Below are 56872 nucleotides of genomic sequence, written 5' to 3' on the forward strand. Positions count from 1 at the left end.
TCCCGCTCCGGCAATGGGCCAAAACGGGCAATAGCCTCGTCGACCGCTTCGGGCGTTACGCTCGCGTCTCGGCCGTGAATCGAGAAGGTCCAGTGTCCGTTGCGTGCCGCCTGCGGATTCATCATGAAGGTCGCGGCCGGCGAGGCCGTATGGACCACGGCCAGTTTTCGGCCATGCCGCGCCAGCACGTCGGCAAAAGTCTCCGCATCGACCAGGGGCCGGCCAGAACGCTCTTCCACCCGTGCGATCTCGGTGAGGCTGCGGAACTCGAGAACCTTGTTCCCGACTTCCGGAATGCCGAAATAATTGCCGATGACGCCATGGATGCTCGGTGGCGCCCCGGTTGCGATCGAGGCCGAGGCCGGACGGGTCTCCGAGGGGAAGATGCTGCGCGCCTCGCGGAACCAGGTGCCGCTTTCGGCGAAACGGACGAGATTGGGCGTCCGCTCCCGAGTGACGAACTCGGGCCGGAGGCCGTCGAAGACGCAGATGACGACGTGATCGGTGGATCTGGTCATGGAGTGCCTGCCGTTATGGCGTGGATTTGTCCCGCACGGCGCGGGTAGACCGCGCCGTGCCGGATTGCCGTTACTCAGCCCTTGGCGAAGGCCGCGTTGAAGGGACCGAAGTTGAGATCGAGCGTCAGGCCCGGCATCCAGGGCACGTCCTTGCGCTTGCCGTAGAACTGGCCGGAAGCGTGCAGGAGCACCACGGCCGGATCCTCGATATGAATGATGTCGAGCATCCGCCTGATGATCTTGCGGCGCTCGGCGGGCTCGATCGTATCGCGCAGCTTGGCGCCGAGGGCGAAATGCTCCGCGTTGCTCCATGTACCGAGCTGAGGGAACGTGCCTTTCGGCCCGAGCTCGCGCCAGGCATGACCGAGATAATCGGGGAAGACCGCGGTCGAGGAGATGTCGTAGATGGCGTGGACCGGCTTGCTCCAGACCTGCGTGAAGTTCTCCAGCATCTCGATCTTCACGTTGAGGCCGACCGCCTTCCACATCTCCAGCATGATCTGCGCGCCTGAGACCTGGTTCGTGTAGTAGTTGTTGAGCAGGCGGTAGACGATCTCCTCGCCCTTGTAGCCGCTGGCCTTGATCAGCTTGCGGGCCAGTTCCGGATCGTAGCCGGGAGCCTCGAAATCGGCGACATAGCCTTCGCCGAAGCTCGGCAACTGGAAACCGTTCACCAATGGGACGCGGTTCTGCCAGAGCGCCTCGACAAGCAGCTTGCGGTCGATGGCAAGGCTGAGCGCCCGACGCAGGCCCGGGTCCTTGAGAATGGGCGTGGTCTGGTCGATCGCCAGACAGCGGATGTTCTGAACCGCGCCGCCGACGACCTCGAGGTTGCTGCGGCCCTGGATGTCGGGGAACTGGTCCGGCGCCACGTCGGTGACGATGTCGTATTGATCCGTGATCAGGCCGTTCACGCGCGAGGCGAGCTCTGGGATGATCTTGTATTCGATGCCTGGGAACGGCGGCTTGCCGCCCCAGTAGCCGTCATGGGCGGCGAGGACGACGTTGATGTCGAGCTTCTGGCTGACGAGCTTGTAGGGGCCTGTGCCGACCGGGGCGGCGATCCACTTGTCCCAGGAACCGGCGGCATCGAAGGCGCGCTTGCTGACGATCTCGGCGCCCCAGGCAGTGAGGCGCTGCTCCAACTGCGTGTCGATGCCGTTGACATGAACGATCACGGTGTGGCTGTCGACGACCTCGATGCGATCAAGCGTTTCGAGGGTCTGGATCGCAATGGAGCGTCCCGACCTGCCTGGGCCAAGCACATGGTCCAGGCCAAGCGAGAAGGCGACGTCATCGGCCGTGAACGGGCTGCCGTCGTGGAAGGTCACGCCCTTGCGCAGATAGAAGCGGACGGCGCGATCGCTCACGCGTTCCCAACGCTCGGCGAGCGCTGGGCGCAGCGCCATGTTCTTCGCATGATCGAGTGCGACCAGCGTATCGAAGATCTGCGGCATGATGCGCCGTGCGCCGGTGTGATTGGAAATGACCGGCTCCAACGCGGGCGGGAAGCCCGACATGGCGACGATGAGCTTCTTGCGCTCCTGTGCCACTGCTTGGAAAGGCCCGGCTGCGGCTAGCAAGGCTCCGGAAGGGCGAAGCGCCGTAGATTGTTGTATCTTTCTAACGCCTAGAATCACCGGTGGGCAGGCCGTCGCAATATGCGGCGGCCCTTCTGTATTGGCGCCCGGGCTGGCTCATTTCATATTTATTGCGCGCCGGCCCAAAGAATTTCAGGGTTGATGCGCTGAGCTCTCAAGGCATATTGCGCGGGCGAGCCGTTTTGCCCGTAGAATGGCCATTTCGCAATTTCAGTGGTTCCTGCACAATCCATTTCTTGAATCGTGAAGAAACCTCGGAAACTGCGCGCAAAATCGGCTCCGGGATTTTAGTTTCGAATCAAGCGCTTGAGCGTATTTCTCTGAAATCGGCGTGCTGAAGCAGCTTCGCGCGCGTCGGCTGGAAGGGCTCGACTCAAACACATCGACCAGTTTAGGGCAATACGCCACGATAGAGGCCCCCTCTAAAGAGGCTGATCTGTTGTCCGATGTGCTCATTTGGCCTGTTGTGGCCCTTGGGAGCGTCTGCTTTCAAGTATTTCTGCTGCATCCACCGGGATCAGGCCAGATGAATACTGTCTTCAGGCTCCGTCGTCAGCGTTTACCCTCGCTCGATGCATTTTATCCGAATCCGCTCTCATACGGCACCGGCCATCGAGATGCCGGCCTGGATTGGATTGATGAGCCGCTTTGCGCTTGATATTGCACTGAACTGCAAGCTTGTATCGAGTAACAGCGATCCGGCATGTCGCGATCGGACTGTGTTCGAACGAGCTGGTCTTTCGCATGCAGCTACGTCACCTGCGCTACTTCGTGAGCATCGTCGAGGCGGGCAGCTTCTCGCGCGCGGCCACGACGATCCATGTCGCGCAGCCTGCCCTCAGCCAGCAGATCGCGGAGTTGGAGGAAAAGCTCGGGCTGAGCCTGCTGCAGCGCAGCGCTCGTGGCGTTCGCCCCACCGCTGCGGGCGAGGTCCTCTATCGCGAGGCTTCGTCGATCCTGCGGCAGATGGCGCAGCTTCCCGGCATCGTGCGCTCGAGCAGCGGCGAAGCGGTGGGAACGGTCGGGCTCGGCATGTCGTCGACGCTGGCCGCGAGCCTCGCGGGCCGCATCGTCGATACCTGCCGAGCCAATCTGCCGAGGGTGACCCTCAAGCTCGCGGTCGCCGACAGCGAGACGATCCGCGCCCGCGTGGAGTCTCATTCCCTCGACATGGCGCTCGTCTTCGAGGACGAGATGGTGCCGGCCTTTGCGCGCAAGCTCCTCTTCCGGCAGAGGCTCTACCTCGTCCCCAGCCAGACGACGAACGTCCCGGGCGCCGTCATCTCGCTCGCCGAACTGGCAAGGCTTCCACTGGTGCTGCCGGACCAGGCCAATGTCACGCGGCGCATGCTGGACCGCGTCTTCGACGCGGCGGGGCTGCGGCCGGCCATCATGGTCGAGGCGGATCAGTTCTCGGGCCTGCTATCCGCAGTCCGCACGGGCATCGGCGCCACCATCATTCCGATGGGGGCTCTCGACCAGTCCGCAGGCAGCGGCCTCGCCCAGCCGATCCTGATCGAACCACCGCTGCACCTGACCGCCTCGATCATCTCGTCGAGTGACTATCCGCTGACGCATGCCGGCGAGGCGGTGCGCGGCGCGCTGATCCAGATCATCCATGATCATCTTCAGCAGACTCGCCCAGCGGGCACGACCTGGATCGGCGGCAGCCAGCCATAAGCGGCGCCGATACGCGCATATCGAAGTAATATTTTTCCTGAAGCCCGGTTTCGACAATTGTCCCGCCAGATTTCGCGGGGCACGGCCGGACGGCCTGCTCCTTGACCCATAAAGGAGTTCTCTATGGCCAAGCTCATCTACCGCGTCGTCTCCGCCTGCGGCGCCCTCGGATATGGCTATCCCAAGGAATCGCTCGAGGCCGCTCTTGTCGGCCGGGTCGATGCGATCATCTCGGATGGCGGCTCGATGGATGCGGGCCCGTATTATCTCGGCACCGGGACGGAGTATTTCGAGACCGAGGCGGTGAAGGCGGACTATCGCCACATGGTCGAGGCCGGCTCGAGGCTCGGCTGTCCCGTCATCCTCGGCAGCAGCGGCATGGCCGGCGGCAACCGCAATCTCGACCTCATGGTCGGCATCGCCAAGGAGGTCTTCGCGGAGCTTGGCGTCACGGATGTGAAGGTCGCGACGATCGGCGCCGAGCTCGATCCGGAGACCGTGATCAAGGAGTTTCGGGCCGGCAGGCTGCTACCGACGGGACTCGGTCCCGAACTCAGCGAGGACGCCCTGCGCGAAAGCACGATCGTCGGCCAGATGGGCATCCATCCGCTGACCACGGCGCTGGAGGACGGGGCGCAGTACATTCTCGCCGGCCGCTCCTGCGACATCGCGCTCTTCGCCTCGGACATGATCCGGCGCGGCATCGATCCGGGCCTCGCCTACCATGTCGGGCACGTGCTCGAATGCGGTGCGCTCGCCTGCGATCCGGGCTCGCCGTCGGACTGCCTCGTCGCCGAGATCTACGATGACGGCACAGCGCTCTTCACCGCGCCCAACCTGGCCCGGCGCTGCACCGCCTATTCGATCGCGGCGCATTCGCTCTACGAGGAGAGCCATCCGCAGCTGCAATTCTATCCGGAAGGCATCCTGGCGATGGAGAAGACCGAGTTCTTCTCCCGCGATGCCCGCACGGCGGGCATCCGCAACAGCCGCTTCATCCGCTCCGGAAAGCCCTGGCCCTGGAGCATCAAGCTCGAAGGCGCCCGCAGGCTCGGCCGGCGCAAGGTCTCGCTGATCCATATCGATCCGGCCGACCTGCCGGAGATCCCGGACGACGTGCTGGTCTACGGCCGAAACGGCGTCCAAGTGCGACCGGTAGGCTCTTCGGAGCGCGAACTCGGCCTCATCGTCGAAACCCGCGCCGCGACGCAGGAGGCCGCGGTGTTGCTCGCCAGCCTGCTGACCCATTACCTGATCCATTACGGCTATCCCGGGCGCAAGGCGACTGCGGGCAACATCGCCTATCCGCTCTCGCCGAACCTGGTCAGCTTCCAGCGCGAGGACGGCTCCTTCGGCGCCATCGTGCCGAGCGGCACGCGCGACCCGGTCTTCTTCGCCAACTATCCGGCGATCAAGGCCGCCGTCATCAAGCTGATCGAAGACGAGTTCCCGGACGCGCTCGCGCAGGCGAGCTACGAGATCGTCGAAGCCGACGCATCCGCCCCGGCCATCCTGCTGCGGACCGTCGAGCGCGATGTGCAGAAGCTGGAGCTTCTGCACCGCGAGGAGATCGACCGGCTTCGCAAGCTCGTCGCCTTCAAGCCGTCATCGCTGCTCGCGCTCGATGCGCCCGACGCCTACGCCTGGTCGCTCTACCACCTCCTGCAGAACGAGGAGGTGATCAAGGACGAGATGTTCCCGATCAGCTATTTCCGCGCCAATGGTGCCGATTGGCAAGCGGACGGCACGACCCGCGCGCGCTATTTCGACATCGGCGAGACCGGGTATGCCGGCAGCCTCGACGACCGCACGCTCTCGCTGATCGCCGACGCGCCGCCGCCGGGGCCTGCCATCGGAACCCACCGCCTGCTCGACATGGCGGTAGTGATCCGCAGCAAGGACGCTGGCATCAACCGGCTGACCTTCGACATCATCTTCACCTCCGGCGAGAACTACGAGGCCGCGCTGCGCTCGAACGTCTTCCGCAAGGAGAGCGTGGCGGAGATCCTCGGCCTGCCTGCCGAGCGCGTCGTCGGGACCTTCTTCGTCGACAGCTGCAACGCGATCAAGATCTCGGTCGATCGCCCGAACATCTCGGCCTCGGTCGATGAGCGCGACGTCTTCGGCGCCCAGCAGCAGGCTGCGATCGAGGGCCTGATCATTCCGATCCACGCTGCGGCGCTGGCCAAGGCCTCGGCCTTCTGACGCCGCGCCTCTCGAACCCAAAGGATCTGACGATGACCAGGACCGTGATCCAGCATGTGCTGTCCCGCCTCCACGACATTGGCGTCAGCGACGTCTTCGGCGTGCCGGGCGACTATTCCTTCGCCGTCTCCGATGCCGTTTGCGACGATCCGCGCCTGCGCTGGATCGGCTGCTGCAACGAGCTCAACGCCGCCTATGCCGCCGACGGCTATGCCCGTATCAAGGGCGTGGCCGCCCTCTCGACGACCTATGGCGTCGGCGAGCTGAGCGCGATCAACGGCGTTGCCGGTGCCTATGCCGAGCATCTGCCGGTGTTCCACCTCGTCGGCACGCCGAACATGGCGACCCAGCTCGCCCGCGCGCCGATGCATCACACGTTCGGCAATGGCGAGTACGACCTGTTCCGCCGCATGAGCGAGCCGGTCGTCTGCGCCCATGCGGTGATGACGCCGCAGAACGTCGCCTACGAGACCGAGCGGCTGATCGCCGAGGCGCTCTATCATCGCCGGCCGGTCTACATGGCCTTTCCGGCCGATCTGGCGAACCAGCCGATGCTGGGCGAGGCCGCACCGATCCCGGCGCCGCAGAGCGATCCCGTCAGGCTCGCGGCCGCTGCCGAGGCCATCGTCGCAGCGCTCGCGGACGCCTCGACGGCCTGCATCGTGGGCGGCATCCTGGTCGCGCGCACCGGGCAGCGCGCTGCGCTGCAGGCCGTCGTCGATGCGGCCGGCCTGCCGTTCTCCAGCATGCTGATGGGCAAATCCGTGCTGGATGAGCAGCACCCGGCCTACATCGGCATCTATAACGGCGCGCTGATGAACGAACCGGTCCGCCAGTTCGTCGAGGGTTGCGACCGGGTGCTGATGGTCGGCGCGCCAATGACCGATTTCAACAGCGGCGCCTTCACAGCCCGGCTCGATCCGGTCCGAACGATCACGATTGGTCATCACCACGCGCAGATCGACGGCAAGACGTATCCCGGCGTCGAGATGGGCGAGCTTCTCGCCGAGCTGGCGAAGCGCCTCGCGCGGCGCGACTGGCCGCGGCTGCCGGCCAAGTCCCTTGGCCCGGCTGATGCCGGCGGCAGCGAGCCCATCGACGCCGCGGCGCTGTACTCGGGCTGGGAAAGCTTCATCAAGCCGGGCGACATCGTCGTGGTCGAGACCGGCACGGTCTCGATGGGCATGGGCTTCGCGCTGCTGCCGAAGGGGGCGACCTTCCATAACCAGACGCTGTGGGGCTCGATCGGCTGGGCAACGCCCGCCGCCTTCGGTGCCGCCATCGCTGCGCCCGACCGGCATGTGGTGCTGATCACCGGCGAGGGCGCGCATCAGCTCACGGTGCAGGAGATCGGCCAGTTCGGTCGCCACGGATTGAAGCCGACCATCTTCGTGCTCAACAATGACGGCTACCTGATCGAGCGGCTGCTCTGCAAGGACCCCGCCGCCTCGTATAACGATCTGGCGCAATGGCGCTACGCGGAGCTGCCCAGGGCCTTCGGCAACGATGGCTGGCTGACCGCCCGCGTATCGACCTGCGCCGAATTCGACGACGCCATGGCGGCAGCAAGGAACGTCGAGGTCGGCGCCTATATCGAGGTCGTCACGGATGCCTACGCCGCCTCGCCCCTCGCCGAGAAACTGCACGAAGCGGTCAAGACGCTCTACAAGTCCTGAGTTGGATCATGCGGTCAGCGCATCAAAGCTCCGGCACCGGCCATCGCGACCGCGAGCGTGATGGCGCCGCCCAGGCGGGTGACGATCTGCGCTTGCGGCATCAGCCGAAGCCGGTGGCTGGCGTTGAGGATGGCGACAGTGCCCGTGCCGCCCATGGCGGCGCGGGTCAAGGCGAGCACCACGCCATCCGCCGCAGTGAGGCCCAGCGGCCGCGCTATCGCGGCGCCCGCGAGCGCCATGCCGCCGACCGCCGCAGCAACTGGCAGCAAGCCGGCCGAACTAAAGCCTTCGATGAGCCGGTCCCAGGGCGTGAACAGCATCCCGGCGATGAAGAGCACGGGATAAATCAAGCCGCGCAAACAGTGCCGATAGAGCGCGATCACATCTTGCCTCGGTCGCCCGATCGCCGGATCGCCGAGACGCAGGAGGGCGACCAGCAGCAGAGCAATCAACGGGCCGGGCCAGCCCGAGACGCGCGAGATGTGCGACGCGACGACGTGCAGCATGATCAGCCCGGCAAACGCGGCTGCAAGACGGCCGGGGCCGCAGGCATATGCAGGGGCCTGGGGCGGGGGAGGCTGCGGCGGGTTGCCGGCCCGGCGATCCCCGCGCCGCTCCAGGAAGGCGATGCCTCCCGCTAGCACGAGCGCGAGGAGGTTGGCCGCTATGAGCGCGGGCAGGATGCGCGCCAGCAACTCGCTCTGCGGCGCGCCGAGCGCCTGCGCATAGGCGACCGACAGCGGAATGGCACCGGCGCTGAGGCCCCCGGCCATCATCGGCGCAAGCGTCAGCGCGAGCGTCTCAACGGTGGGGCGGCCGAGGAACAGTGCGGCGGCCATGCCGCAGATCAGCGCTGCTGCGGTCGCGAATGCCGCCAGGGCCATCAGGCGTGCCATCTCCGCCGGCAACGACGCGCGGTCGATGCTCATCACGCTTCCGGCGATCAGCACCGTCACGAAGAACCCGACGGCGTCGGTTGCATCGAGCAGTCGGCGCAGGGCGACAGTGCCGTCTTCGGGCAGCGCGCTCGTCGATGCGAGCCAGGAGGGCACGAGCAGCACCAGGACGGTGTCCAGGCCCGCGCTGCGCAGCAGCGGAATGCGGCTGCCGAGTTCCGCCAGCGCGAACCCGCCGACCACGGGCAGGAGCAGGCCGCACGCCATATCGCCACCCGCAGGCAGCGCGACAGCGACGGCCAGCGCGGCGACCAGCGCAAGGTAGAGCGGCAGCGGCACGATCCCGATGCGCGCCCGCGCGAAGCTGCGCCGCAAGCTCACATCCATCATCGCCTCTTCAGTCGCCGTGCGGCCAGCGCGCTCGTCGACCTCGAAGCCCCGCTGCGCCTCCGCGCAGCGGCCCATCCCTCGACGCCAGGAGAAAGTCCATGATGCTCCCCCGAATTGCCTGCCTCGCCCTCGTCGTCGGCGCCGCGCTGCCGGCCGCGGCCGTCGCGATGCCGGCGCAAACCAGTTTGCCCGATACGACCGATATCGTCAGGGTCGCCGGCGGATGCGGGCCCAATGGGTGGCGCGGTCCGTGGGGCCATTGCCGCAATACGCCATACTACGGCCGCCTGCCCAACGGCTACTACCAGACCCGCGTCGGCAACGGCTGCCCTCCGGGCTACTGGCGCGGGCCCTGGGGGCACTGTCGCAACACGCCCTATCATGGCAGGCTGCCGGGCGGCGGCTGGAAGTAATCGCGGAAGAAAGCGGAGGCAGGCCATGCGGCATCTCGCCCTTGCCTTGATGTTGTTATGCCTGGTTCCGCTCGCCGGCCGCGCACAGGCTCCGGCGGATTTCTACGATCCGCAGGGACTGGGCGCGTCCTGGGGCCGGCCCGGCAAGCTGCTGCGGACGGCTCACTTGCCGGGGGCACCGCTGGGCGCGACGGCCCATCGCATCCTCTATCAGTCCGTCGGCCTCGACGGGCGGGCAATCCCGGTCTCCGGCGTGGTCATCGTACCGCCGGGGCCGGCGCCGGCAAGTGGGCGGCCCGTCGTCGCCTGGGCCCATCCGACAACGGGCGTCGAAGACCAATGCGCTCCTTCGCGAGCCCAGGCGTTTTTCGCGTCGGTGCAAGGTTTGGACGCGATGCTGCAGCGCGGCTACGTCGTCGCGGCGACGGACTATCCCGGGCTCGGCATGCCCGGCCCCCACCCCTATCTCGTCGGCGTCAGCGAAGGGCGCGCGGTGCTCGATTCCGTCCGTGCCGCCCGCACGCTGCCGCAAGCGCGGGCTGGCAACAGCTTCGCCGTCTGGGGGCATTCGCAGGGCGGCCAGGCAGCGCTCTTCACCGGCCTGCTGGCACGGACCTACGCACCCGATCTGAAGCTTGTCGGCGTCGCGGCAGCCGCTCCGGCGACCGAACTTTCCGCCTTGCTCGCAGATGACATCGCGACGTCGGGAGGGCGCAACCTGACGGCGATGACGCTGTGGTCGTGGTCCCAGATCTATGACGCGCCGCTCGGCGACGTCGTGGTTCCCGAAGCGATCCCAACCATCCAGAGGCTGGCGGACGATTGCATCGAAAGCGTCTTCGACGTCTTCGCGAGGCTAGGTCCGACCCGCGCGCTGCAGCGCGCCTTCCTCAAGTCGGAGCAATTCTACGACAAGCAGCCATGGCGCGGGCTGCTCCAACGCAACACGCCCGGCCTCCTGCCGCGCGGCGTTCCCCTTTTCCTGGCGCAGGGCACGGCCGACGACCTTGTCAGGCCTCAGGTGACACGCGACTATGCCGACCGCCAATGCCGGGCCGGTCGGTCGGTCGATATGCTCTGGCTCCCCGATGTCGGGCATCTCTTCGCGGCACGGGACGGCGCCGAGCAGGCCATTTCCTGGATGGCGGACCGCTTCGCTGGCCTGCCTGCGGCCGGCAACTGCGTAGCGCCGGCGCCATACTAGAATCGAGGCTGGATCCTGCGGGATCCAACCTCTCTCGATCTGACCTGCGTCAATCATCAGCTTGACCGCCTGGCGGCTTGAGGCTTGGCTGCGTCAGGCTGCCCTTCGATCGTCGTTCCCCGACACCGCGAGGCTTACGATGGCCACCCACGGCAAGACCGCATCCGGACGCGTCCCGTTCGAGCGCATCGCATTGGTGCTTCAAGGCGGAGGCGCCTTGGGGGCGTATCAAGGGGGCGTCTACGAGGCGCTCGCGGAAGTCGGCCTGCATCCGAACTGGGTCGGCGGCATCTCGATCGGCGCCATCAATGCGGCGATCATCGCCGGAAACGCTCCTTCGGATCGCGTGGGGCGGCTGCGGACGTTCTGGGAGCGCGTGACCGAGCCGCCGCCGTGGATACCGTCGCTAATGACGTCGGCCCTGGGAGCGATGGAGTTCGGCAGCGACATCCTGCACGGGCTGGTCAACCAGGCGCATGCCGGGGTCACCTTGGTCAACGGAGCGCCGGGCTTCTTCGTGCCCCGGCAGATACCGCCCTTTGTCGCGGCCGCTTCCGTCGAGGCCAATAGTTTCTATGACGTCGCGCCGCTCCGGGGCACCCTGGAGGAACTTGTCGATTTCGACCGCATCAACGCGCAGGAGATTCGCTTCGGCGTCGGCGCGGTCAATATCCGCAGCGGCAACCTCGAGTTTTTCGACAATGCCGGCCAGACCATCCGCGCCGAGCACGTCATGGCCAGCGGCGCGCTGCCGCCCGGCTTTCCGGCCGTGAAGGTCGATGGCGAGTATTATTGGGATGGGGGGCTGGTCTCGAACACGCCGCTGCAATGGCTGCGGGACATCCGCCCGCGACAGGACACGCTCGTGTTCCAGGTCGACCTCTGGAGTGCCAAGGGAGAGGTCCCGCTCGACCTCATCGGCATCGACCTGCGCCAGAAGGACATCCGGTTTTCGAGCCGCACCCGCAAGAACACCGACCAGTTCAAGCAGGAGCAGCGGCTGCGGCGCGCGGCGCACCGCCTGCTCGCGATGATGCCGGACCAGAAATTTCCGGACGATCCGGACGTCGCGCTGCTGCGCGCGGAAGCGGACGAGACGGTCTACAACATCGTCCACCTGATCTATCGCGCCAAGGGCTACGAGGGCACCTCCAAGGACTATGAATTCTCCCGCGCGACGATGGAGGAGCACTGGGCCGCAGGCTACGCGGATACCGTGCGGACGCTGCGCCATCCCGAAATCCTGAAGCGCCCGGACACGCCGGACGGCGTCGCGACCTTCGATCTCGGCGAGTGATCATCCTCGTAACCTGGAGCAAGCCATGAAGATCTCCGACGTGCGCGCGAAAGCCTTCGCCATGCCGCTCAACGATCCCGCCTATCCGAGGCCGCCCTACCGATTCTACAACCGGGAATTCGTCGTCATCACCTATCGGACCGATCCCGAGGCGCTGCGCGCCGTGGTGCCCGAACCGCTCGAGGTCGTGGGAGACACGGTCGCCTACGAGTTCATCCGGATGCCGGACTCGACCGGCTTCGGCGACTACACCGAGACGGGGCAGGTGATCCCGGTCCGCTTCACCACGCCCTCGGGCGAGGTCCAGGAGGGCGGCTACGTCCATGCGATGTACCTGGACGACAATTCACCGATCGCTGGCGGGCGCGAGATCTGGGGCTTCCCGAAGAAGCTGGCGACGCCGAAGCTGGTGCACGAGCAGGAGACGCTCGTCGGCACCCTGCACTACGGCTCGGTGCTCTGCGCCACCGTCACCATGGGCTACAAGCACCGCGAGGTGGAGCTCGCGCCGATCGCGAAGGCGATGGCCAAGCCCGCCTTCATGATCAAGATCATCCCTCACGTGGATTGCACGCCGCGGATCTGCGAGCTCGTGCGCTACTACATGGAGGACGTGACGTTGAAGGGCGCGTGGACCGGACCAGGTGCCCTCCAGCTCTTCCAGCACGCGATGTGCGACGTCGCGCGGCTTCCGGTTCGCGAGGTGGTCTCGGCCAGCCACTACATCGCCGACCTGACGCTCGGCCTTGGCGAGGTCGTCTACGATTATCTGGACGAGCGCTGATCACGTCGCGAGGGCGATATCCGGGGCCGATCCTCACGCGTCGAATTGAAGGTGCCGGCGGATGGAGAATTGGCTGGAGCGGTTCGATCCCGGCGTTCACCGCCGCATCAAGGGGCTGAGGCTCGTCACCGCCTTCGGGCTGGCGGCGATGGCCGGGCGCATGCCGGAGGTGATGAGCGGCCTCGATGCCGGCCGGTCGCTGAGCCTTCTGGCCGGTGGGTTTGCGCTTTGGGCGAGCGTCTCCGAAGCGCGCAGCGCGCGCGGGGAATCGAGCCGCGACCTGCTGCTGCTCTGCCTGGCCGCTGCGATGGGCGCCGCGAGCTATGCCATCTGCGCGCCGCCGCTCGCCGCGATCTGGGCCTTCGGCCCGGAGCTGGTGCTGGTCAGCGGGGCGTTCTGCACCGGCTATCTGCGCCGCTATGGCCTGCTCGGCACCGGCATCGGCTCGCAGATCTTCATCGGCCAGCTCCTCGCCTATGGCTCGGGGCTTGGGCCGGCGGATATCTGGACCATCATGGTCGCAGGGCTAATCGCGGCCGGCAGCGCGATGATACCGCGGCTGTTGAGCGGGCCTGCCGAAAGGCCGGCGCCGGCCATGCCCGCCCCTCAGGTTCGCGTGGCCGGCCTTCCGACGGTGCGTCCGGAACTCGCGATGGGTCTCCAGGCGGCGGTCGCCGCGCTCGTCATCATCGGACTCACCTCGCGCTTCAGCCTGGCCGAGCCGGCCTGGGGCATCACGGCCGCAACCTACGTCATCGCCGGCTCCTCCGCCGGGACCATGGACCGGGTGCGGCGCCGGATTCTGGGCACCGCGATCGGCGTGCCGCTGGGGCTCGCTTGCCTGCCGATCGCCCACGAGGCGCCGCTGCTGCTTTGGCTCGCCGCGGCAGGCGCCATGGTCGTCTACGCCATGGCTCTGCCAGAGCGCTACGACATCGCCTCCGGCGCCTTCGCGTTCACGCTCGTCGTAACCTTGGCCGCCACTGGCGAGCATTCGGTGGCGATGCTGTTCTCCCGCGCTTGGGAGACCGTCCTGGGCGGCGCAATCGGCCTCCTGGCCGCGCTCTTCGTGCTTCCGCTGAAGCAGATGACCCCAGAGGCTCAATCGTGACCAGCCAGAGCAGCCACCGTACGGCTGACGGCATGTCAGAGGTTGTCCGTTGGTCGATTCCGGCCCTCGCGCGTCTACGCGATGGACATCCGGTTTGCGGGCCTCCCATGTCCGCTTCCGGCGCAGTGCTGGCCGGGCCCATTTTTCCTCAACAGTAAGGAGACATAAGAGCAGGAACTTTCTCCCTGAAAGTTTGCAATTGGTCTTGTTGCCCGCATCTCCAGGCTAAGCTCCGCCCACATCACGGAGAAAGACGATAAAAATCCACAAGTTCACCCTCGCGGATGCGTCGTTGGAGCGCGCGCCTGGGCAGCAGGCAGAGGTGTTCGTCGGCAATCTGGTCGACGAGCGGCGGGGAGGGCCGATCACCATCGGCTATGGACGCTACGCGCCCGGCCAGAACCTCGCCGCACGATCATGATCTCGCGGGGGGACGGGCAAATTGAGCTCCAACAGGCGATTAACGCCGAATTTACGACGCTTCCGCTAGGTTGGGGATGGCTCCCTCCAGGCGCGGATGCGGCCTCATCTGGTCCGCGCTTCGGTCTTCGTGGGACGCCGGCCTCGCCCTGTTGCGTAGAGTGTCCGAGCCAGCGTCATGCATATCGCGCCGTCCTTCCCGAACCTCTCGGTGCTGCTGATCGACCCCAGCCCGCACTACCGGCGCATCATCCGGACGATGCTCTATCAGGCGCAGCTGCACCGCATCTTCGAGGCGGCCGACCTCTCCTCGGCGGCGACGACCTTCATCCAGAAGCAGCCCAACATCGTCATCCTCGACTGGGACCTGCCGGATGCCGGCAGCATCAAGTGCCTGGCCTCGATCCGCTCGTTCAAGACCTCGCCCTTCGCCAAGGCGCCGGTGCTGGTGATGATGGAGCGGCCCGACCGCCGCTCGGTCGTGCAGGCCGGCAAGCTCGGCGCGCACGAGATCATCACCAAGCCGATCTCGCCCAACAGCCTGTGGGCGCACCTGTCGGGAATCATCAACGTTCCGCGCAAGTACAAGGAATTGAACGGCAGCATCACCCTGGTGCCGCGCGTGATCAGCAACGCGATGTTTTAGAGCATACTGCGGTTGCGCGGAACGCTCTCCCCGTCATCCCGGACAAGCCGCGCAGCGGCGCCGCTCCGGAAGCCATCGTAGGGGACTGAGCTCTATGATGGATCCCGGAGCTCCGTCCGGGATGACGGCGCCTGGTTCCGGCAAATCGCAGCACATTTCATGGCCGATCGAAGCCGGGCTCTACGCGTCTGCACGTTGAAAAATCGACGCATTTACCGCGCTCAAACATCGTTCACCACCTTCTTGCCCCAAGGTCGCCTAAAAGGTTGACGCAAGGGAGCCAAATTAGCGAAATCTTTACCAGTCTGACGCGATCTTCGACCGGCCAATCATAGGTCGCGCCGCCGTGGTCATCACCGTCTCCCTACCTCCCTTCCTTGGTCGTTCCGAGGCCGCCACCTTTCGCAACCAGCTGCTCGTGGCGCTGGAGCAGAAGGAGAGCATCGCCGTCGAATGCGCCGAGGCCGGCCCTCTTCCCAGCCTGTGGATCCAGCTGCTGCATGCGGCCGCAAGCAGCGCGAAAGCTCGGGGGCTTAGCGTGACGCTCAGAGCGGCTTCCGAGGAATGCCGCAAATCCTTGCAGGCGATCGGGTTCGATCCCGCTCAAAGCGCCCTCGTTCTGGAGTGATATCGATGCGAATTCTGGCCATCGACGATACCAAGACTCTGCTCAGTTTGCTGTGCCTGACCTTGCGGAATGCCGGACACGAAGTCGCCGCCGCCGAGAACGGCGAAGAGGGCCTGACCAAGTTCGACCAGTTCCAGCCCGACCTGGTGATCACCGACCTCAACATGCCGCTGATGGACGGGATCGAGTTCACGCGCGCCTGCCGCGCCCGCCCGGCCGGCCAGAACACCCCGATCATCGTGCTGACCACCGAGAACGGCGCGGAAATCAAGGCCGAAGGGCGCCGCGCCGGCGCCAGCGCCTGGATGGTCAAGCCGTTCGAGCCCAACACCCTGCTCGGCCTCGTCGCTCGCTATCAGAACTGAGGCCTTGCCGTGGATGCGCTAGCGGAACTCAAACAGACCTTCTTCCAGGAATGCGAGGAACTCCTCGGCGCGCTGGAGCAGAAGCTACAGGCGCTCGACGAGGGCTCGGTCGATTCCGAAGACGTTAACGCGGCCTTCCGCGCGATCCACTCGATCAAGGGCGGGGCAGGGGCCTTCGGCTGCACCGAGCTCGTCGCCTTCGCCCATGTCTTCGAGGCCTCGCTGGACCATTTGCGCTCCGGCCGCGTCGCCATCGTGGATGCGCCGTTCAGCCTGTTCCTGCGCTGCTCCGACGCCGTCGCCGACCTCGTCTCCGCCGCGCGCAACGACGAGCCGGCCCGGCCGCGCCCCGACCTGCTGGAGGCCCTGAGCCAGGTCGGCCAGAGCGAAGCGCCGAAGCCCGTTCCGGCACCCGCCGCCGCTGCTCCCACCAAACGCCCCCCGGTCAAGAGCGACGACGCCCCTCCGGGCATCGCCGCGCTCGGCAACCTGCTCGCGATGGTCGAGGCCAAGACCGGCGCGGCCAGCGCTCCGGTCGATGCCGGCTGGGACGACGAACCGGCCCCGGTGGCGGCGCCCAAGGCCAAGCCCGGCCGCGAAATCCGCCTCCACATCCATCCCGATACCGACCTGTTCCGCCGTGTGATCGAGCCGCGCGTCGTCATCGCGCTGCTGCCGCCGGAGGACATCGTCTCGGTCGTCTGCGACATGAGCCACGTGCCGGCGCTGGAGGCGATCGACGTCACCGATTGCTGGATGCGCTTCACGGTGACCCTGCGCACCGAGATGTCGATCGAGGAGATCCACGCCAAGTTCGACTTCACCCTCGCCGCCGAGGAGTTCGAGATCGAAGTCGAGCCGATGCCGGCCAATGACGATGTCGAGCCCGAGATCGAGGTGGCGGCGCCGGTCTCCGAGGTGCCGCAGAACGTCGCCGCCGACCTTTCCGCCATCCTGGCCAAGCTCGGCCCCGCTTCGGCCCCGGCCGCGCAGCCCGACATCGCGCCCGCACCAGCGGTGACGACGCAGCTCGTGACCGCGGCGCAAGCTCCCGCCGCGCCGCGTCCGGCCGCCCGGCCCCCCGCCAATGACGCAGTCGCGGCGCGCCAGCGCCAGGCCGTCAGCGTGCGCGTCGACCTCGACCGCATCGACAAGCTGATGAACCTGGTCGGCGAGATCGTCATCACCCAGTCGATGCTGGTCGAATGCGTGCGCTCGCTGCCCTATGACGTCTATGCCAAGACGGCCGAAGGCATCCTGACCCTGTCGCGCCAGACGCGCGAGCTGCAGGACCACGTCATGGCCGTGCGCGCCCAGCCGGTGAAGGCCGTGTTCCAGCGCATGCCGCGCTTGGTGCGCGAGCTGGCGCAGACGCTCGGCAAGGAAGTCCGGCTGGTGCTGGAGGGCGAGAACACCGAGGTCGACAAGACGATCATCGAGGAACTCGCCGATCCGCTGACCCACATGATCCGCAATTCTATGGATCACGGCCTGGAGACGCCCGAGGACCGCATCGCCGCCGGCAAGTCGCCGGAAGGGACGATCAAGCTCGTCGCCGAGCATCGCGCCGGGCGCATCGTCATCTCCGTCACCGATGACGGGCGCGGCATCGGCCGTGACAAGCTGCTCGCCAAGGCGAAGTCCCGTGGCCTCGTCGGCCAGGACGAGAAGCTCGCGCCGGAGGAGATCGACCAGTTGATCTTCGCCGCCGGCCTGTCGACGGCCGAGGTGATCAGCGACGTGTCCGGCCGCGGCGTCGGCATGGACGTGGTGCGCCGCAACGTGGAATCGCTCGGCGGGCGCATCAGCGTCGATTCCGAGCCGGGCCGCGGCTGCAAGTTCACGCTTGCCCTGCCGCTGACGCTGGCCGTGCTCGAGGGCATGGTCATCCGCTGCGGCGAGGACCGCTACGTCATTCCGATTTCGAGCGTGATCGAGACCCAGCACCTCACCAACACGCCGATCGAGCACCTGACCTTCGGCCAAGAGGTGCTTCGCTGGCGCGGCGAGGTCACGCCGCTCTACCGGCTCGGCGCGGTCATGGGCTCGTCCGGACGGCCGGACGAGAACATCATCATCATCGCCGAGACCGAGCGTGGCGGGAATGTCGGCATCGCGGTCGACGAGATCGTCGGCCAGCAGCAGGTGGTCGTGAAGAGCCTCGAAGGCAATTACGGCACGGTCAACGGCGCGTCGGCCGCAACCATTCTCGGTGACGGGCTCGTCGCCCTCATCCTCGACGTCGATTCGATGCTTCGCCTGGCCGCATCCAGCGGCCGCCCACCCGCTTCCGCTCTAAAAATGGCTGGATGATCATGACGCTCCCCCTCGGCGAAAAGCACTTCTCGTCGGCACAGCCTGAATCGGCGGTGCGCCGCATCGTCACCTTCCGCGTCGGCGACCGGACCTTCGGCATCGATGTCGGCATGGTCCGCGAGATCAAGGGCTGGCAGGCGACGACCCCGCTGCCGCATGCGGCCCCGCATGTGCGCGGCGTGCTCAACCTGCGCGGCGTCATCCTCGCGGTCTACGACCTGCGCACCTCGATCGGCCTCGGCGTCACCGACGCGACCGCGACCCATGTCATCGTCGTGGTCGATGTCGAGGACAAGACCGCCGGCCTGCTGGTCGACTCGGTCTCGGACATCGTCGACGTGCCGGTCAGCGCGGTGCGCCCGGCTCCGGACCTGGAGCGCGACGAGCATGGGCTGATCGAAGGCCTCGTGCTGCTCGACACCGAGATCGTGGCGCTGCTCGACCTCGGGGCCGTGATCCGCGATGGCGGCGCCGAGGCGCCGGCCGCGCGGCAGGCGCGCGTCGCGTAAGGGTCGGGCGTTAGGACCATCCAGACGTCGCGGCGGAAGAAGCCGTCCGCGAGAAAGAAAACGACGCCAGCATGGGCAGCTCCCTCGGTTCCCTCTCGCGACTCTCGGTCAAGCTGCCGCTGATGTTTCTCGGCGCGGCCTTCGTCGCGGGCGGAGCCGTCGGCGCGGCGGCCTATCACGTCGCCTGGGGCCGGCTGAACGACCTCGCCCAGCTCGGCCTGAGCGCCGCCGACATCCAGGGCGCGGTCAGCGCCGCCGGGCCGCAGATGCTGACGATCAGCGCCGCTGCGCTGGCCGGCATCGGCCTCGTCGGCTGGCTCGCCGCCCGCACGATCTACCGGCCGATCGTGGCGATGCGCGATGCGGTCGGCCAACTGGCCCAAGGCGAGACCATCGCCATTCCCGGCCTGAGCCGCCGCGACGAGATCGGCGATCTCGCCCGCGCCATGACCAGCATTCACGAAGCCGGCGTCGAGGCCGCGCGCATCCGCGCCGCGCTCGACGGCTGCCGCACCAACGTCATGGTCTGCGACGCGCAGAACCGCGTCGTCTACGTCAACAACTCGCTGCTGAAGTTCTTCACCGACGCGCAAGAAGACTTTCGCGTCGCCTTCCCGGGCTGCTCGGCCAAGGACATGCTCGGCCGGGTGATGGAAGCCGTCCATCGCGAGCAGTCCTTCGGGCTGAGCGACGCGGCACGCACCACCCGCTTCGCGCTCGGCCGCCGCACGGTGTCGCTGACGCTGAGCCCGGTGCTGCACGGCAATGGCGAGCGGCTCGGCACCTCCGTCGAATGGTTGGAGCTGACCGACGAGCTCGCCGCCGCGAACGAGGTGGCGGAGGTCGTCTCGGCCGCGGTCGAGGGCGATTTCTCGCGCCGCATCCCGCTCGCCGGCAAGCCCGAGGCGCTGGCCCGGATCGCCGAGGGCATGAACCAGATCAACGCGCTGGTCGACGGCGCGGTCGGCGAATTCGCCGCCGTGCTCGGCGGCCTGGCGCAGGGTGACCTGACCAACCGCATGGCGGGCGACTATCGCGGCCGCTTCGGCGAGCTGAAGCAGAGCCTGAACGGCACGCTGGCGCATCTCGGCGAGACCGTCTCGACCATCCAGGCGACGGCCGGCAACGTCTCGCGCGCCGCGACCGAGATCAATGCCGGCGCCGGCGACCTCGCCAGGCGCACCGAGGAGACCGCGACCAATCTCGAAGAGACCGCGGCGACCACCGAGGAGCTGGCGGCCTCGGTCAAGCAGAGCGCGGGCCGCTCGCGCGAGGCGACGTCGCTTGCCGGCGAGGCGATGAGCGTCGCCAATGACGGCAAGGCCGTGGTCTCGCAGGCGGTCGGCGCGATCGAGCGCATCGAGAACTCCTCCGGCCGCATCTCCGAGATCGTCTCGGTCATCGACGACATCGCCTTCCAGACCAACCTGCTGGCGCTGAACGCAGCCGTCGAGGCCGCTCGCGCCGGCGATGCCGGCAAGGGCTTCGCGGTGGTCGCCTCCGAGGTGCGGGCGCTGGCGCAGCGCTCCAGCCAGGCCGCCAAGGACATCAAGGGGCTGATCGTCTCCTCGAACCAGCAGGTCGGCGAGGGCGTCAAGTTCGTGCGCAGCACCGGCGAGGCGCTGGAGCGCATCGTCGCTGCTGCCGGCAAGGTCTCGGCCACGGTCGCCGACATCTCGTCGGCCACCGCCGAGCAGGCGCATGGCATCGAGGAGATGAGCCAGACGGTCGCGCATATGGACGAGATGACCCAGCAGAACTCGGCCCTGGCCGAGCAGAGCGCCTCCTCGGCCACCGAGCTGATGGGCGAGATCGCGACGCTGAGAGACCTCGTCGCCTTCTTCCGCACCGAGGCCCTCCAGGCTCCGGCGGCCAGATATGCTGCTCCCGGCGAGCCGGCCCGGCTGCAACGGCTCGCCGCGGCGGCGCTGGTCGAGCAGGCGCAGCCGCCGCGCCGCTTCGAGCCGCGCCGGCCCGAGCCCGCGCCGCAGCCGGCCCGCGCCGCGCCGCGCCGCCGCGCTGCTTCCGGCGGACGCGCCGATGACTGGGCCGAGTTCTAGGCCATGGCAGCAGAGTTGCGTTGATGCTTGCGCCCCAGACCATCCACGAGACCACGCTGTCGCGCGACGACATGGGCTTCATCGCGAAGCTGGTCTACGAGCATGCCGGCATCGTCATCCGCGAGCACAAGGAGGCGATGACGCGCGGGCGCCTGTCGCGGCGCGTCAAGGCGCTCGGCCTGGGCTCGGTGGCGGAATACTGCGCCTTCCTGAAGACGCCGGGGGCGACCGGCGAGATTCCCGAGCTGATCAACGCCGTCACGACCAACCACACCGCCTTCTTCCGCGAGCGGCACCATTTCGACCATCTGCGCCGGGACGTGCTGCCTAAGCTGGTGCAGGAGCGCGGCGGCCGGCGCGGGCGCATCCGGATCTGGTCCTCGGCCTGCTCCTCGGGCGAGGAGCCGTACAGCATCGCCGCGATTGCGCGCGACGTGCTCGGCGCGCGCCATGACCTCGACTTCCGCATCCTGGCGACGGATATCGACACCGACATCCTCGACCGTGCCGAAGCGGGCATCTACCCGCTCGAGCTGTTCGAGCGGCTGCCCGCCGACATCAAGCCGCTGCTCAGGCTCGACGGCATGGCCGGGCGCGGCGAGGGGCGGATCAGCGACGATCTGCGCCGGCTGATCGCCTTCAAGCGGCTGAACCTGATCGAGACCTGGCCGATGCGGGGGCCGTTCGACGTGATCTTCTGCCGCAACGTCTTCATCTATTTCGACACCCAGACCAAAGCGGCGATCCTCGACCGCTTCGTGTCGCTGCTCGCGCCGGGCGGCTTCCTCTACCTCGGCCATTCGGAATCGCTACCGCAACCGCATCCGCAGCTCCGGCTGATCGGGCGCACCATCTACGAGAGAACCCCATGAGCACGGCCCGGTCCTCTCGCCGCTATTTCGACCCACGTTTTGAGGCCACCATCATCACCGTGGCGCCGGGCGAGCATGAGATCACCGCGGCCAAGGACGAGATCGTCGCGACCGTGCTCGGCTCCTGCATCTCGGTGTGCATGCGCGATCCTCAGGCCGGGGTCGGCGGGCTCAACCATTTCCTGCTGCCCAAGAACAATGGCGGCAACGACACCAGCGCCGGCGAGCGCTATGGCGACACCGCCATGGAGGTGCTGATCAACGGCCTGATGAAGCGCGGCGCCAAGCGCGGCCACCTCGAAGCCAAGGTCTTCGGCGGCGCGCGCGTGCTGTCGGGCGCGACCATGCTCGCGATCGGCGACGGCAACATCGCCTTCGTGCTCGACTTCCTCAACCGCGAGGGCATCCCGATCGTCTCCAAGGATGTCGGCGGCACGCGCTCGCGGCGCATCCACTACCAGCCTGCCACCGGCCGGGCCTGGGTGCAGCACGTCCAGCCGAGCGCGCGCAGCACCGAGCACGAGCAGGAAGTCGCCTATCTCAACCGCCTCAAGACCCAACCCGTCGCAGGTGACATCGAGATCTTCTCATGACCTTGACCGCATCCTCCCCGGCCAAGCCCGTCAACGTCCTCGTCGTCGACGATTCCGTGCTGATGCAGAAGCTGATGACGCAGATCGTCGACTCCGCGCCCGGCTTCAAGGTGATCGGCGTCGCCGGCAGCGCGGAGGAGGGCTGGGACGCCATCCAGGCGCTCAGGCCCGACGTCGTGACGCTCGACCTCGAACTGCCGGGCCGGCACGGGCTCAAGCTGCTGGCGCGCCTGATGAAGCAGGACCCGCTGCCGGTGCTGATCGTCTCGGCCTTCGGCGGCCCGGGCGCCGACAACACCTTGCAGGCGCTCGAACTGGGCGCGGTCGACTTCATCGAGAAGCCCGATGGCGCGACACACACGCTCGAAGGCTTCATGAAGCATCTGGTGGCGGCGCTGCAGCGCGCCGCCGCCAGCCGCCGCATCTTCGCGATGGCGCGCGAGGCGGTGGTGCGCGAGACGGCGCCGGAGCGGCCCGCGCTCGTTCGCGAGCCGGCGCGGACGGCAGCCGGCAGCCGGGTCTCGCTGATCGCGATCGGCGCCTCGACCGGCGGAGTGCCCGCCGTGCAGGTGGTGATGCGCGATCTCGCCCAGCACCGCATCCCGATCGTCGTCGTGCAGCACATGCCGCCGGGCTACACCGCGAAATTCGCGGCGCGGCTTACTGCCGCGACCGGGCTCGACGTGCGCGAGGCCGGCGATGGCGAGCGCCTGCGCCCGGGCATGGCCGTGGTCGCGCCGGGCGGCCCGCGCCATCTCGAAATCGAGGAGCGCCGCGGCGAATACACCTGCGTTCTCAAGGAAGGCCCGCTGGTCAGCGGCCACTCCCCCTCCGTCGACGTGATGTTCCATTCGGTGGCGCGCAGCCTCGGCCCGCACGCGGTCGGCGTGCTGTTGACCGGAATGGGACGCGATGGCGCTGACGGTTTGTTAGCCATGCGGAAAGCGGGTGCCGCAACGTTAATCCAAAGTGGGGAGACCTGTGTGGTAAACGGTATGCCGAAAGCAGCATTCGAGATCGGCGCCGCCGAACGTGTCGTGCCGCTCGACCAGATCGGCGCCGCCGTCGGGCACCTGATCGGCGAGCGCCCGCATCAGCGCAGCGCCTGAGGAGAGCGAGATGAAGGCCAGAAGCGATTATCGGATCCTCGTGGTCGACGACCAGAAGAGCATGCGCGGGCTTGCGACCTACTTCTTGAAGCAGATCGAGTTTCAGGACATCGACGAAGCCGAGAACGCCCGCGAAGCCCTGATGAAGATGCAGAGCAAGCGCTACGACCTGCTGCTGCTCGACTGGAACATGGACGGCATGAGCGGCATCGACCTGCTGCGCGCCATTCGCTCCGTGCCTGAGCTCAACCAGATCAAGATCATCATGGCGACCTCCGAGCGCTCGGTCGACAAGATGGACGAGGCGACCACCAACGGCGCCGACCACTACGTCGTGAAGCCCTACGAGCTGCGCGACCTGGAAGTCCGCGTGAAGAAGGTCCTCGCCTGCTGAGGCACCTGAGCCCTCATCCTGAGGAGCCGCGAACTGAAGCTCACTCCTCAGGATGAGGGCTGAGAAACGAAGGCCAGGCCAATCTCACCATTGTGATCCAGCGCCCCGAGCCATCAGGCTGCGGGGCGCATCCGTTTGGGGCAGTATGCCGTATCAAAGGGATGGGCGGATTTCGGGAGAGCAGGCCATGCCGCTGCTTCGTCGTGACGTGCTGGGCTTGATCGGCGGGCTGGCGGCCGGCCCGGCTTTGGCCGTATCGCCCTCGCTGCCGGAGGCGCCCGACGCCTATCGTTTCGCCTTCGACCGGCTGGAGGGCGGGCGCATCCCGCTGGAGGCCTATCGCGGCAAGCCGATGCTGATCGTCAACACCGCGACCAATTGCGGGTTCGCCGGGCAGTTCGCTTCGCTGGAGCAGCTCTGGCAGCGCTATTCGCATCGCGGACTGATGCTGCTCGCCGTGCCGAGCAATGACTTTGGCGGGCAGGAGCCGCTGGAGGGCATGGCTATCGCGGAGGCCGCCCGGCAGGTCCATGGCGCGACCTATCCGTTCGCGGCGAAGTCGAGCGTGCGCGGGGCGGACTCCCATCCGTTCTATCGCTGGGCGGCGGCGCGCCGGCCCGCGGAGATGCCGACCTGGAACTTCCACAAATACCTGGTCGGGCGCGACGGCGATCTCGTTGGCGGCTATCCGGCCGGCACGGACCCGATCGGCCAGGACCTCATCCGCGCCATCGGCCAGCAGCTTCAATCCGCTTAAGCCCCTCTCATACCTTCTTCTGCCCGGGGCGGAAGGCGACGATCACGGCCGGATCGGTCTCCAGATAGGGTCCCTCGATCAGGTCGATGCAATAGGGGATGGCCGGCATCACCGCGTCCAGGCATTCGGCGATGGCGCGTGGCCGGCCGGGCAGGTTGACGATCAGCGACCTGCCGCGGATGCCGGCAGTCTGGCGCGAGAGGATCGCTGTCGGGACCTTGGCCAGGCTGACCTGGCGCATCAGCTCGCCGAAGCCGGGCAGCGGCTTCTCGACCACGTCCTCCGTCGCCTCCGGCGTGACGTCGCGCGGGGCGGGGCCTGTGCCGCCGGTGGTGACGATCAGGCAGCAGCCCTCGCGGTCGGCGAGCTCGATCAGCGTCTCGGCGATGCCCTTGCGGACATCCGGGATGACGCGCGAGACCGGCGTCCAGGGCGAGGTCAGCGCCTTCAAGAGGTAGTCGTGGATGGCCGGGCCGCCCTCATCGGCATAGATGCCGGCCGAGGCGCGGTCCGAGACCGTGACGATGCCGATTTTGATCTCGCTGGTCATGCTTGGTGCCGTGTCCCGATTGCCCAGAGGCGGATATCGGGCAGGCCGGTGCCGCGGTCAATGCGGCGAAGTCCGGTCCCTCAGCCGGCGCAGCCACATCCGCGCGCCGGCGGCGAGGTGGGCGCGGCTGGGGATCGCGCCGCCGATCGTGAGGATCGCGTTCGCCATCTGCCGGCGCTCGCCCCAGACATAGGTTCCGGCGTCGACGCCATCGCCCGCACCGCTGTCGAAGAAGTTTGGCGGGCCCTCGCGGAAATCCGCCTGGAGCATGGCGATGGTGAGCGCCCGGCCGGGCGAGTGTCTGGCCTGCGTCTCGTCATAGGCAATCTTGAGGAAGTGCCGCGTGCCGGCGCTCTCGACCACAAGGCCCATGGCGATCGGCTTGCCGTCGAGCAGGAGCGCGTCGACCAGCACGGCATCCTGCGCGATCAGGAGCTCGACGAGCCGGTGGAAATAGGCCGAGTCCTCGAGCAGGCAGGCAATGGCGGTGCCGGCCTCGCCCTTCCAGCCCGCGGCTTCGAGCGCGAGGAAGGTCTCGAAGGCCTCACGAGCCGCATTGCCGCGCTTGCGGGCGAAGGAGACCGCGCCGCCTTTGCCGATGGCGCGAAATTGCTGCATGCGCTTCTTGTAGCCGGAGCCGAGTGCCCGCCTGAGATAGCGCTCGGCATCGTCGCCGGGCTGCGGCGCCATCACCGGGCGCTGCCAGGTCTCGTAGCGGGTCAGCCGGCTGCCGGTGATGCGCATCGCCTCCTGCAGCGCGGCGAAGCACCGCCCCTCCAGCGGCAGCAGCGGCAGGGCCAGCGTCTTCGGCAGGTCGCTTGCCGCCAGGAGGTGGCGCAGCATGGCGAGCGCGATGTCCTCGGCATGGTCGCGGTCGAGCACCGGCGGCGACGAGACCTCGTAGAGCGGCACGAGCGGGGCCGCGAGCACCGAAGCGAAGCCGGTGCGCCAATCACGCTGGCGCAGGAGGGCCCAGACGCCGACCAGGCTCTCCGAGCCGAGGGCCTCGCTGCGCCAGGCGCAGAGGATGACGATCGCCTCTTCGGGCACCAGCAAGGTCGCGGCCGAGATGGCCGCTGGCGACATGTGCGGATTGGGCTCGACCGCGTGGCGGCTGAGCTCGGCAAAGGCCTGGCCGAGCCCGAGATAATCGGCCAGGCGCGCCCGTCTGACGACGATGTCGGCGCTCAAGACGCGTCGCCGCTCCGGTTGCGCGGCCGCAGCTCGCCGCGCAGCGACAGCACGAAGGCAATGACCTGCGCCGCGGCGCGATACAGCTCTTCCGGGATCTGGTCGTCGAGCTCGACGGCGGAGAGCGCCTGGGCCAGGACGGCGTTCTCCTGGATCTCGATATCGTGCTCGCGCGCCGTCTCGACGATGCGCTGGGCAAGCTCGCCGCGGCCCTTGGCGGTGACGCGCGGCGCGCCTTGCCCGTCATATTCGAGCGCGACGGCGATCTGCTGCGGCAGCGGCGTCGTCATGACAGGCGGTCCAGGAACTGGCCGGCGGCGGCGCGGCGGGCATGCGGCTGGCCGGTATGGACATCGACCACGCCATCCTCGAACCGGGCGTTGGCGAGCGCGGCCTGAAGGTCGGGCACGGCGCCGCGCAGGGCTTCGCTCGTCGCCTCGCGCTCGGCCCAGAGCGAGACGCCGACCGCGCGGCCCTGCAAGGTGACGACGCCCTGGAGCGGGCCCATCGGCTCGACATCGAGGGCGAAGCGCATGCGCCAGATCGGAGCTTCGGGATTGGCGCCGCCGCGCTGCGGCGGATCGCGCTCGATCTGCAGGGGCATGATCGCGGTGCCGGCCTGGAAGGCGAGCGGGATTTCGGTGAGCCAACGCGGGTTCTGCTGCGCGTCAGTGCGCTGGCCTTCCGGCGGCAGCGAGGCGAATTGGGACAGGCTGACCCGGTCCAGCGCCGCCTCCGTCTGCTCCAGCAGGGTCTGGGCGATGACGGCCGGCTTCTCGGCGGCGGCCAGGCTCGGCGCGGCGATGGGCTGGGGCGCCAGCGTGCCGTCGCGCTGCGGTGCCGCGGGGCGTGGGCCCTGCTGCTCCTGGTTGCCGCCATAGGCCTCGGCGGCGGCGGTCCGGCCGGGAAGCGGGCGAGCGGTCTCGGCAGGCGCTGCGCGGGCCGCTTCCGGCGCGACCAGCGGCTGCAACATGGCTTTCAGGGCGCGCAGGCCGGCTTTGAGATCAGGCTGCGGCGGCATGTTCGCAACAGGCGAGGGCGCGCCTTCGGCCGGCCGTGTGGAGGCCGCGCTTGCTTCGCGCGCCTCGAGGAAGAGGCCGGAGCGGGCGATGGCGGTTTGCAGCATTGGCGCGGTGATCGGCCGGCGCTCGGCCGGCACGGCCTGGGCGAGGATCTGCTCGGCCATCTGCAAGAGCGGCTTCGGCAGCACGAGCGCGACGGAGCCGCTGGCGAGCTGGCGCAGGTTGGCGAAGAGGGGCGCGAGGCTGTCCTGCCGACCGAGAGCCTGGCCGAGGAGCGGGCCGGCAAGCGCGCGCGGCGACGCGGCCGGATCGATGTGCGGCACCGGGTTGGCCGCAGGCGCGTTCGGCTGCGCTCCCTCGGCCGGACGTTGCGGCGCGATGATCAGCGCCGGGCCGATGCTCGCGACCTGTGGTGATGGCGCCGCCGGCGCAGGTTGCCCGGCGATGACCAGCACGGGAGGAGCGACCTGGCCGGGAGCCTGGCCGCTTACGGGTTGGGCTGCGGGAAGGCCGCCGGGAGTTGGGGGTGAGCCGCCAACGGGCGCAGGGATTGGCGCAGGGGCGGTACCGCGCGGGGCATCGGGGGGCGAAGCCTGCGGGGCGCCGGCTGCCGGTGGGTGGGTTTCCAGCAAGGTCGCGCGCAAGGAGCCGCCGGCTTCGTCGGGCGCATCGATCCGCAGCATCAGCGTCGCGCCGGGTTGGAGCGGGGCCTGCTTCGCCTCCGGTCCGGACAGGACCAGCGCGATCTTGACGCCGTTGACCAGAGCGGTCGCCGTGCCGTCGCTGTCGAGCGTCAGCAGGCGCGCCTCGACCGTCTTGCCGACCGCGAGCCCGCTCTCGGAGGAGAGCGCGGAAAGCAGCGTGGCGAAGGTCTGGCTCTGAATGAGCGCGGCGAGATTCATTAGGACAGTGGCCATGGCGACGATAGGGCAGCTTGCCATGAAAGCTTAAGGATTTCCTTGCCCTCGGCGGCCTCGGCTCCCCGCAGGGCGAACCTGCGCCGGGGGTGCTGGCGCGGCGGCAGGCGCTGGGGCAGGCTGCGGCCACACTCTCCGGGAATGACGCATATGGACTATCGCCAGCTTGGCCGCTCCGGCCTCAAGGTTTCGCCGATCTGCCTGGGCACGATGATGTTCGGCGGTGCGACCGACGAGGCCGAGTCCCGCAGGATCATCGACGCGGCGCGCGGCGCGGGCGTCAACTTCATCGACACGGCCGACGCCTATAATGCCGGCGGCTCGGAGGAGGTGGTCGGGCGCGCCATCGCGGCCAACCGCCACGACTGGGTCCTGGCGACCAAGGTCGCCAACCCGATGGGGCCCGGCCCGCATCAGAACGGGCTCTCGCGCAAATGGCTGATGCAGGCCTGCGAGGACAGCCTGCGCCGGCTCGGCACCGAGTTCGTCGACATCTACTACCTCCACAAGGAGGACCACACGGTGCCGCTGGCCGAGTCGGTGCGGGCCGTCGGCGACCTCGTGCGCCAGGGCAAGATCCGGCATTTCGGCGTCTCGAACTACCGCTCCTGGCGCGTCGCCGAGATCTGCCGGCTCTGCGACGAGCTCGGCATCGACCGGCCGGTCGTCAGCCAGCCCTATTACAACGCCATGAATCGCATGCCCGAGGTCGAGCACCTGCCGGCCTGCGGCTTCTACGGGCTCGGCGTCGCCTCCTATTCGCCGCTGGCGCGCGGCGTGCTGACCGCCAAATACGAGCCGGGCCACGCTCCGGCGGAAGGCACGCGGGCCGGGCGGGGCGACAAGCGGATCATGCAATCCGAGTGGCGCGAGGAATCGTTGGTCATCGCCCGCACGATCCGCGACCACGCCGCAGCGCGCGGATTGACCCCGGTGCAGTTCGCGGTGCGCTGGGTGCTCAACAACAAACTGGTGACGGCGGCGATCGCCGGCCCACGCACCTTCGAGCAATGGCAGGCCTACATGGCGGCGCTCGACGCGGATTTCACGGCGGAAGACGAGGCGCTGGTCGACGGGCTGGTGCCGGCCGGCCACCCCTCGACGCCGGGCTATAGCGACCCGGCCTATCCGCTGGAGGGCAGGGTGGCTGTGACGGCCGGATAACCGGCAAGAGCCGCGTTTGACGCAAGCCTGCTCCCGCCGGGTAAGGCAGGCATGCGTCACGCGCCTGTCGCATGGCCGCCGATATGCATCTCCCCACGAAAACGGAGATGTTGAATGCGACATTTGCCTCATGACGCGAAGGCGACCTTCGCGGTCTTCGTCGTAGCCGCCACGGCTTTGTGGGGCTGGCTCTGCGGCGTGATTTGAGGCGCCGCATGGCTGTGCGCGGTTCGGCCGTGGAAGGGACGGTCGCTCACGGATTCACCAGCGCCGCGAGCCCCTCCCATGCGGCCATGGCGCCCCGCGCAATCGCCTCCAGCTGCCGCCGTGAAGCGCCGTCGCGAGCCTGGATCGACATGCCCTGCTGGACCGTGACGTAGTAGCTCGCGATCGCCTCGGCATCGATGGCAGCGGGAAGCTCGCCGGCCGCGACCGCCACGCGCAGGCGCGCAGTGACCGCGGCGGCGCTTTGCGCCCGCATCTCGCGCAGCTTTGCGCTGGTCTCGTCGCCGACGCCGACCGCGTTCACCGCCGAGAGCACGATCATGCAGCCGGGCGGGCGGCCGTCGCGGGTGAACACGGCCGCACTCGCCAACAGGAAACCCTCGATCGCCTGCCTCGCGGTCGGCGCCGTCGTCAGCGGCCCGGCGATCAGCTCGCTCTCGCTCGCCTCATAGAAATCTAGGGCCTCGCAATAGAGCGCCTCCTTGCTGCCGAAGGCGGCGTAGAGGCTGGGCGAGCCGATGCCCATCGCCTCGGTGAGGTCGCTCAGCGAGGTCGCCTGATAGCCCTTCTCCCAGAAGACCAGCATCGCCTTCTCCAAGGCCTCGGTACGGTCGAAGGCGCGCGGTCGGCCGCGGTCGGACATGGGTCTAAACCTTTCTGTGTCGATCGATAGATAATGCTCTTGACGATGGGCGGCAAGCGCTCCATCTGCTTCTGTACCGATCAACACAGAAATGGATTTCCCTCATGTCTCGTTTCACCGGCAAGAAGGCGCTGGTCACCGGCGGCAGCCGCGGCATCGGCGCCGCCATCGCGCTCCGCCTGGCGCAGGAAGGCGCCGATGTGGCGCTGACCTATGAGCATTCGGCGGAGAAGGCCGGCGAGGTCGTCGGCGCCATCGCGGCGCTCGGTCGCAAGGGCTTCGCCTTCGCGGCCGACAGCGCCGACCCGGTGGCGATCAAGGGGACCGTCGACAATGCGGCCGCCGCTCTCGGCGGGCTCGACATCCTCGTCAACAATGCCGGCATCTGGCGCGGCGGCCCTGTCGCCGAATGGAGCCTCGCCGATATCGACGCGACGCTCGCCGTCAACGTGCGGGGGGTGGTGCTCGCCTCGCAGGCGGCGGCCGCGCATCTCGGCGAGGGCGGGCGCATCATCTCGATCGGCTCGTGCCTGGCCGACCGCGTCGTCGAGGAGGGCGCCACCCTCTATGCGATGAGCAAGGCGGCGCTGATCGGCTTCACCAAGGGGCTGGCGCGCGATCTTGGGCCGCGCGGCATCACCGTCAACATCGTCCATCCCGGCTCGACCGACACGGACATGAACCCCGCCGCCGGCCCCCAGGCCGACGCCCAGCGCGCCAAGATGGCGATCCCGCGCTATGGCAAGCCGGAGGATATCGCGGGGCTCGTCGCCTATCTCGCCAGCGAAGAGGCGCGCTTCGTGACCGGCGCTGGCTTCGCGATCGATGGTGGGGTGAATACGTAAGAGGCCATTTGAGGCCTGAACGAACGAGCCCGGGCTCTAATGCCCGGGCAAGACGATGATCGTCGGCTTGGCCGGCAGCGTCGCCTTCGACAGTACGATCTCCGGTGAATCGCGCCGCTCGATCGGCCAGAGGTCCTGCGAGCGGGCCAGGAAGCGGTTCAGCGTGCCGCCGCCGAAGAAATGCATCGGGATCATCACCTTGGCCTGGAGCGACTTCAGCACGTCGAGCATGCCCTCCTGGTCGAGCGTGTAACTGCCGTCGACCGGGAAGAGCACGATGTCGACCCGGCCGAGCGCGCGGAGATGGCCGGGCTCGAGCGGATGATGCAAATGGCCGAGATGGGCGATGCAGAGATCGCCGATCTCGAAGACGAACATCGAGTTGCCGTCGAAATCGGTCGAGCCGCTATAGGAGCGGATATTGGTCGGCACGTTGCGCACGCGCATGTCGCCAAGCGTGACGTCGTGCCTGGCAGGGCCGGCGCCGGCCGGGTCCCAGCCGCGCAGCAACTGCTTGATGCCGGGGTCGGGCCGGTTCGAGTAATGCGTCGAATGCGCCTTGTTCATCGTGGCGATGTCGGGGATGCCGGGCGGGCGGACATAGTCGTTGTAGTCGGTCGCGGCCTTCACCCCGCCGGGCGTCTCGATGACGAAGGTGGCATGGCCGATGAAAGTGAGCCTGACCTCGTCCTTGGCGAGCGCGGCGCGCTGGATCGGCAGGCGATAGCTCGCCATTTCCGGCCGGCAGCCCGGCTCGTCCGACTGAGCGCGGGCGGGGGAGGCGAGGAGCGCGCCCAGCGCAGCCAGCACGAGGCCGCCGCGCAACAGGAAACCCGACAGGCTCATCGCTCACTCCCCAATCCCCGGACAGGCCAAGCCTAGGCAAAAGCTGCGCCGGGGAAAGGCTCGGGCCCGGCACTGGCGGTTTCGTGAACGCGACGTCAGGCCGGTTGCGGTCAGCGGCGCGCCTCGCTACATACGCCGCAGATTTCCCGACACCTGCGAACGCAAGTCCGAAGCGGAGCCCGCACGCCCATGTCCCGCCAGTTCATCTACCATATGCGCGGCCTGTCGAAGACCTTTCCGGGCGGCAAGCAGATCCTGAAGGACATCCACCTGTCCTTCTATCCCGATGCGAAGATCGGCGTGCTCGGCGTCAACGGCGCCGGTAAGTCGACCCTGCTCAAGATCATGGCCGGCTTCGACAAGGAATGGACCGGCGAGGCCTGGGTCGCGGAGGGCGCGCGCGTCGGCTACCTGCCGCAGGAGCCCAAGCTCGACGAGACCTTGAACGTCCGCGACAACGTCATGCTCGGCGTCGGTCCGCAAAAGGCGATTTTGGACCGCTATAACGATCTCGCCATGAACTACTCGGACGAGACCGCGGACGAGATGACCAAGCTGCAGGACGAGATCGAGGCCAAGGGCCTGTGGGATCTCGATTCCAAGGTCGACCAGGCGATGGACGCGCTGCGCTGCCCGCCTGACGACTGGGAGGTCTCGAAGCTCTCGGGCGGCGAGCGCCGCCGCGTCGCCCTGTGCAAGCTGCTGCTGGAGCAGCCGGAGCTGCTGCTGCTCGACGAGCCGACCAACCATCTCGACGCCGAGACCACCGCCTGGCTCGAAGGCCATCTGCGGAGCTATCCGGGCGCGATCCTGATCGTGACCCACGATCGCTACTTCCTCGACAACGTCACGAGCTGGATCCTGGAGCTCGATCGCGGCCAGGGCATCCCCTACGAGGGCAACTACTCGGCCTGGTCGGTGCAGAAGCAGAAGCGCCTGGCCCAGGAAGGCCGCGAGGACGTCTCGCGCCAGAAGACGCTGGAGCGCGAGCAGGAATGGGTCTCGGCCTCGCCGAAGGCGCGCCAGGCCAAGAGCAAGGCCCGCATTCAGCGCTATGACGAGTTGGTCCAGAAGGCCTCGCAGAAGGGGCCCGACACCGCGCAGATCGTCATCCCGATCGCCGAGCGGCTTGGCAACAACGTCGTCGATTTCGACAACCTGTCGAAGGGTTTTCAGGACAAGCTCCTGATCGATGGGCTCTCGTTCAAGCTGCCGCCGGGCGGCATCGTGGGCATCATCGGGCCCAACGGCGCCGGCAAGACCACGCTGTTCCGCATGATCACCGGGCAGGAGAAGCCCGATGCCGGCTCGATCAGCATCGGTGAGAGCGTCTCGCTCGGTTATGTCGACCAGAGCCGCGACTCGCTCGACGATAAGAAGAACGTCTGGGAGGAGATCTCGGGCGGCAACGACATCCTCTATCTCGGCAAGCGCGAGGTGAATTCGCGCGCCTATTGCTCGACCTTCAACTTCAAGGGCGGCGACCAGCAGAAGAAGGTCGGCTCGCTCTCGGGCGGCGAGCGCAACCGCGTCCACCTCGCCAAGATGCTGAAATCGGGCGCCAACGTCCTGCTGCTCGACGAGCCGACCAACGATCTCGACGTCGACACCTTGCGGGCGCTGGAAGAGGCGCTCGAGGACTACGCCGGCTGCGCCGTTATCATCAGCCACGATCGCTGGTTCCTCGACCGGATCGCGACCCATATCCTCGCTTTCGAGGGCGACAGCCATGTCGAGTGGTTCGAGGGCAATTTTGCCGACTACGAGGAAGACAAGAAGCGCCGATTGGGGATCGATTCCACGATCCCGAAGCGGATTCAGTACAAGAAGTTCTCGCGCTGATAGTTGCGAAACTGCGCTGTCGTCCTGGCTGCACCGCTGCGTGCGCCGGGGTTTATCCGGATAGCTCTGGCCAGCTCCGTCATGCTCGCCCTTGTGGCGAGCATCCACGTCTTGCGACGTACCCGCGATGAGCGAAGACGTGGATGGTCGGGACAAGCCCGACCATGACGGGAGAGGTGGGCAGAGCGCCGTTCAGGCGCTCGTCGGTCGCTCAGGCGGTCGCCCCGCTCAGCAGCTTCTGCAACGCCACCAGATCAGTGCCGTCAAAGTCCGACGAGGCGCTGACCTTGGCCCAGTCCGCTGCCTGCTTCTGCCTGACGGCGTCCGCCTGGGCGAAGACGTGGAGCGCGTCGCTGCCGAGGATGAGATGGGCGGGCAGGGTCTCGCGCTCGGCGAGGTCGAGGATGATCTGCGCGATCTTGGCGGGGTCGCCGATCTCGTGGCCGACATAGTTCTTCAGCAGGTTGAGTATGGCGCCGACGCTCGGCTCGTAGTCCGGCAGCACGGCCGGGGCGTTGCCGCGGGCGATCTCGCCCCAGTCGGTGCGCATGCCGCCGGGCTCGACCGCGATCAGTTTGATGCCGAGCGGCGCGGTCTCCTTGGCCAATACCTCGGTGAAGCCGCCAACGGCCCATTTCGCCGCCTGATAGGCGCTGAGGCCCGGCGTGCTGGTGCGGCCGCCGACCGAGGAGATGTTGATGATGTGGCCCGAGCGCTGGCCGCGCATCACCGGGAGCACGGCGCGGGTGAGGTTCACGACGCCGTAGAAATTCGTGTCGATCTGCGCCCGGAAATCCGCATCAGAGCCCTGCTCGAACGCAACGGCATGGCCGAAGCCGGCATTGTTGACCAGGACGTCGACGCGCCCGAACGAATCCGTCGTGAAGCGGACCGCCGCCTGTGCCGCCTCGGCGTCGGTGACGTCGAGCGCAAAGCTCAGCAAGGTGTCGGCATAGCGCTCCTGCAGATCGGCGAGGCGGCCGGGATCGCGCGCGGTCGCGACGACATTGTGGCCGGCGGCAAGCGCGGCTTCGGTGATGGAGCGGCCGAGGCCGCGGGCGCTGCCTGTGATCAACCAAGTCTTGGTCATGGTCTTGTCCTTTCGAGAGGTTATGAGTGAGTACTCACTCATTTTAAGATTAGTCGAGAACCCGTTTTCGGGCGTTTCCTCATGTTGTCAGTTGGCTTGGGCTTCTAGTTGGCGATGCCGTGCCAGAGCACGTCGAAGCCGGCTTTCTTGTAGTGCGCGCGCTTTGCCGGTTCGCGCGCGACGAGTTCGAGTGTTGCGTCGGTGAGGGCCTCCAGCACCGCGCCGATGAAGGAGAGCGGGTGGTCCTTGAGCACGCCCTCGCTGCGGCTTTGCTCCAGCATGGCGCTGATCTCGCCGAAGGCGGCGGAGCCTTGGCGGCGGCTCGCCTCGGTGATCCGGTCGGAGACGGCAAGCTGGCGGATGGCCTTGCGACTGGCGGGATGGTCGAAGCCCCAGTCGACGAAGCCGTTCCAGACGTGCTCGAAGCGGTCGCGGGCGCTGCCCTCAGCCGGATAGGCCTTCAGAATTGCGGCACCGAGATCGGCCTTCAGCTCGAGATAAAGCTGGTTGAGCAGCTCGTCCTTGCTGGCGAAATAGGTGAAGAGCGTGCCCTCGGCGAGGCCGGCATCCCGGGCGATCCCGGATGTCGGCGCGCCGGTGCCCTGCGCCGCCACCAGCTTGATGGCGGAGGCCAGGATCGCATCGCGCTTCGCTTCGCTGAGGGGACGGGCCATCGGAGGAGTCTGAAACCTAAATGAGTGAGTAGTTGCTCATTTATCTAGGCGCGAACAGACGGATGTCAAGGGGTGCACGACCGCTGCCGATCGTGCGCCGCGCCTTGGGTCAATAGGTGCCCTTCACCAGAATGCTCTTGTCGACATCCAGGATGTCGCGCTTGCCGCAGAGCGCCATGGTGATGTCGAGCTCCTTGCGGATGATGTCGAGGGTGCGGGTCACGCCGTCCTCGCCCATTGCGCCCAGCCCGTAGAGGAAGGCGCGGCCGATGAAGGTGCCCTTGGCGCCGAGCGCCAGCGCCTTCAGCACGTCCTGGCCGGAGCGGATGCCGCCATCCATCAGGACCTCGATGCGGTCACCCACGGCATCGACGATCGCGGGCAGGGCGGCGATCGAGGACAGCGCGCCGTCGAGCTGGCGGCCGCCATGGTTGGAGACGATCAGCGCGTCGGCGCCGCTCTTGACCGCCATCTCGGCGTCCTCTGGGTCGAGGATGCCCTTGAGGATCAGCTTGCCGCCCCAGAGGTCCTTGATCCACTTGACGTCGTCCCAGTTCAGCTGCGGGTCGAACTGCTCGCCGGTCCAGGAGGAGAGCGAGGACAGGTCGCCGACGCCCTTGGCGTGGCCGACGATGTTGCCGAAGCTGCGGCGCGGCGTGTCGAGCATGCCGAGGCACCAGCGCGGCTTGGTCATCAGGTTGAGGATGTTGGCGAGCGTCGGCTTCGGCGGGGCGGAGAGGCCGTTGCGGATGTCCTTGTGGCGCTGGCCGAGGATCTGCAGGTCGAGCGTCAGCACGAGCGCGGTCACGCCCGCCGCCTTGGCGCGCTGGATCAGGCGGGCGATGAAGTCGCGGTCCTTCATCACGTAGAGCTGAAACCAGAAGGGCTTGCCGACATGGTTGGCGATGTCCTCGAGCGAGCAGATGCTCATGGTCGAGAGCGTGAAGGGCACGCCGGCCTTGTCGGCGGCGCGCGCGGCGTGGATCTCGCCATCGGCGTGCTGCATGCCGGTGAGGCCGGTGGGAGCGAGCGCGACCGGCATCGCCACAGGCTGGCCGATCATGGTCGAGGCCAGCGTGCGGTTGGTCATGTCGACGGCGACGCGCTGGCGCAGCTTGATCTTGGCGAAGTCGGTCTCGTTGGCGCGGTAGGTGCCTTCGGTCCAGGCGCCGGAATCGGCGTAGTCGTAGAACATGCGCGGGACGCGGCGCTGGGCGAGAACGCGTAGGTCTTCGATGGTCAAGGGCTGGGACATGCTAGCGCGCTCCACGTTTCGCTCCGGAGCGCTCGGTCGCATGGATAAAAGCGGCAGGCAACAGCCTTGTGTTGCCTGCCGCAATGCATTTTCCGGAGCCCGCCATGCGGCGTCGCTCCGTTAGCGGCATCGGCCCGGCTCAGGCGTCCGGGCGCGAGGAATCGGAAAAGTCGAGATTGGTGGGGCGGGGAAGGAGTCGGCCGCCGCGCCCGTCGGTGGGTGCGATTGCCTGATCCACCGTTTCAAGCCGGAACGAGCGCGCCGAGATGCGTCCGTAGCCCTGCAACAGGAAGCCGTATTGGATGCTTTCGGCCTCGTCGGGGACGTCCAGGACGATGTGGCGCTCCGTCCAGCCTGCCGTGCCGGTCAAAGCGCCGTCCGTCTGCCGCCGCCGCAGATTGTCGAAGCCCAAAACACTACCGCGCACGCCATCGACGCGCATCCAGATGGTTCCGCGGTCCGCGTCCGCCGTGCTGATGCTGGCCGTGAGCTTGAGGCGCTGCCCGCGAAACTCGTCGGCGACGACGCTCTGCATCACCGTCGCGTAGTGGTCCTCCGTGAGCAGGATGTTGCTGCCGCGGTCGAACTTGCACTCGATCAAGGCGGTTCCGGGCGCATCGGGATCGAGCCCGAGCCGGTAGTATTTATGGTCCGTCTGGCGCGTGATCACCCAATCGCGCGGCAGCACGAGGGGCGCATTCCGGCCGGAGGCCGAGTCGATCAGCGCCGAGAGCGTATTCCAGTTTGCCAAGCCGAACTGCTTGGCGACAAGCTCGAGGCACTCGCTGTGCGAGAGTTCCACTTGCCGTTGTTGGAGGGCCTGGCGCAGCGCCTTGGCCATCAGTTTCGAGTCGAGAAAGCTATGCATGGTTCGATCCTCACGCTCGGGCGAACTCCTTGCAGAGAGTCAGTGCTCGCATTGCTGACGGATCGCCCAAGATCAGGGGTCAAACCGGGCGGGATGATTCATACGTTCGCCATACCCAAGGGGCGCGAGCGGCAGGCCGTATGAGCCCAGCCTTGACAATATCGTGGACGCGCGAGCCGTCAATCCGGTCTGGAGCTAAGTGGTTCCCATATAGCGTCCCGGCTTGTGGTTCACCGCCAGGATGAGGTTGAGCACGGCCGCGCCGAGCAGAGAGACCAGCACCTTGTCGGGCGGCAGCAGGAACAGCGCGCCGATCAGGATCAGCACGTCGATGCCGAGCTGGAACCAGCCGGCGCGGATGCCATGCGTCTCCTGCAGGTAGAGCGCCAGGATGTTGACGCCGCCGAGCCCGGTGCGGTGGCGGAAGAGCGCGAGCAGGCCGAGGCCCATCAGGCTGCCGCCGGCGAGCGCGGCATAGATCGGATCGACCGCCTCGATCCTGATCCAGTTCGGCGTCAGGAAGGTGAAGCCCGAGACGAACCCGACCGCGATGAAGGTGCGGAGCGCGAAGCGCCAGCCCATGCGCCGGATCGCCAGCCAGTAGAACGGCAGGTTGATGGCGAAGAACAGGATGCCGAAATTGATGCCGGTGGCGAATTGCAGCAGCAGGGCCAGGCCCGCTGCGCCGCTCGTGAGCAGGGTCGCCTTGGTGTAGAGCATGATGCCGATGCTGACGAGCAAGGTGCCGAGCAGCATGGCGAAGACGTCTTCGTAGAAGCGGTGCCGCTCGGTCGGGATGTCGGTGGTCGCGGCGTCGCTCATGCTGGATTCCGGTGCGGACGATCTGGGGCGGTCATCATGACGCGCCGATGCAACGGTTGAGCCATGTTGGCCGTTCCTGTAGGGCCGGTTGGTCCGCATCGCCAGTTCAAGAGACCCATTTCATGATCCTGCGGCTCGCCGCTGCACTCGTTCTTTGCATCCTCGCCCTTCCGTCCCTGGCTCAGGTGCCCGTGGCCTGGAAGACCGGCCGCGAGGCGGTAGTGATCGAACAGCGGGTCGAGGCGCTGCTGAAGCGGATGACCCTCGACGAGAAGGTCGGGCAGCTGCATCTCTCCGGCCGCGGCGAGGGCTTCAATGCGGCGCGCATCCGCGAGGGGCGGATGGGCGCGGTGATGAACTTCGTCGTGCCGCAGGAGATCGCCGACGCGCAGAGGGCCGTGCGCGAGTCGCGGCTGAAGATCCCGCTGATCATCGGGCTCGACGCGGTCCATGGCTTCTCGACCTATTTTCCGCTGCCGCTCGGCCAGGCCTCGAGCTGGAATCCGGAGCTGATAGAGGAAGCCGCCTACTGGACCGGCCGCGAGGCGGGGGCGGCCGGGATCAACTGGACCTTCGCGCCGATGGTCGACATCTCGCGCGATCCGCGCTGGGGTCGGGTGCTCGAAGGCGCGGGCGAGGACCCGTATCTCGGTTCGGTCGTCGCGGCGGCGCGCACGCATGGCTACCAGCGCGGCGGCGTCGCGACGACGGTGAAGCATTTGGTCGGCTATGGCGCCAGCGAGGCCGGGCGCGACTACAACTCGACCTGGATCCCGACCAGCCAGCTCTTCGACGTCTACCTGCCGCCGTTCAAGGCCGCGTTCGATGCGGGGTCGATGACCGCGATGGCGGCGTTCAACGCGCTGAACGGCATGCCTACCACGGCGCATCGCGAGTTGCTGACCGGGCTTCTGCGCGACAAGTGGAAATTCAAAGGCTTCGTCGTCTCGGACTTCGGCTCGATCACCGAACTGCGCCTGCACGGCATCGCCAGGGATGATGCCGAGGCCGGGCGCAAGGCGCTGCTCGCCGGCATCGACATGGACATGATGGGCGATGTCTACGACAAGCATCTCGCCGCCGAGGTGAAGGCTGGGCGCGTGCCGCTGAAGGCGCTGGACGAGGCCGTGCGCCGGGTGCTGCGGGTCAAATTCCATCTCGGCCTGTTCGAGCGGCCGGATGTCGACGTCGCCGCCGCCCCCAAGCTGATGCAGACCGAGGAGGCCCGGCAGGTGGCGCGGCGCGCGGCTGGCGAGGGCATCATCCTGCTCAAGAACGCCAATAACACTTTGCCGATCGCTCCATCCGTGAAGTCCGTGGCGGTGATCGGGGCCATGGCGGTGCCGGAAGCCGAGCGGGTCTGGACCGATCCGGCCGGGCTCGGCCGGCGCGTCGGCCAGTCGCTGCCGGATGCGCTGAAGGAGCGGCTGCCGGCCGATGCCAGCGTGATCTACGAGCCCGCCTTCACCCGGAATTGCGGCACCGAGTTCGCCGACAAGGCGGCCGCCATCCGCGCCGCCGCGGCGAGCGACCTCGTCGTCGCCATGCTTGGCGAGGATTGCGAGTTCATCGGCGAGGCCGCCTCGCGCACAAATCTCGGCCTGCCGGGCGTGCAGCAGGAACTGCTGGAAGCGCTGGTCGCGACCGGCAAGCCGATCGTGCTGGTGCTCGCGACCGGGCGGCCGCTGGTGCTGACCTGGGCCGACCAGCATGTCGCGGCGATCGTGCAGACCTTCCATGGCGGCACGGAGGGGCGGGCCGTGATCGCCGAGGTGCTGAGCGGGCAGGCCAATCCGGCAGGCCGGACGCCAATGAGCTTCCCGCGCTCGGTCGGCCAGATCCCGGTCTACTACGACCATCTGCCGACCGGCCGGCCGCAGAAGGAGCACAAGCGCTACGAGTCGATCTACATGGACGAGCGCAACGAGCCGCTCTATCCGTTCGGCTTCGGCCTGTCCTATAGCCGCTTCACCTACGCCAATCCGCGCGTGGACAGGGCGAACATCTCGCTGAATGGCACCGCCAAGGTCTCGGTCGACGTCACCAATGCCGGGCGGCGCGACGGCCAGGAGGTGGTACAGCTTTATATCAGACAGCCGGTAGCGAGCCGCTCGCGGCCGGTCAGGGAGCTGAAAGGCTTCAAGAAGCTGATGATCAAGGCTGGCGAGACCATCGCCGTAACGTTCGACCTGCCAGCAAACCAGCTCGGCATGCACGATGATGCCGGCCGTTACGTCGTGGAACCCGGAGATGTCGAAATATATCTCGGCGGTTCATCACTCGCGGAAACGGTGACGCAGATCACATTGACACGGCCATAATCAACATCGGCAGGTGCATGCCTGCCCTTTGGTCTCGACATGGATGAATTTTCGGTCAATCCTTCGAGGGCGGGACTTTTGCATGCTTGCATTCGGAGGTCTTGCACGACGCGGGGCTATAGAGGATGCGGCGATGGCGACCGGAACCGTGAAGTGGTTCAATACTGAGAAAGGCTTTGGGTTCATTCAACCTGCGGATGGCGGCAAGGATGTCTTCGTGCACATCACCGCCGTAAAGGAAGCGGGTATGATGACCTTGACCGAGGGGCAGAAGGTCTCGTTCGAGTTGAAAACCGAACGCGGCAAAACAGCGGCTGGTTCGCTGCAACTGCTCTGAACGCTTTGGGCCTGGCTGATTTTGTGACGATCGCATTACGGTTGCGACGATGACAGACGGCTTTGCCTGCGGCGCGGTCGCGGGTGTTTTCTCGGCTCCAGCCCTGCCGGCTGGTCCCCATTCTTTCCTCACAGTGGCTGCGGAGCGGCTGCTGCTCGACCAAGCCGGGATTCCCGGCGATTTGCATCATGGCGCCTCGCGATTGTCGGGCGCGCGTGAACCCTGGCTGCCGCGCGGCACCGTGCTCCGCAATGACCGGCAGCTATCGGCTTTGTGCCCGGTGGAGCTGGCCGAGGTCGCCGCTCGCCTCGGTATCGCTGAACTGCGGCCGGAATGGCTCGGCGGCAACCTCTCGATCGATGGCCTCGCCGCATTCTCGCGCATCGCACCGGGCAGCCGGCTTGCCTTTGGCGGCGCCTGGGCCGGGAAGGGCCGCTTCGATGGCGGCGCGGTGCTGCGGGTCGAGGCCTATAACTTCCCGTGCCGGCAGGCCGGGCGGGCGGTGGCCGATGCCGCAAGCAGGCCGGGCCTCGAATTCGCCTTCGTGAAGGCGGCGGCCGAGCTGCGTGGCCTCGTGCTCTCGGTCGATCGCGCCGGGCCGATCATGGTGGGTGATCCGGTCTTGGTCATGCCGCCGACCTTGCCGCGCAGCTAGCGCGCAAAGCGCCTGGCACCGGCGACGCAGAGCGCGACGGCGGCCGCGACGGCGATCATCGGCCAGCTGACCGCCTCATGCAGCAGGCCGGCTGCGAGCATCAGGCCGAAGAAGGGCTGAAGCAGTTGCAACTGGCCGACCGTCGCGGTGCCGCCTTGCGCCAGGCCGCGATACCAGAAGACGAAGCCGATCAGCATGCTGAACAGCGAGACATAGGCGAGGCCGATCCAGGCGGGTCCGCCGATGCCGGAGAGCGTGGCCGGCATGGTGAAGAGGCTGAGCGCGCCCATTACCGGCAGCGACAGGACGAGCGCCCAGCAGATCACCTGCCAGCCGCCGAGCCTGCGCGAGAGCGCGGCGCCTTCGGCGTAGCCGAGGCCGCAAATGACGATGGCTGCGAGCATCAGCAGGTCGCCTACGGGCGAGGCGGTGAAGCCCTGCGCCATGGCGAAGCCGGCGACGAGCGCGCTGCCGAGGCAGGAGAACAGCCAGAAGGCCGGGCGCGGCCGCTCGCCGCCGCGCAGCACGCCGAAGATCGCGGTCGATAGCGGCAGCAGGCCGATGAAGACGATCGAATGGGCCGAGCTGACATGTTTCAGCGCCAGCGCGGTCAGCAGGGGAAAGCCGACGACGACGCTGATCGCCACGACGACGAGCGGCAACAGGTCGCCGTGCGCCGGGCGCTTCTGCCGGAAGGCGAGCAGCAGCGCGAGCGCGAGCAGGCCGGCAATCGCGCCACGCGCCGCGGTCAGGAAGACCGGGTCGAAATCGACCACGGCCACGCGCGTCGCCGGCAGCGAGCCGCTGAAGATCAGCACCCCGAGAAAGCCGTTCAGCCACCCGCTCGTCGTCTTGTCCATTCAGGGCACTCCGTCTCCGGCCTGCTTTGACTGTGGGGCGCGATCTTTCTAGAGACGGTTTTGGACAGTTTAGGCAAACTGTGCTGCTCGTGGAGGCGATACAGATGGCCGATCACCTCATGCACGACAATGATGACGGCACGCTCGTCGACCAGGTCATGCAGACGGTCCGGCAGCGCATGGCCGGGCGCGCCCTGCTGCCCGGCGCCAAGCTGCCCTCGATCCGCGGCCTCGCCTCGAGCATGGGTGTGTCCAAATCGACCGTGGTCGAGGCCTATGACCGGCTGGCGGCGGAGGGGGCGATCCGGCCGAAGCGCGGCTCGGGATTCTATGTCGCCGGCCGCTTGCCACCGCTGTCGCTGGCCGAGATCAGTCCGCGGCTCGACCGCGCCGTCGATCCGCTCTGGGTTTCGCGGCAATCGCTGGAGGCGGGGGAGGGGGTGCTGAAGCCGGGCTGCGGCTGGCTGCCGGCCTCGTGGCTGCCGGAGGAGAGCCTGCGCCGGTCGCTGCGCGCGCTCGCCCGAGCCGATGCCGCCACGCTTGCCGATTACGGCACGCCGCTCGGCCTGCCGGCGCTGCGCCATCTGCTCTCCCGGCGCATGGCCGAGCATGGCATCGAGGCTGCGCCGGAGCAGATCATGCTGACGGAATCCGGGACGCAGGCCATCGACCTGCTCTGCCGCTTCCTGATCGAGCCGGGCGACACCGTCGTGGTCGACGATCCCTGCTATTTCAACTTCCACGCCCTGCTGCGGGCGCACCGGGCCAAGATCGTCAGTGTGCCCTATACGCCGTCGGGACCCGATGTCGCGCTGTTCGAACAGGTGCTGATCGAGCACCGGCCGCGGCTCTACATCACCAATTCGGCGCTGCATAACCCGACTGGCGCGACGCTCTCGCCGGTCATGGCGCATCGCCTGCTCAAGCTCGCCGAGCAGGCTGGGCTGACGATCATCGAGGACGACATCTTCGCCGATTTCGAGCAGGAGCCGGCGCCGCGGCTCGCCGCCTTCGACGGGCTGGAGCGCGTCGTCCATATCGGCAGCTTCTCGAAGACGCTCTCGGCCTCGGTGCGCTGCGGCTTCATCGCGGCGCGGCCTGACTGGATCGAAGGGCTGAGCGATCTGAAGATCGCGACGAGCTTTGGCGCCAGCCGGCTCTCGGCCGAGTTCGTGCTCGGCGCGCTCAAGGACGGGACCTACCGCAAGCACATGGACGGGCTGCGCGGCCGGCTCAGCCGCGCGATGGGCGAGACCGCTGCGAAGCTGAAGACGATCGGCATCGAGCCCTGGATCATGCCGCGCGCCGGCATGTTCCTCTGGTGCCGGCTGCCGGAGGGGCTCGATGCCGGCGAGATCGCGCAGCGCGTGCTGGTGGAGGGCATCGTGCTCGCACCCGGCAACGCCTTCAGCCTGTCGCAATCCGCAGGCCGCTTTTTGCGGTTCAACGTAGCGCAATCCGACGATCCGCGGATTTTCCATGCTCTGGAAAAGGCCATGCGGCAGTGATTTGAGGGCTAGCGAAAGGCCGCCATCGTCATTGCGAGCGCAGCGAAGCAATCCAGGGGGACTGCGCGAGACCCCCTGGATTGCTTCGTCGCTGCGCTCCTCGCAATGACGGGGAGGGCTTGCACGATCCACTCTTTTGACATAAAGATATCTTTATATGTTTTTCTGAATTTTGCGGGAGATCGAGCCTTTGCGCCAGCCCACCACGCTCTCCTCGGCCTCCTTGCTTGCCGGCCTGCGCGCAGCCGGCGAGGAGACGCGGCTGCGGATCGTGGCGCTGCTGGCCGAGGGCGAGCTTTCGGTCTCCGATCTCACCGACATCCTGGGCCAGTCGCAACCGCGCATCTCGCGTCATCTCAAGCTTCTCGCCGAGGCCGGGTTGGTGCGGCGCTATCGCGAGGGCGCCTGGGCCTTCTTCCGGCTCGATGAGGCCGGTGCGGGCGGCGCTTTCGCGGCTTCGCTGGCGGCCTGGCTTGACCGGGACGATCCGGAGCTGGTGGCCGATCGCGAGCGGCTGGCTGCGGTGCGGGCGGCGCGGGCGGAAGCCGCGCAATCCTATTTCGCCAGCGTGGCGCGCGACTGGGACAGGCTGCGCTCGCTGCATGTGCCCGACGATGCCGTCGAAGCCGCAGTCGAGGCCGCCGTCGGAGAGGGCTCGCCGGGCGCGATGCTCGATCTCGGCACTGGCACGGGGCGCATGCTGGAGCGGATCGCGCCAAAATTCGGTCGGGCCGTCGGCGTCGATGCCAGCCATGCCATGCTCGCGGTTGCCCGGGCCAATCTGGAGAAGGCTGGTCTTGCGCGGGTCGAGCTGCGCCAGGGCGACATCCATGCGCTGCCCTTCGCGCGCGGCTCGTTCGACCTCGTCATCATCCACCAGGTGCTGCACTTTCTCGAAGACCCCGGCCGGGCGCTGCGCGAGGCGGCGGCGATGCTGGCTCCGGGCGGGCGGCTGATCGTGGTCGACTTCGCCCCGCACGAGATGGAGTTCCTGCGCAGCGAGCACGCGCATCGCCGCCTCGGCTTCTCGCGGGCGCAGATCGCCGGCTGGTTCGCTGAGGCCGGTCTCGCCTGCGACCTCTCGGACGAGGTGACTGCGGCCGGCGGCGGCACCAGCCAGTTGTCGGTAATGCTCTGGCGCGGTCGCGACCGCCGCCAGCAAGGTGATTTCCCGTTGCGCCAGACCCAGTTCGAGGTGGCCTGATGAACGCGTTCCGCCCCAGCCGCCACGGCTCGCGCCGTCCCCGCGTCTCCTTCGAGTTCTTCCCGCCGAAGACGCCGGAGATGGAGCTTGCGCTCTGGGAGAGCGTGCGCCGGCTCGAGCCGCTGAAGCCCTCCTTCGTCTCGGTGACCTATGGCGCCGGTGGCTCGACGCGCGAGCGCACCCACAACACCGTCAAGCGCATGGTCGAGGAGACCGGCCTGAAGCCGGCAGCGCACCTGACCTGCGTCTCCGCCTCCTGCGCCGAGGTCGATGAGGTCATCCGCTCCTATTGGTCGGCGGGGGTGCGCCATATCGTGGCGCTGCGCGGCGATCCGGCCGGCGGGCTCGGCACGACCTATGAGCCGCACCCGCAGGGCTATCACCAGACCTCCGATCTCGTCGCCGGCATCCGCAAGATCGGCGATTTCGAGATCACGGTCTCGGCCTACCCGGAGAAGCACCCGGAGGCCGGCTCGCTCGATGCCGATATCGACGCTCTCAAGAAGAAGGTCGATGCCGGCGCTACCCGGGCGATCACCCAGTTCTTCTTCGATAACGACGTCTATTTCCGCTATCTCGACAAGGTGCGGGCGAGGGGGATCGACATCCCGATCCTGCCCGGCATCGTGCCGGTCCAGAACTTCAAGCAGACGGCGAATTTCGCCTCGCGCACCGGCGCGAGCGTGCCGCAATGGCTGGCCGACCGCTTCGAGGGGCTGGAGGACGACGTCGCGACGCGCCGTCTGGTCGCGGCAGCGGTCTGCGCCGAGCAGGTTCTCGACCTGATCGACCGCGGCGTCTCCGACCTGCATTTCTACACGATGAACAAGGCCGACCTTGTCTATGCGATCTGCCATCTGGTGGGCCTGAAGCCCGACAAGAACGTGCAGCAGCAGGCGGCTGCGGAGTAAGACTATGAGCGACTACCAGCCTAAATCCGTCGACGGCGCCGAGGTCGAGCGCGCGCTGCGCCAGGCCGCCTCCGAGCGCATCCTCGTGCTCGATGGCGCGATGGGTACGCAGATCCAGGACCTGAAGCTCTCCGAGGCCGAGTTCCGGGCCGAGCGCTTCAAGGGCTGGAACCACGACCTCAAGGGCAATAACGACCTGCTGGTCCTGACCCAGCCCGACGCGATCCGCGACATCCACCTGGCCTATTTCAAGGCCGGCGCCGACATCGTCGAGACCAACACCTTCTCCTCGACCGCGATCGCCCAGGCCGATTACGGCATGGAGGCGCTGGTCTACGAACTGAACGTCGAATCCGCGAAGCTGGCTCGCGAGGCGGCCGTGCTGGCTGAGAAGGCCGATGGCCGCCGCCGCTTCGTCGCGGGCGCGATCGGCCCGACCAACCGCACGCTTTCGATCTCGCCCGACGTCAACAATCCCGGCTTCCGCGCCGTGACCTTCGACCAGGTGCGCGATTCCTATGCCGAGCAGATACGCGGGCTGATCGATGGCGGCGCCGAGCTGATGCTGGTCGAGACCATCTTCGACACGCTCAACGCCAAGGCGGCGATCGTGGCGATCGAGGAGGTCTATCGCGAGCGGGGCATCCGCCTGCCGGTGATGATCTCCGGCACGATCACCGACCTCTCCGGCCGCACGCTCTCGGGCCAGACCACCGAGGCGTTCTGGAACGCGGTGCGCCATGCCCGGCCGCTGACTGTCGGCCTGAACTGCGCGCTTGGCGCGCGCGAGATGCGGGCGCATATCAAGGATTTGTCGCGCGTGGCGGAGACGCTGATCTGCGCCTATCCCAATGCCGGCCTGCCGAACGAGTTCGGGCTCTATGACGAGCGGCCGGAGGCGACCGCCGGCATGCTGGCCGAGTTCGCCGATGCCGGCCTCGTCAATATCGTCGGCGGCTGCTGCGGCACGACGCCGGGCCACATCCAGGCGATTGCGCAGGCCGTCGCCGGCAAGGCGCCGCGCAGCATTCCCTCGCCGAAGCCCTATCTGCGGCTGGCCGGCCTGGAGCCGTTCACGCTCGACGAGACGATCCCCTTCGTGAACGTGGGCGAGCGCACCAACGTCACCGGCTCGGCCCGGTTCCGCAAGCTGGTCACGCAGGGCGACTACGCCGCCGCGCTCGACGTGGCGCGCGACCAGGTCGCCAATGGCGCGCAGGTCATCGACGTCAACATGGATGAGGGCCTGCTCGATTCCGAGAAGGCGATGACCGAGTTCCTCAACCTGATCGCCTCGGAGCCGGACATCTCGCGCGTGCCGATCATGGTCGACTCGTCGAAGTTCCACGTCATCGAGGCCGGGCTGAAGACGATCCAGGGCAAGCCGATCGTCAATTCGATCTCGATGAAGGAGGGCGAGGCGGCCTTCCTCGACCATGCCCGCATCTGCCGCAACTATGGCGCGGCCGTCGTGGTCATGGCCTTCGACGAGAAGGGCCAGGCCGACACCTACGAGCGCAAGATCGAGATCTGCACGCGGGCCTACAAGCTCCTGACCGAAGAGGCCGGCTTCCCGCCCGAGGACATCATCTTCGACCCCAATATCTTCGCTGTCGCGACCGGCATCGAGGAGCACGACAATTACGGCGTCGACTTCATCCAGGCGACGCAGGCGATCCGCGAGAGCCTGCCGGGCGCGCATATCTCCGGCGGCGTCTCCAACCTGTCCTTCTCGTTCCGCGGCAACGAGAAGGTGCGCGAGGCGATGCACTCGGTCTTCCTGTACCATTGCATCAAGGCCGGCATGGACATGGGCATCGTCAATGCGGGCCAGCTCGGCAGCTATGACGATCTCGATCCCGAGCTGCGAGAGCTCTGCGAGGACGTCGTCCTCAACCGACGCAAGGATTCGACCGAGCGGCTGCTCGACGCCGCGCCGCGCTTCAAGGGCGACGGTTCGGTCGCGGTTTCGGCCAAGGACCTGGTCTGGCGCGAGAACCCCGTCGCGAAGCGGCTGGAATACGCGCTGGTGAACGGGATCACCGCCTTCATCGACGTCGATGTCGAGGAGGCGCGGCTTCAGGCCGACAAGCCGCTCCACGTCATCGAGGGGCCGCTGATGGCCGGGATGAACGTCGTCGGCGACCTGTTCGGTGCCGGCAAGATGTTCCTGCCGCAGGTGGTGAAGTCGGCCCGCGTGATGAAGCAGGCCGTCGCCTACCTGATGCCCTACATGGAGGAGGAGAAGCGCCTGAACGGCGGCTCCGAGCGCTCCGCCGCGGGCAAGGTGCTGATGGCGACGGTGAAGGGCGATGTCCACGACATCGGCAAGAACATCGTCGGCGTCGTGCTCCAGTGCAACAACTACGAGGTCATCGACCTCGGCGTGATGGTGCCGACGCAGAAGATCCTGGACACGGCACGCAGGGAGAAGGTCGATATCATCGGGCTGTCGGGCCTGATCACGCCGTCGCTCGACGAGATGGTCACGGTCGCCTCCGAGATGGAGCGCGAGGGTTTCGACATCCCGCTGCTGATCGGCGGGGCGACGACGAGCCGCGTCCATACGGCGGTGAAGATCCACCCGGCCTATGATCGCGGCCAGACGGTCTATGTCACCGACGCCTCGCGTGCGGTCGGCGTCGTCTCCAGCCTGCTCTCGCAGGACCAGAAGCCGGCCTATGTCGAGGGCATCAAGACCGAATACGCCAAGGTCGCCGCTGCGCATCGCCGCTCGGAGGCCGACAAGCAGCGGCTGCCGCTGGCCAAGGCGCGCGCCAACGCCTTCAAGCCGGATTGGACGAACTATACGCCGCCGAAGCCGAGCTTCCTCGGCACACGGGTCTTCCGCACCTACGACGTCGCCGATCTCGTGCCGCTGATCGACTGGACGCCGTTCTTCCAGACCTGGGAGATGAAGGGGCGCTTCCCGGCGATCCTCGAGGACGAGAAGCAGGGCGAGGTGGCGCGCGCGCTCTGGGACGATGCGCAGGCGATGCTCAAGCGCGTCGTCGAGGAGCGCTGGTTCAACCCGAAGGCGGTGATCGGCTTCTGGCCGGCCAATGCCGTCGGCGACGACATCCGGCTCTATACCGGCGAAAGCCGGCAGGAGACGCTGACCACCTTCCACGGGTTGCGCCAGCAGCTCTCGAAGCGCGACGGCAAGCCGAACATGTGCATTTCGGATTTCATCGCGCCCGAGGGCATCGAGCGGCCGGACTACATCGGCGCCTTCGTCGTCACCTCAGGAGCGGAGGAGGAGCGCATCTCCGAGCGCTTCGCCCGCGACAATGACGATTACCGCTCGATCATGGTCAAGGCGCTGGCCGATCGCATCGCCGAGGCCTTCGCCGAGCGCATGCACCAGAAGGTGCGCACCGAGTTCTGGGGTTACTCGCCCGACGAGACGCTCTCGAACGAGGACCTGATCCGCGAGGACTATCGCGGCATCCGGCCGGCGCCGGGCTATCCGGCCCAGCCCGACCATACCGAGAAGGAGCAACTGTTCGAGTTGCTCCAGGCCGAGCGCCGCGTTGGCGTCAAGCTGACCGAGAGCTTTGCGATGTGGCCGGGCTCCTCGGTCTCCGGCCTCTATCTCTCGCATCCCGACGCATATTACTTTGGCGTCGCCAAGGTCGAGCGCGACCAGGTCGAGGACTATGCCGCGCGCAAGGACATGGCCATTCCTGAGGTCGAGCGGTGGCTGTCTCCGATCCTGAACTACGATCCGGTCTCCTATCGGCTGGAGGCGGCTGAGTGACTATACGCCCGGCGAAGCCGGCCGATCTGTCGCGGATCGGTGAGATTCGGCACGTCGTAATGGAGAATGCTCTGTCCGGTGCGTCCCAGGCCAGCGATGTCGAAGTTGCCTCGTGGTACATGGATCAGGCGATCTTCCTCGTGAGCGAGAAGGATGGCGAGATCGCGGGGTTCACCTGCGCCAATCGTCAGACCGGCCATATCTGGGCGCTCTTCGTCGATCCTACACTTGAAGGGCGCGGTCACGGCCGGGCCTTGCTCGATGCCGCACTGGCCGATCTCGTTCGGTTCGGCCGCCGACAGAGCAGTTTGACGACCGGGGCAGGCACTCGGGCAGAGCGCTTCTACCGGCGCCATGGCTGGCAAAGCATGGACCGGACGCTCAACGGGCAAGTCGCATTCACCAAGGCGCTCGTCCCCCAATAGCAAACGGGCCGCCCACAGGGCGGCCCGTCTCGCTTTACGCTCTACTGAACGATCAGGCCGGTACGGCCGCGCCGCTGAGGCCCTCGGAGCCGCGCTGCTGCTGGGCCGAGGCGCTGGCCGGGACGTTGCGCGAGACCGTCTTGCGCTCGGCGTCGATGCGCTCGACCAGGTAGAAGGCGCGCTCGGCGCTGCCGAGCAGGGCGAGGATGGCGCCGCGCTCGATCCAGGGCAGCTCCGCCCCGAGGCGCAGGCAGCGCTCGCGCAGCTGAAGCAGGCCGGCGAGGCGCGGCTCGGCCTCGGCAGTCACAGGCGGGTTGGCCTGGTCGATCGGGATGATGGCGCGCAGCGCGTCGGAGACCTGATCGACGAGTTGGTCGACCAGAACCCGGGCGTGCTCGCCGAGCGGCTGGCGCTCGACGCGCCGCGCGATCTGGTAGAGCGTCTCGCCAAGGCTGGCGGTGTAGTCCTCTTCCTCGATCAGGCTGGCGATCAGGTCGGCCCGGGCATAGGGCATCTCGGCCGCGAACATGCCGGAGGTGTAGGAGCGGATCTCGCGGTTGAGGATGTCGATCGCGGCATAGTGCTCCTCGACCTTGTCGGGGGCGTTCTCGGCGCCCTTGGCGATGTCGAGGAAGAGGCGGGCGGCTTCGAGGTAGCGCCCGGTCTCGCGTTGCACCGCGGCGACGCCGACGGCCGGATCAGCCGCTGCGCCCGGAACCAGGAAGCGCGGCTGCGAGTAGTCCTCGACATCGTCGAGATGCGAGGCGCCGACCTTGAGCAGCACGCGCTCGAAGACGCCGACGAAGGGGAAGAGCAGGACTGTGTTGAAGATGTTGAAGAAGGTCGAGTAGAGGCCGATCGCCACCGGGATGAGCGGATAGGTCTCCTTGCCGTCCTTGATGACCGGGATGCCCGGGTTGCCGCCGAACCACTGCATGGCCCAGGTCAGCACGTCCATCGAGACGAAGAAGAGCGGTATCGTGATGGCGACGCCGATGATGTTGAAGGAGATATGGGCGTAGGCCGCGCGCTTGGCGTTCTTCGAGAGGTTGAGCGAGGCCATCCACGAGGTGACGGTGGTGCCGAGATCGGCGCCGAGCGAGAAGGCGACCGCAGTCTTCCAGTCGAGGATGCCGGCGGCGCCGAGACCCATGACGATGCCGATCGTGGCCGAGGAGGAGTGGATCATCGCGGTGATGCCGGCGGCGATCAGCACGCAGTAGAGCAGGGTGAGGTAGGTGTCGGCCTTGAGCGCCGAGATCACGCCCATGACTTCCGGCATCGAGCGCAGCGGGCGCAGGCCGCCGGTCATCAGGTTGAGGCCGTAGAAGATCAGCGCGAAGCCCATGCAGGCGAGCGCGATGTTCTTCACCTTGTCGGTCTTACCGAAGATGTAGATCAGCGCGAAGATGCCGGCGAGCAGCAGGCCGAGCGGACCGAGCGGCAGCGCGATCAGGCCGTTGCCCAGCGTCGTGCCGATATTGGCGCCCATGATCACGCTGATGGCGGGCCGCAAGCCGATCACGCCGGCATTGACCAGGCCGACGACCATGACGCTCATCGCAGTCGAGGACTGGATGATGCCGGTGATGAAGGTGCCGGCGATCACGCCCTTGATCGGGGTGCCGGCGATCTTGGCCAGAAGCGCGCGCATCTTGTTGACGGCGAGGTTCTGGATGCCGTTGCTCATGAATTCGAGGCCGAGCATGAAGATGCCCAGGCCACCGATGACAGGTACGATCACCTGCGTGAAAATATCGACTTGCATCTGATCCGCTCCGTGAAGGCTGCTCGATCAGGCATGAGAAATCCGACGCGGGACATTACTCCCACGGCCACGCAAGCAACGCCGACGTGACGCCGCTCACCTCTCACCCATCAGCCCGGTGCAACCTAGGCAGGCAGTGCGACAGACGGGTGACTATTGTGAAAGGCGATAGACTTTCGTCGTTCGTCCTTGCCCGGCGAACTGATGCGGTTCTCAGACTACTGCCGCAGGCTGATTTCGGACGGTGCGAGTTGCGCGGAAGCTCAGACGGGCAGCAAGACGCTGGCGGGAGGCGCAAAGGATAGCGTCTCGCTCAGGCCGCAATGCTGCAGCGGGTCGCCGAAGATGTGGAGCCGGTTGCGCCCGGCGGCCTTGGCGACATAGAGGGCCGAATCCGCCTCGGCGAAGCTCTGCGTCGGGTCGAGATACCGGCCCGGCTTCAGCATCGTCGCGCCGATCGAGGCGCTGAGCTCGATCTGCCGCCCGTTCCAGGCGACCGGGCGCGCCAGCGCCGCCAGCGCCTGGCCGAGCCGATGCCGGAGACAAGGCCAGCCGGCGGTCGAGCAGAGCAGCAGGGCGAACTCGTCGCCGCCGATGCGGGCGATCAGCAGCGCGTCGCTCAGCGTCGTCTCCAGCCGCAGCGCGACCTGGCGCAGGCAGGCGTCGCCGGCGGCGTGGCCGAGGCGGTCGTTGATCGGCTTGAACATGTCGAGGTCGATGATGGCGAGGACGCCGAAGGCCCCGCCACCGGCCGGATGGCGGCGCAGCTCGGATAGCTGCGTCTCGAAGGCGCGGCGGTTGGCCAGGCCGGTGAGCGGGTCGTTATAGGCGAGCTGCCGCAGGCCCTGCCACATCTGCTTCTCGCGGGTGATGTCCTGCTTGGCGCCGTGGATGCGGACGGGCCGGCCATGGCTGTGCGAAATGTCGGCGCTGAGGCGCATCCAGCGCTCGGCGCCGGCTGCCGTCGTGATGCGGGCGTCGAGGACGAAGCCCTTGCCGGAGCGGATCATGCCGGCGCGCAGGCGCTCCATCTCGGCGCGCGAGTCGTCATGGTAGAGGTCGACGGCCGAGGGCCGGTGCAAGGTCGAGCCGCGCGGCAGGCCGAAGAGGTCGTAGACGCCGTCCGTCCAGCTCAACTGCTCGGTCGCGAGCTCGCATTCCCAGGCACCGATGCCCGCCAGCAACGCTGCTTGATCGTAGAGGCGTCGGGCTTCGGCGTCGGATAGCGGCGTGCGGTTCAAATCTCGCCTCGTGCGACAGACGGCCGGCTTTTGGCCATGCCGTAACGTCAAAGACGCTAGTGCGAGAAAGATTAACGGAAGCTTGCGGCCGGTGAGGCCCCGGCGCCTGTGCTATTCCCGCCGCAGCGCCTCGATCGGGTCGAGCCGTGCCGCCTGGCGGGCCGGGTAGAAGCCGAAGAAGACGCCGATCATGCCGGAGACGCCGACCGCGATCAGGATCGTCTCGATCGAGACGACCGAGGGCCAGCCGGCGATGCGGGCGATGGTGAGCGCAGCCCCGATGCCGAGCGCGATGCCGACGGCGCCGCCGATGGTGGCCAGCGTCGTCGCCTCGATCAGGAACTGCGCCAGCACGTCACGCTGGCGGGCGCCTACTGCGAGGCGCAGGCCGATCTCGCGCGTGCGCTCGGTGACCGAGACCAGCATGATGTTCATGATGCCGATGCCGCCGACCAGCAGCGAGACGCCGGCGACGGCGGCAAGCAGCCAGGACAGGGTGTTGGCCGCAGCGGTCGCGGTGTTGGCGATCTCGGTCAGGTTGCGGACGATGAAGTCGTCATCCTGGTCCTCGGTCAGGCGGTGGCGCTGGCGCAGCAGGGCGCTGGTCTGCTCGATGCCGGGCGCGATGGCGTCCTCGCTGGCGAACTTGACCATGATGGTCTGGACCGAGCGGTCGCGGGCGTAGTTGCGGCCGATGATGCGGCGGCGGCCGGTGTCGAGCGGCACGAAGATGACGTCGTCCTGGTCCTGGCCCAGCGCCGACTGGCCCTTGGGCGCCATCACGCCGATGACCTTGAACGGCACGTTGCGGATGCGGAACTGCTGGTCGAGCGGGTTCTCCTCGCCGAAGAGGTTGCGCGCCACGGTCTGGCCGATGATGGCGACGATCTCGCCGCGGCGCAGCTCCTCCGGCTCGAACAGCCGGCCTTCGCCGACATCCCATTCGCGGGCGGTGAAGAAGTCGAGATCGGTCGCGGTGATCTGGGTCGACCAGTTGGTGCCGCCATAGACGGCCTGGGCGCGCGTGGTGATCACCGGGGCCGCGGCCAATACGTTCTCGACCTCGGCGACGACGGCGCGGGCATCCTCGTCGGTCAGCGTCGCGGAGGCGCCGGCCCCCAGCCTGACGCCGCCCTGGGTGACGTTGCCGGACTGGATGATGGCGAGGTTGGCGCCGAGCGACTTGATCTGGCTGGTGACGCGCTCGCGCGCGCCGGAGCCGATCGCGACCATGGCGATGACGGCGGCGACGCCGATGATGATGCCGAGCATGGTCAGGGCGGAGCGCAGCGCGTTGGCGCCGATGGCCGACAATGCCGAGCGGACGGCTTCCCAGATGCTCATTCTGCCGCCTCCGGTAGCGCATGGGCGAGATCGAGCGCAGCCAGCGCGGCGCGCGCGTCGGCGGGCTCCTGGCGCTGGTCGGAGAGCAGATGGCCGTCGCGGAAGCGGATGACGCGGCGGGCATGGCGCGCCACCTCGGCATCGTGCGTGACGAGGACGACGGTGACGCCCTCACGGTTGAGGTCCTGGAACAGGCCGAGGATCTCGAGCGCGGTGCGGCTGTCGAGCGCGCCGGTCGGCTCGTCGGCGAGCAGCAGGCGCGGCTCGTTGACCAGGGCCCGCGCAATGGCGACGCGCTGCTGCTGGCCGCCGGAGAGCTGCATCGGCCGATGATGAGCGCGGTCGGCCAGGCCGACGCGGGCAAGCGCTGCGAGCGCCCGCGCGCGCCGCGTCTTGCCGTCGACGCCGGCATAGACCATCGGCAGCTCGACATTGGCTGAGGCGTCGACGCGCGGCAGCAGGTTGAACTGCTGGAAGACGAAGCCGAGCTTGCGGTTGCGCAGTTCGGCGAGGCCGTCGCTGGAGAGCGTCTCGACCGCGACGCCGTCGAGCACGTAATGGCCGCCGGTCGGCCTGTCCAAGCAGCCGATCAGGTTCATGAAGGTGGATTTTCCGGAGCCGGAAGGGCCCATCACCGCGACGAGGTCGCCGGCCTCGATCTCCAGCGAGACGCGGTCGAGCGCGGTGACGCGGCCGGAATCGAGATCGTAGACCCGGCTGAGCTCGCGCGCTTCGATCAGGGCCATGGGCTCGGCCTCAGAACAGCCGCGGGCCGCGCACGGCCGGACGGCCGGCGGGTTGCTCGGGCGTGGCCGTGCTGCGCGGGCCGCCGCCGACGATGACCTGCGTGCCGTCCTTCAGGTCGCCGGAGACGATCTCGGTATAGGCGCCGTCGGTCGGGCCGAGCATGACCTGCACCGCCTTGGGCTGGTCGCCGTCGAGCACGTAGACCCGGCCGGGCACGGCCTGCTGGGCGGAGGGGCGGCCCTCCTGCATGATCGCCAGGAATTTTGCCTTGCGCTCGGGGTCGAGCACGGCGGCGATCTTGGCCTGCATCTCGGTGCGGGCGGCGCGGAAGGCGGCGCGGCGCTCGTCTTCGGAGAGCCCGGCCATGGCCTCGCGGCCGCCGGTGCGGCGCTCCTGCATGATGGCGGCGATAACCTGCTTCTGCTCGGCCGTGGGCTGGATTTCGGTCTCGATGCGCTCGCGCAGGGCCGAGGCCGCGCGGCCGCCATTGCGGGCCCCGCCGGGGCCGGCAGGGGAGGCGGTTGGCGCGGCGAGGGGGCCGGCGACGACGCCGCTGGGGCGGTAGCGCAGGGCAGCGTTGGCGACGCGCAGCGCGTTCTGGCGGTCCTCGGTCACGACCTGGAGGTTGGCGGTCATGCCGGGCAGCAGCGCCATGTCGGCGTTCTCGACGCGGACGACGCCGGTATAGGTCACGACGTTCGAGATCGTCTGCGCGCCGAGCCGGACCATCAGGACGCGGCCCTCGAAGGTGCGGTTCGGATAGGCGTTGACCGAGAAGGTCACGGGCTGGCCGGGCTTGAGCCGGCCGACATCGGCCTCGTCGATATTGGCGTAGATGTCGATCTCGCGCAGGTCCTGCGCGATCTGGAACAGCACCGGGGCGGAGAGGGAGGCTGCGACGGTCTGGCCGAGGTCGACCTGACGCTGGACCACGACGCCGTCGACCGGCGAGCGGATGTCGGTGCGCTGGAGGTCGATCATGATGTCGCTGAGCTTGGCGTCGCGGCTCATGATCAGCGCCTCGCCGGACTGGACCTGGCCCTCGGCGAGCGCGATGTCGGCGTCGAGCCCGCCGAGCTCGGCCTTGGCCGAGGCGAGCTGCGCCTCGTTTGAGGCGAGCGAGGCGGTCTGGATGTCGACCTGGGTGCGGGCGGTGTCGAAGGTCTGCTGCGAGCCGGCGCCGCGGTTGAAGAGCTCGCTCTGGCGGTCGAAGGTGCGCTTGGCGTCGGCGAGCTGGGCGGCGGTGCGGTCGCGCTGCGCCTCCAGGTCCTTGATGGTGGAGTTCGCCTTGATGCGAGCGGATTTGGCGCGGTCGAGCTGGGCGCGCTTGACCAAGAGATCGGCCTTGCTCTGGGCGAGGTCGGCGGCGGCGGCGTCGCGGCGGGTCTTGATC

General features: G+C 67.6%; 51 protein-coding genes and 1 pseudogene (2 of these 52 only partly in view). 32 read left to right on the forward strand and 20 right to left on the reverse strand.

Annotated features, from left to right (window positions below):
- Both DWF00_RS08410 and DWF00_RS08415 read right to left on the reverse strand, forming a co-directional pair.
- Nucleotides 1–518, reverse strand: the beginning of a protein-coding gene (locus DWF00_RS08410) for an alkaline phosphatase family protein (protein ID WP_114827159.1). Its footprint begins 949 nt before the window's first position; the window shows 518 of its 1467 coding nt (coding positions 1–518); its start codon is at nt 516–518; the stop codon falls past the left edge of the window.
- Nucleotides 519–592: 74 nt separating this feature from the next.
- Complete coding sequence (locus DWF00_RS08415; protein WP_245973800.1) at nt 593–2071, reverse strand: ABC transporter substrate-binding protein; 1479 nt, start codon at nt 2069–2071, stop codon at nt 593–595.
- A 379-nt stretch (nt 2072–2450) separates the two neighbouring features.
- Between DWF00_RS08415 and DWF00_RS29030 the strand changes: the two genes are divergently transcribed.
- The 4 genes from DWF00_RS29030 (at nt 2451) to DWF00_RS08430 (ending at nt 7680) form a co-directional block, all read left to right on the forward strand.
- On the forward strand, nt 2451–2777 hold the full coding sequence (locus tag DWF00_RS29030) for a hypothetical protein (protein WP_147283614.1): 327 nt from the start codon (nt 2451–2453) through the stop codon (nt 2775–2777).
- Nucleotides 2778–2797: 20 nt separating this feature from the next.
- Nucleotides 2798–3799, forward strand: coding sequence for a LysR substrate-binding domain-containing protein (locus DWF00_RS08420; protein WP_245973801.1), 1002 nt, complete (start codon nt 2798–2800; stop codon nt 3797–3799).
- Nucleotides 3800–3922: 123 nt separating this feature from the next.
- On the forward strand, nt 3923–6004 hold the full coding sequence (locus DWF00_RS08425) for a DUF4387 family protein (RefSeq protein ID WP_114827161.1): 2082 nt from the start codon (nt 3923–3925) through the stop codon (nt 6002–6004).
- Nucleotides 6005–6036: 32 nt separating this feature from the next.
- Entirely contained in the window at nt 6037–7680 is a 1644-nt protein-coding gene (locus tag DWF00_RS08430) for an alpha-keto acid decarboxylase family protein (RefSeq protein ID WP_114827162.1), read from the forward strand.
- A gap of 14 nt (nt 7681–7694) precedes the next feature.
- Here the strand turns inward: DWF00_RS08430 and DWF00_RS08435 are convergent, their stop codons facing one another.
- On the reverse strand, nt 7695–9041 hold the full coding sequence (locus DWF00_RS08435) for a 2-hydroxycarboxylate transporter family protein (protein WP_114827163.1): 1347 nt from the start codon (nt 9039–9041) through the stop codon (nt 7695–7697).
- A gap of 23 nt (nt 9042–9064) precedes the next feature.
- Between DWF00_RS08435 and DWF00_RS08440 the strand changes: the two genes are divergently transcribed.
- From DWF00_RS08440 to DWF00_RS08520, 17 genes and pseudogenes are all read left to right on the forward strand, one after another.
- Nucleotides 9065–9379 carry a GCG_CRPN prefix-to-repeats domain-containing protein gene (locus tag DWF00_RS08440; protein ID WP_245973802.1) on the forward strand — a complete coding sequence of 105 codons (315 nt, stop codon included), beginning with the start codon at nt 9065–9067 and terminating at the stop codon, nt 9377–9379.
- A 25-nt stretch (nt 9380–9404) separates the two neighbouring features.
- The gene (locus DWF00_RS08445; protein ID WP_210207829.1) at nt 9405–10583 is read left to right on the forward strand and encodes a lipase family protein; all 1179 of its coding nucleotides are present in this window, start codon (nt 9405–9407) and stop codon (nt 10581–10583) included.
- A gap of 139 nt (nt 10584–10722) precedes the next feature.
- Nucleotides 10723–11880, forward strand: coding sequence for a DUF3734 domain-containing protein (locus tag DWF00_RS08450; protein ID WP_114827165.1), 1158 nt, complete (start codon nt 10723–10725; stop codon nt 11878–11880).
- Nucleotides 11881–11905: 25 nt separating this feature from the next.
- The gene (locus DWF00_RS08455; protein WP_114827166.1) at nt 11906–12664 is read left to right on the forward strand and encodes an acetoacetate decarboxylase; all 759 of its coding nucleotides are present in this window, start codon (nt 11906–11908) and stop codon (nt 12662–12664) included.
- Between the two features lie 61 nt (nt 12665–12725).
- Nucleotides 12726–13775, forward strand: coding sequence for an FUSC family protein (locus DWF00_RS08460; RefSeq protein ID WP_114827167.1), 1050 nt, complete (start codon nt 12726–12728; stop codon nt 13773–13775).
- Between the two features lie 256 nt (nt 13776–14031).
- Nucleotides 14032–14181, forward strand: a pseudogene (locus DWF00_RS30050) (ethanolamine utilization protein); the annotation flags it as partial.
- 192 nt (nt 14182–14373) lie between these two features.
- The gene (locus tag DWF00_RS08470; RefSeq protein ID WP_114827168.1) at nt 14374–14841 is read left to right on the forward strand and encodes a response regulator; all 468 of its coding nucleotides are present in this window, start codon (nt 14374–14376) and stop codon (nt 14839–14841) included.
- A gap of 346 nt (nt 14842–15187) precedes the next feature.
- Entirely contained in the window at nt 15188–15469 is a 282-nt protein-coding gene (locus DWF00_RS08475) for an STAS domain-containing protein (protein WP_181832452.1), read from the forward strand.
- A gap of 5 nt (nt 15470–15474) precedes the next feature.
- Nucleotides 15475–15834 carry a response regulator gene (locus DWF00_RS08480; protein WP_210207830.1) on the forward strand — a complete coding sequence of 120 codons (360 nt, stop codon included), beginning with the start codon at nt 15475–15477 and terminating at the stop codon, nt 15832–15834.
- Nucleotides 15835–15843: 9 nt separating this feature from the next.
- Nucleotides 15844–18147 carry a chemotaxis protein CheA gene (locus tag DWF00_RS08485; RefSeq protein WP_114827170.1) on the forward strand — a complete coding sequence of 768 codons (2304 nt, stop codon included), beginning with the start codon at nt 15844–15846 and terminating at the stop codon, nt 18145–18147.
- Between the two features lie 2 nt (nt 18148–18149).
- On the forward strand, nt 18150–18659 hold the full coding sequence (locus DWF00_RS08490) for a chemotaxis protein CheW (protein WP_181832453.1): 510 nt from the start codon (nt 18150–18152) through the stop codon (nt 18657–18659).
- 71 nt (nt 18660–18730) lie between these two features.
- On the forward strand, nt 18731–20719 hold the full coding sequence (locus tag DWF00_RS08495; RefSeq protein WP_114827172.1) for a methyl-accepting chemotaxis protein: 1989 nt from the start codon (nt 18731–18733) through the stop codon (nt 20717–20719).
- A 23-nt stretch (nt 20720–20742) separates the two neighbouring features.
- Nucleotides 20743–21591 (forward strand): CheR family methyltransferase, encoded by an 849-nt coding sequence (locus tag DWF00_RS08500; RefSeq protein WP_114827966.1) that lies wholly within the window; start codon nt 20743–20745, stop codon nt 21589–21591.
- Nucleotides 21588–22184 carry a chemoreceptor glutamine deamidase CheD gene (locus tag DWF00_RS08505; protein ID WP_114827173.1) on the forward strand — a complete coding sequence of 199 codons (597 nt, stop codon included), beginning with the start codon at nt 21588–21590 and terminating at the stop codon, nt 22182–22184. The genes DWF00_RS08500 and DWF00_RS08505 overlap by 4 nt, the downstream gene beginning before the upstream one ends.
- Nucleotides 22181–23293 carry a chemotaxis-specific protein-glutamate methyltransferase CheB gene (cheB, locus tag DWF00_RS08510; RefSeq protein ID WP_114827174.1) on the forward strand — a complete coding sequence of 371 codons (1113 nt, stop codon included), beginning with the start codon at nt 22181–22183 and terminating at the stop codon, nt 23291–23293. Before DWF00_RS08505 ends, cheB begins: the two co-directional genes overlap by 4 nt.
- A 10-nt stretch (nt 23294–23303) precedes the next feature.
- On the forward strand, nt 23304–23687 hold the full coding sequence (locus tag DWF00_RS08515; RefSeq protein ID WP_114827175.1) for a response regulator: 384 nt from the start codon (nt 23304–23306) through the stop codon (nt 23685–23687).
- Between the two features lie 187 nt (nt 23688–23874).
- A complete protein-coding gene (locus DWF00_RS08520; RefSeq protein ID WP_114827176.1) occupies nt 23875–24444 on the forward strand; it encodes a glutathione peroxidase in 570 nt (189 codons plus the stop codon).
- Between the two features lie 7 nt (nt 24445–24451).
- On the opposite strand, the gene mog is transcribed toward DWF00_RS08520, so the two are convergent.
- Genes mog through fliK form a run of 4 tightly spaced genes read right to left on the reverse strand, consistent with a single transcriptional unit; the run spans nt 24452 to nt 28148 of the window.
- Nucleotides 24452–24994 carry a molybdopterin adenylyltransferase gene (mog, locus tag DWF00_RS08525; protein ID WP_114827177.1) on the reverse strand — a complete coding sequence of 181 codons (543 nt, stop codon included), beginning with the start codon at nt 24992–24994 and terminating at the stop codon, nt 24452–24454.
- A gap of 57 nt (nt 24995–25051) precedes the next feature.
- Nucleotides 25052–26185: a GNAT family N-acetyltransferase gene (locus DWF00_RS08530; protein ID WP_114827178.1), complete on the reverse strand. Its 1134-nt coding sequence runs from the start codon at nt 26183–26185 to the stop codon at nt 25052–25054.
- The gene (locus tag DWF00_RS08535) at nt 26182–26475 is read right to left on the reverse strand and encodes an EscU/YscU/HrcU family type III secretion system export apparatus switch protein (protein WP_114827179.1); all 294 of its coding nucleotides are present in this window, start codon (nt 26473–26475) and stop codon (nt 26182–26184) included. The genes DWF00_RS08530 and DWF00_RS08535 overlap by 4 nt, the downstream gene beginning before the upstream one ends.
- On the reverse strand, nt 26472–28148 hold the full coding sequence (gene fliK, locus DWF00_RS08540) for a flagellar hook-length control protein FliK (protein WP_114827180.1): 1677 nt from the start codon (nt 28146–28148) through the stop codon (nt 26472–26474). Before fliK ends, DWF00_RS08535 begins: the two co-directional genes overlap by 4 nt.
- A gap of 126 nt (nt 28149–28274) precedes the next feature.
- On the opposite strand from fliK, the gene DWF00_RS08545 reads away from it, so the two are divergent.
- Nucleotides 28275–29288: an aldo/keto reductase gene (locus DWF00_RS08545; RefSeq protein ID WP_114827181.1), complete on the forward strand. Its 1014-nt coding sequence runs from the start codon at nt 28275–28277 to the stop codon at nt 29286–29288.
- 253 nt (nt 29289–29541) lie between these two features.
- Here DWF00_RS08545 and DWF00_RS08550 read toward each other — a convergent pair whose 3' ends face one another.
- Nucleotides 29542–30156, reverse strand: coding sequence for a TetR/AcrR family transcriptional regulator (locus DWF00_RS08550; RefSeq protein WP_114827182.1), 615 nt, complete (start codon nt 30154–30156; stop codon nt 29542–29544).
- 104 nt (nt 30157–30260) lie between these two features.
- Between DWF00_RS08550 and DWF00_RS08555 the strand changes: the two genes are divergently transcribed.
- Entirely contained in the window at nt 30261–31001 is a 741-nt protein-coding gene (locus tag DWF00_RS08555) for a 3-oxoacyl-ACP reductase family protein (protein WP_114827183.1), read from the forward strand.
- A gap of 36 nt (nt 31002–31037) precedes the next feature.
- Here DWF00_RS08555 and DWF00_RS08560 read toward each other — a convergent pair whose 3' ends face one another.
- On the reverse strand, nt 31038–31847 hold the full coding sequence (locus tag DWF00_RS08560) for an MBL fold metallo-hydrolase (RefSeq protein WP_114827184.1): 810 nt from the start codon (nt 31845–31847) through the stop codon (nt 31038–31040).
- A 189-nt stretch (nt 31848–32036) separates the two neighbouring features.
- Between DWF00_RS08560 and ettA the strand changes: the two genes are divergently transcribed.
- Nucleotides 32037–33689 carry an energy-dependent translational throttle protein EttA gene (ettA, locus tag DWF00_RS08565; RefSeq protein ID WP_114827185.1) on the forward strand — a complete coding sequence of 551 codons (1653 nt, stop codon included), beginning with the start codon at nt 32037–32039 and terminating at the stop codon, nt 33687–33689.
- Nucleotides 33690–33900: 211 nt separating this feature from the next.
- On the opposite strand, the gene DWF00_RS08570 is transcribed toward ettA, so the two are convergent.
- The 5 genes from DWF00_RS08570 to DWF00_RS08590 all read right to left on the reverse strand — a co-directional run bounded on the left by DWF00_RS08570 (nt 33901) and on the right by DWF00_RS08590 (nt 38398).
- Nucleotides 33901–34779 (reverse strand): oxidoreductase, encoded by an 879-nt coding sequence (locus DWF00_RS08570; RefSeq protein WP_114827186.1) that lies wholly within the window; start codon nt 34777–34779, stop codon nt 33901–33903.
- A gap of 104 nt (nt 34780–34883) precedes the next feature.
- Nucleotides 34884–35453 (reverse strand): TetR/AcrR family transcriptional regulator, encoded by a 570-nt coding sequence (locus tag DWF00_RS08575; RefSeq protein WP_114827187.1) that lies wholly within the window; start codon nt 35451–35453, stop codon nt 34884–34886.
- 109 nt (nt 35454–35562) lie between these two features.
- Nucleotides 35563–36708 carry an alpha-hydroxy acid oxidase gene (locus tag DWF00_RS08580; protein ID WP_114827188.1) on the reverse strand — a complete coding sequence of 382 codons (1146 nt, stop codon included), beginning with the start codon at nt 36706–36708 and terminating at the stop codon, nt 35563–35565.
- A gap of 139 nt (nt 36709–36847) precedes the next feature.
- A complete protein-coding gene (locus DWF00_RS30110; protein WP_114827189.1) occupies nt 36848–37576 on the reverse strand; it encodes a glyoxalase superfamily protein in 729 nt (242 codons plus the stop codon).
- A gap of 195 nt (nt 37577–37771) precedes the next feature.
- Nucleotides 37772–38398, reverse strand: a complete 627-nt coding sequence (locus DWF00_RS08590; protein WP_114827190.1) for a YitT family protein — start codon at nt 38396–38398, stop codon at nt 37772–37774.
- A 122-nt stretch (nt 38399–38520) separates the two neighbouring features.
- Between DWF00_RS08590 and DWF00_RS08595 the strand changes: the two genes are divergently transcribed.
- The 3 genes from DWF00_RS08595 to DWF00_RS08605 all read left to right on the forward strand — a co-directional run bounded on the left by DWF00_RS08595 (nt 38521) and on the right by DWF00_RS08605 (nt 41711).
- Nucleotides 38521–40719 (forward strand): glycoside hydrolase family 3 N-terminal domain-containing protein, encoded by a 2199-nt coding sequence (locus tag DWF00_RS08595; protein ID WP_181832454.1) that lies wholly within the window; start codon nt 38521–38523, stop codon nt 40717–40719.
- Between the two features lie 133 nt (nt 40720–40852).
- Nucleotides 40853–41056: a cold-shock protein gene (locus DWF00_RS08600; RefSeq protein ID WP_114827192.1), complete on the forward strand. Its 204-nt coding sequence runs from the start codon at nt 40853–40855 to the stop codon at nt 41054–41056.
- A 49-nt stretch (nt 41057–41105) separates the two neighbouring features.
- Nucleotides 41106–41711 (forward strand): MOSC domain-containing protein, encoded by a 606-nt coding sequence (locus DWF00_RS08605; protein ID WP_147283615.1) that lies wholly within the window; start codon nt 41106–41108, stop codon nt 41709–41711.
- On the opposite strand, the gene DWF00_RS08610 is transcribed toward DWF00_RS08605, so the two are convergent.
- Nucleotides 41708–42571, reverse strand: coding sequence for a DMT family transporter (locus tag DWF00_RS08610; RefSeq protein ID WP_114827194.1), 864 nt, complete (start codon nt 42569–42571; stop codon nt 41708–41710). The genes DWF00_RS08605 and DWF00_RS08610 overlap by 4 nt on opposite strands.
- Nucleotides 42572–42675: 104 nt before the next feature.
- Between DWF00_RS08610 and DWF00_RS08615 the strand changes: the two genes are divergently transcribed.
- From DWF00_RS08615 to DWF00_RS08635, 5 genes are all read left to right on the forward strand, one after another.
- Entirely contained in the window at nt 42676–44079 is a 1404-nt protein-coding gene (locus DWF00_RS08615; protein WP_114827195.1) for an aminotransferase-like domain-containing protein, read from the forward strand.
- A gap of 190 nt (nt 44080–44269) precedes the next feature.
- Nucleotides 44270–45283 (forward strand): ArsR/SmtB family transcription factor, encoded by a 1014-nt coding sequence (locus tag DWF00_RS08620; protein ID WP_114827196.1) that lies wholly within the window; start codon nt 44270–44272, stop codon nt 45281–45283.
- Nucleotides 45283–46194, forward strand: coding sequence for a methylenetetrahydrofolate reductase [NAD(P)H] (gene metF / locus DWF00_RS08625; RefSeq protein ID WP_114827197.1), 912 nt, complete (start codon nt 45283–45285; stop codon nt 46192–46194). Before DWF00_RS08620 ends, metF begins: the two co-directional genes overlap by 1 nt.
- Before the next feature lie 4 nt (nt 46195–46198).
- A complete protein-coding gene (metH, locus tag DWF00_RS08630) occupies nt 46199–49954 on the forward strand; it encodes a methionine synthase (protein ID WP_114827198.1) in 3756 nt (1251 codons plus the stop codon).
- Nucleotides 49951–50379: a GNAT family N-acetyltransferase gene (locus tag DWF00_RS08635; protein WP_114827199.1), complete on the forward strand. Its 429-nt coding sequence runs from the start codon at nt 49951–49953 to the stop codon at nt 50377–50379. Before metH ends, DWF00_RS08635 begins: the two co-directional genes overlap by 4 nt.
- Before the next feature lie 52 nt (nt 50380–50431).
- On the opposite strand, the gene DWF00_RS08640 is transcribed toward DWF00_RS08635, so the two are convergent.
- The 5 genes from DWF00_RS08640 to DWF00_RS08660 form a co-directional block, all read right to left on the reverse strand.
- Nucleotides 50432–52147 (reverse strand): Na/Pi cotransporter family protein, encoded by a 1716-nt coding sequence (locus DWF00_RS08640; RefSeq protein ID WP_114827200.1) that lies wholly within the window; start codon nt 52145–52147, stop codon nt 50432–50434.
- 263 nt (nt 52148–52410) lie between these two features.
- The gene (locus DWF00_RS08645; protein WP_114827201.1) at nt 52411–53388 is read right to left on the reverse strand and encodes a diguanylate cyclase domain-containing protein; all 978 of its coding nucleotides are present in this window, start codon (nt 53386–53388) and stop codon (nt 52411–52413) included.
- 111 nt (nt 53389–53499) lie between these two features.
- The gene (locus DWF00_RS08650; RefSeq protein ID WP_114827202.1) at nt 53500–54732 is read right to left on the reverse strand and encodes an ABC transporter permease; all 1233 of its coding nucleotides are present in this window, start codon (nt 54730–54732) and stop codon (nt 53500–53502) included.
- Nucleotides 54729–55478, reverse strand: a complete 750-nt coding sequence (locus tag DWF00_RS08655; RefSeq protein WP_114827203.1) for an ABC transporter ATP-binding protein — start codon at nt 55476–55478, stop codon at nt 54729–54731. Before DWF00_RS08655 ends, DWF00_RS08650 begins: the two co-directional genes overlap by 4 nt.
- A gap of 10 nt (nt 55479–55488) precedes the next feature.
- A protein-coding gene (locus tag DWF00_RS08660; protein WP_114827204.1) for an HlyD family secretion protein crosses the window boundary here: on the reverse strand, nt 55489–56872 show its 3' portion. Its footprint extends 281 nt past the window's final position; only the last 1384 of its 1665 coding nucleotides appear in the window; its start codon lies beyond the right edge, outside the window; the stop codon is at nt 55489–55491.

Source organism: Allobosea caraganae, assembly GCF_003351345.1.
GTDB classification, from domain to species: Bacteria; Pseudomonadota; Alphaproteobacteria; order Rhizobiales; family Beijerinckiaceae; genus Allobosea; species Allobosea caraganae.

Coding starts and splice junctions, on each gene's coding strand:
- DWF00_RS08425 (WP_114827161.1), top strand. CDS start 3,923: ATGGCCAAGCTCATCTACCGCGTCGTCTCCGCCTGCGGCGCCCTCGGA.
- DWF00_RS08430 (WP_114827162.1), top strand. CDS start 6,037: ATGACCAGGACCGTGATCCAGCATGTGCTGTCCCGCCTCCACGACATT.
- DWF00_RS08435 (WP_114827163.1), bottom strand. CDS start 9,041: ATGGGCCGCTGCGCGGAGGCGCAGCGGGGCTTCGAGGTCGACGAGCGC.
- DWF00_RS08440 (WP_245973802.1), top strand. CDS start 9,065: ATGATGCTCCCCCGAATTGCCTGCCTCGCCCTCGTCGTCGGCGCCGCG.
- DWF00_RS08445 (WP_210207829.1), top strand. CDS start 9,405: ATGCGGCATCTCGCCCTTGCCTTGATGTTGTTATGCCTGGTTCCGCTC.
- DWF00_RS08450 (WP_114827165.1), top strand. CDS start 10,723: ATGGCCACCCACGGCAAGACCGCATCCGGACGCGTCCCGTTCGAGCGC.
- DWF00_RS08455 (WP_114827166.1), top strand. CDS start 11,906: ATGAAGATCTCCGACGTGCGCGCGAAAGCCTTCGCCATGCCGCTCAAC.
- DWF00_RS08460 (WP_114827167.1), top strand. CDS start 12,726: ATGGAGAATTGGCTGGAGCGGTTCGATCCCGGCGTTCACCGCCGCATC.
- DWF00_RS08470 (WP_114827168.1), top strand. CDS start 14,374: ATGCATATCGCGCCGTCCTTCCCGAACCTCTCGGTGCTGCTGATCGAC.
- DWF00_RS08480 (WP_210207830.1), top strand. CDS start 15,475: ATGCGAATTCTGGCCATCGACGATACCAAGACTCTGCTCAGTTTGCTG.
- DWF00_RS08490 (WP_181832453.1), top strand. CDS start 18,150: ATGACGCTCCCCCTCGGCGAAAAGCACTTCTCGTCGGCACAGCCTGAA.
- DWF00_RS08495 (WP_114827172.1), top strand. CDS start 18,731: ATGGGCAGCTCCCTCGGTTCCCTCTCGCGACTCTCGGTCAAGCTGCCG.
- DWF00_RS08500 (WP_114827966.1), top strand. CDS start 20,743: ATGCTTGCGCCCCAGACCATCCACGAGACCACGCTGTCGCGCGACGAC.
- DWF00_RS08505 (WP_114827173.1), top strand. CDS start 21,588: ATGAGCACGGCCCGGTCCTCTCGCCGCTATTTCGACCCACGTTTTGAG.
- cheB (WP_114827174.1), top strand. CDS start 22,181: ATGACCTTGACCGCATCCTCCCCGGCCAAGCCCGTCAACGTCCTCGTC.
- DWF00_RS08515 (WP_114827175.1), top strand. CDS start 23,304: ATGAAGGCCAGAAGCGATTATCGGATCCTCGTGGTCGACGACCAGAAG.
- DWF00_RS08520 (WP_114827176.1), top strand. CDS start 23,875: ATGCCGCTGCTTCGTCGTGACGTGCTGGGCTTGATCGGCGGGCTGGCG.
- mog (WP_114827177.1), bottom strand. CDS start 24,994: ATGACCAGCGAGATCAAAATCGGCATCGTCACGGTCTCGGACCGCGCC.
- DWF00_RS08535 (WP_114827179.1), bottom strand. CDS start 26,475: ATGACGACGCCGCTGCCGCAGCAGATCGCCGTCGCGCTCGAATATGAC.
- fliK (WP_114827180.1), bottom strand. CDS start 28,148: ATGGCAAGCTGCCCTATCGTCGCCATGGCCACTGTCCTAATGAATCTC.
- DWF00_RS08545 (WP_114827181.1), top strand. CDS start 28,275: ATGGACTATCGCCAGCTTGGCCGCTCCGGCCTCAAGGTTTCGCCGATC.
- DWF00_RS08550 (WP_114827182.1), bottom strand. CDS start 30,156: ATGTCCGACCGCGGCCGACCGCGCGCCTTCGACCGTACCGAGGCCTTG.
- DWF00_RS08555 (WP_114827183.1), top strand. CDS start 30,261: ATGTCTCGTTTCACCGGCAAGAAGGCGCTGGTCACCGGCGGCAGCCGC.
- DWF00_RS08560 (WP_114827184.1), bottom strand. CDS start 31,847: ATGAGCCTGTCGGGTTTCCTGTTGCGCGGCGGCCTCGTGCTGGCTGCG.
- ettA (WP_114827185.1), top strand. CDS start 32,037: ATGTCCCGCCAGTTCATCTACCATATGCGCGGCCTGTCGAAGACCTTT.
- DWF00_RS08570 (WP_114827186.1), bottom strand. CDS start 34,779: ATGACCAAGACTTGGTTGATCACAGGCAGCGCCCGCGGCCTCGGCCGC.
- DWF00_RS08575 (WP_114827187.1), bottom strand. CDS start 35,453: ATGGCCCGTCCCCTCAGCGAAGCGAAGCGCGATGCGATCCTGGCCTCC.
- DWF00_RS08580 (WP_114827188.1), bottom strand. CDS start 36,708: ATGTCCCAGCCCTTGACCATCGAAGACCTACGCGTTCTCGCCCAGCGC.
- DWF00_RS30110 (WP_114827189.1), bottom strand. CDS start 37,576: ATGCATAGCTTTCTCGACTCGAAACTGATGGCCAAGGCGCTGCGCCAG.
- DWF00_RS08590 (WP_114827190.1), bottom strand. CDS start 38,398: ATGAGCGACGCCGCGACCACCGACATCCCGACCGAGCGGCACCGCTTC.
- DWF00_RS08595 (WP_181832454.1), top strand. CDS start 38,521: ATGATCCTGCGGCTCGCCGCTGCACTCGTTCTTTGCATCCTCGCCCTT.
- DWF00_RS08600 (WP_114827192.1), top strand. CDS start 40,853: ATGGCGACCGGAACCGTGAAGTGGTTCAATACTGAGAAAGGCTTTGGG.
- DWF00_RS08605 (WP_147283615.1), top strand. CDS start 41,106: ATGACAGACGGCTTTGCCTGCGGCGCGGTCGCGGGTGTTTTCTCGGCT.
- DWF00_RS08610 (WP_114827194.1), bottom strand. CDS start 42,571: ATGGACAAGACGACGAGCGGGTGGCTGAACGGCTTTCTCGGGGTGCTG.
- DWF00_RS08615 (WP_114827195.1), top strand. CDS start 42,676: ATGGCCGATCACCTCATGCACGACAATGATGACGGCACGCTCGTCGAC.
- metF (WP_114827197.1), top strand. CDS start 45,283: ATGAACGCGTTCCGCCCCAGCCGCCACGGCTCGCGCCGTCCCCGCGTC.
- metH (WP_114827198.1), top strand. CDS start 46,199: ATGAGCGACTACCAGCCTAAATCCGTCGACGGCGCCGAGGTCGAGCGC.
- DWF00_RS08640 (WP_114827200.1), bottom strand. CDS start 52,147: ATGCAAGTCGATATTTTCACGCAGGTGATCGTACCTGTCATCGGTGGC.
- DWF00_RS08650 (WP_114827202.1), bottom strand. CDS start 54,732: ATGAGCATCTGGGAAGCCGTCCGCTCGGCATTGTCGGCCATCGGCGCC.
- DWF00_RS08655 (WP_114827203.1), bottom strand. CDS start 55,478: ATGGCCCTGATCGAAGCGCGCGAGCTCAGCCGGGTCTACGATCTCGAT.